Raw genomic sequence first — 56893 nt, 5'->3', positions numbered from 1 at the left:
CTGCGGCGAGCGGTCGGTGATACCATGGCGCTTGGCGATCCAGTCGAAGTCGCTATAGGCGGCGTAAACCGCACCATCCGCTGTCTGGTAGACCAGCACGCGCACCGGCCAGTCGAGGCCGGCTTCCGGATTTGACGTGATGAAGGTCGTCCCAAGCGCCGGATTGCCAAACATCACCAGCCGCGACGGCCTGACATCGTTGCCGGCATTCTTGCCAAGTCTTGCTTGGTCGATGACGCCAAAGAACTTGATGCCCTTCTTGAGAACATCCCTCTTGATGCGCGCGACCGTCTCGCCGACGGAATAGTCGCTCTTCACCGTCACAACGCCATCAGAAGCGGCGGCCGGGATGACGGCAGCTATCAGGATGGCGGCTCCGGCAATCATGGTTTTCAGGGAGTTGGTCATGTCAGTCTCCTTTGTTGGATAGCCATTTTCGGTTCTGGGTGTCACGTTTTTGAGGGTTGCAGCACGCGCGCCACTGCGATCGCACCCGCAAGGAAGGCGGCGAGCACGGCCACGCATGCGGTCCACCCGACTCGGTCGTAAATCTGTCCGATGACGAAGCTGCCAGCGAGCCCACCCGCGTAGTAGGAGGCCAGGTAGATGCCGCTCGCGGCGGTGCGATCACGGGAGGCGGTCCGGCTGACATGTCCGGTAGCTATCGCTTGCGCCAGGAAGGTTCCCATTGCGACCAACGCCATCCCTGCAAGGACGATCGGCAGGCTGGTCGTGAGCAACAGCAGCAGCCCGGCGATTGCCATCGCAAGCGTTGCACCGATGCCGATCCTCGGGCCGAGACCGGCCGTGACACGCCCGGCGAGTGGCGTGGTCAACATCGATGGCAGGAAAACGAAATAGATCAGTCCCAGTGCCATCGGCGACAGCGACAGCGGCGGGGCAACAAGCTGGAAATTCACATAAGTGAAGGTTCCTATGAAGACGAAGAGGATCAGGAAGCCGATCGCGAAACAAGCGCGCAGTTCGGCATTTTCCAGCGGGCCCTTCCAGGACGCACGGACAGTTTGACCGATCGTATCGGCGCGCGTCGTTGCGGAAGTCTTTTGCAGCGTGTGCCAGACGAGCGCCGCGCCAAATAGATTGAGGGCCGCGAAGGTCAGGAAGTTGGTGGAGATGCCGAACGTGTCGGCGACGGCGGCCGACATCAGGCGTCCGAAAAAGTTGCTGGCGACGTTGCCCGTCACATAGGCGGCAAGCGCACTCGTCGTCTGCCGCGCGGAGAAATGCTCGGCCAGGTAGGCCATCGTCAGCGTGAACGCGGTCGACATGCACAGGCCTTGCGCCACACGCAAAAAGGCGAAGACGACGATGCTGTCTGTTTGCGAAAGCAGCGTCGTTGGGATGGCAAGGATGGCGAGGCTGATCCAGATGCCATTGCGGCGATCTATGCCGCGCCCGAACAGAGCGATGGCGATCCCGGCTACCGCCATGCCGAACGTGCTGGCATTGACGGCGAAGCCCATGGTCGCGCGGCTGACGCCGAATTTTATCACCAGTGAGGGCAGTATTGCTTGGGTGGCGAACAGATCGACAAGCGTAAGAAATGCGATCAACGCAACAAGGCCAAAACGCCAACTGTCGGCGGCCACCGTGTGCAGCCGCGCCGTCTCTGTCTGTTCACTGGTTGTCATGACGGGGCTCCGTGGCCGGACGTCCCCAGGAGATCACCCCGAGGACGCGCTTTCGGTTGCTGATGCTGGAATCTGTTCGCCGCGCCGAGCGGCTCACATCATGTGGTCTTCGTGCATTGCCGGCGGCAAGACGTCGGCGGAATAGAGCACGGCGGGAACATTACCGTTGTTCTTCCACCAGTGAGCGAGCTGGCCGAACTCGGCGGTCACGTCGCCTGCCGGATGCTCGATGCCGACCTTGCAGGTGCTGCGATATTCGGTGATCGAGCCTTCGACGACGATAATGTTGGCTGGGCGGACATTGTGCTCATGCCACGGCACGACGCCGCCCGGCTGCACGACGAGCTTGCGCAGGCGCAGCATATTGCCTTTCCAGGCCTCGCCCTTGCTGCTCAGATCGATCGCGGAGAGAACCGTGTCGACGACGCCGACCGGCTTGCTTGGATGTTCCTGGATGTCGGTCGTGGCGGCCTGGCCGGCTGGGCAGTCGCCGGCGAAGGCCGGAGCAGCGGAAAAGGCAGCAGTTGCTGAAAGCAGCCCGACCGCAAACGCGAGGTTGAGTTTCTTGATGGCCATCTTGTATTTCTCCTTTGTCGGTGCCCAAACGCGGGAGGCGGGGCATGACAGGGAGAGTGATCGGAGCCGCGAAGAAAGAGAAATGCTGACTGGCTTTCGATTCGATACCTGAAAACTATCGTGGACCATCACACCTGCATGTGAGGCACACGCGGCAAACCGCCTCGCGCGATCCTCTAATTCTTCGATTTTGCTTCAGGCAGCGGTCTTTTGGATCGCCTGGACAATCGCGCTCTCAGGCCAGCCATGCGCCTTGACGCTGTTTACGAAAGCCGATGCCGCAGGCGAGAACCTGCGGCCCGCAACGACAACCAGGGATACTTCCCGCCAGACCTCAGGATCAATGACGGGACGGACCTGCAACCCTGGAATCACCGCGCTGAATTCGGGGATGAAGCAGATGCCCAGTCCTCCGGACACCATATTCTGGATCCAGTCCTCGCGTTCGCTGGCGTAGGAGATCCTGAGCTTCACACCCCGATCCGTGCACAGGCCGGCGAGGTGATCGCGATACTCGCAATTGAGACGTCTGAGATAATTTTCGCCATCGAGTTCAGAGATGGCCACGTTGTCATTGCGAGCCAGCCGATGGCCGTTTGGAAAGGCGAGGACAAAGCGCTCGCGATAAAGCGGTGTGACGTCGAAGCGGTCCGGGAAGCTGTCGCTTGACGCCATGATGGCGACGTCGATCTCGCCCGACTCCAGAAGTTGGGAGAGCGATGCCGGCACGCCTTCGACCAGCTGCAGCTGGATGCCCTGCTGGCGTCTGTTGAAATCGGTCAGCAAGCCGGTGAAGCGACGCGGGCCGATGGTGCACATGACACCGACCTTGAGGTTGGCGTTTTCCAGGCACAGGAACCTCGATGCCTCCTGCCGCACTCCTGTCAGTTCGTCGAGTATCTGCTGAAAACGGGGGCGAAGAAGCACACCCAGATCGGTCAGGTGGGTCAAGCTTCGTTCACGACGAAACAGCAACCCTCCGACCTCCTCCTCGAGCTGCTGGATGGCGCGAGACAGCGCCGGCTGAGTGACGTTGCACTTTTCGCCTGCCCGCGTGAAGTTTCGTGTCTCGCACACGGCCAGGAAGTAGCGGATGTGGTGAATGTCCATGCCGATTTGTCCCGAGTTGCATACGAGGCTGTTCGTGCGTCGGAGACTGCAGCAAGGCTCGCTTTGGCGCCAATGCACTGCGGCTATAAAGTCGATAGCGGTCCGTCATGGCGCCCGTGACGGTGCGCGCGGCGGACAGCTTGTGTTGCTGGCACGCTCCTCTTTGTGCCGAAGGCCCGCCGGCGACCGTCTTGGCCTCCGTTCCGAAGCGAGATCGCGGGATTCTCGCCAGCCTGGCAAAACCTTGCAGTGCGCAAGGGATTGCAGCCAATGCAATCTCCCTATGGAGTTCATGCCACCTTGGCATTTCGCTAATGGAGGATCATGCGGCAGTGTCTCCATCGAACGCCCTGCCTGGCGTTTCGGGAGGAGACCCAAGATGCAAATCCAGGCCACAACCGACGAAGCCTTCATTGCCGGTGCAAGACCCGCGATGGAAGACCGCCAGCTTATCGACATTACCCTGGCAAGCGAGGCGCACGGCGCATTTGTCTGGGGCGTTCTCGATCGCTTGCTGGATGAACCTCGCCTTTCCTTCCGCAGCATCACCGCATCCGGTTTCGGAGGCATGGAAGCAGCGGTTCTTGCCTACGGACTTGCTTTGGGCGGCAGGCGTGGGGCAAAGACGGCGCTTACCAATTTCTGGCGGCGCGTCAGCCACGCATCGATGTCTGTGGCCGCGATAGCCAATCCATTGAAATCGATCCTGGAGCAGTCGATCGACATTGCCGAATTGCACAAAAATAGCTGCCAGTTGAAGCTCAACATCCTGGCTTCGAATGCCAGCACCGACACCGTGACGATTTTCTCCGGCGACCAGTTGTCGATCGACGCGATCCTGGCGGGAGCGACAGTCCCATTCCTCTTTCCAGCCGTGGAAATCAACGGCGATACGTATTGGGGCGAAGGCGATTTTTCGGCATTGCCGCCGATGCAGCCGATCGAGGCTGGGCATTGGCTCATCGTCAGCGGCAAACCCTCCGGTTGCATGACACCTTGTGCGGCTTACCGCCCCGCCGCGAATGCCGTGAACCCAGCATCTGTCCTCTTCGACAGTCATCACAGAACAAGCGCTGCCCTGTTTACCAAGCCTTGGACCGACTGGGGCGAATTGACCGACATGCGTGACCGCGGACGGCAGCGAGCCGAGGACTGGCTTCTCGCCGACCACTCGACCTCAAGTGAAAGCTCCGTCGTCGACAGCAAAAATCGATACGTCTAGGCGCCTCCCTCCGCCTGGCCGCGCCTGCTTCGCCCGCTCACGAACGCAGGCGCCAAGCCCTCCGGTTCCCCGCCGGAGGGCTTTTGCTTGGCAGGGGCTTCAACATAGTGACCGCGTATCAATTCCATGCCGAGACAGCATTTCAGCTCGGCTGCCGGATCAGGGACACTGCTTGCAGACAGGCCGCAAGGTCGGTCTTTCCCTCGAAACGCAACCAGGAGACACGTCTGTGATCAACACCAAGACCCTCATCGGATCGGCCCTCGCGGCAGCCACTTCGCTTGCTGCAACTGCAGCCTATAGCGGCCCGGCTGCCAAGCCCGCCTTCGCCTTCGAAAAGTGCTACGGCGTCGTCAAGGCTGGCCAGAACGACTGCCAGACCGCGACGCATTCCTGCGCCGGCACCTCGACCGCCGACAACCAGCCGGATTCGTGGCTCTACGTGCCGGCCGGCAGCTGCGCGAAGATCGCTGGCGGCAGCGACAAGCCAAAGGCCTGACCGATCAGACTTCGAGCCAACCCCCTTGGAAGGAGCAGACCGATGTCCCGTGCATTTCAGCGCCTCTCGATCCCCCCATCAGCGGGCATCGGTCTTCGCTCACCCCACATCAGCGAGATGCTGATCCGCAGACCCTCCGCTGGCTGGCTCGAAGTGCATGCCGAGAACTACATGGGCCACGGCGCCGGCGTCGAGGCGTTGGACCGACTGCGCCAGATCTATCCGCTATCGGTTCATGGCGTTGGCCTCTCGCTGGGCAGCGCGCGAGGGGTGGACCGCGATCATCTGGAAAGGCTGCGCAAGGTCTGCGAGCGCTTCCAGCCCGATCTCGTCTCGGAACATCTGGCCTGGAGCGTGGCCGACGGCGCCTACCTGAACGACCTGTTGCCGCTGCGCTATGACGAAGAGGCGCTGGCGATCGTGGCGCGCAATGTCGAGACTGTCCAGGGCGCTCTGGGGCGGCAGGTGCTGATCGAAAACCTGTCCGCCTATGTCGCGTTTGCAGACTCCTCCATGAATGAAGCTGAATTTCTGGCCGAACTGGTGGCGCAAACGGGCTGCGGCCTGCTGCTGGATGTCAACAATGTCCAGGTTTCGGCGCACAACCTCCAATATGATGCAAAAGCCTTCATCGATGCGCTGCCAGTAGAGGCTATCCGTGAGATCCATCTTGCCGGACATGCGACCAATCACGTCGGGGCCGACACCGTCCTCATCGACGATCATGGCTCGCGCGTGCCACCGGTTGTCTGGACGCTCTACCAGCATGCCATAAGTCGGCTTGGACCGCGCCCTACCCTGATCGAATGGGACACTGATGTTCCTGTTCTCGATGTGCTGCTCGGCGAAGCGATGTGGGCCGACATGCTTTCCGCTTCGATCATGTTCAACCGCAAGCAGGCCGCAAGGCAGGCCGTCCCGACCATGGTCCTGCCAGTGTCCAGCCTGCCAACTTTCGAAAGCACGCGAACCAGCATGCCTGTGCTTGCGGCATTTGCCGCCGCCAGAACAAGACCGGCGATGCCCGTCGCCTTGCCGACAATCGGGGGAGGATATCATGCTGCCGCTTGAACATCTGCAGACCATCGTGGCGCGCTCGGTGCTGGCCATGGAGCCTCTGATCGACGCAAAAATGCTCACCGCCGGCAAGGCCGACCCAATGGCTCGCCTGCGCATCTACCAGAACAACACACGCAGTTCTTTGACTGCCGTGCTGATGGCGGTGTTCCCCGTTACGGCCCGCCTCGTCGACGAACGTTTCTTCCGCTTCATGGCGAGCGAGTTCATTCGACGGCATCCGCCGGTGGAGTCACGCCTGGCGCGATATGGCGCGGGCTTCCCTCGCTTCCTGAAGACCATCGACACCCTGTCCGACATGCCGATCGTCGCCGAAACGGCGCGGCTCGAATGGGCCATTGCCGAAGCGCTCGATACAGCTTCGCTGTCGGCCCGCAGTCTCTCAGAATACGACAGCACCGACCTTGGCCTGTCGCCGGATATCCTGCTCCAGCCCTCACTGCGACTGATCGTCTCGCACTGGTCGATCCTATCGGTATGGATGGAGCATCAAAAGGAGACGGCGGCCGATGAAAAAATCACCTGGACAAGGCGCCCCGAACGCGTGGCGCTGTGGCGATCGGGGAACTACGTGCGGCTTTTTCTGCTCGACCGCGCGAGCTTCGCCTTCTGGCATTCGCTGAAGCACGGCTTCGGCCTTGAGCATGCCGCTGGTCGCGCCTTGGCGCTCGACCCGGCCTTCGACCTGGTTTCAGCGCTTGTGCGTCTTTTCCGCGACAGGCTCGTCACCGACGTGCGCGTCCCGGTGCTCCCCCTCTCAAACTGAAGGACACGATCATGACTGCGATACCGGAATATTCCACCCCTCGCCCTGCCGGCCTTGTTGGTCTTTACCGACGAGTGATCAAGTTGCCGGAGCATGTCCCATTTTCACTGGTCCAGCTCGCAGCTCGAGTCGCGATTGCGCATGTCTTCTGGCAGTCTGCACAATCGAAGCTGGCGTCCTGGCCGGTGACGCTGCAGCTGTTCGCCAGCGAATACAATCTACCCCTCATCGATCCGTCGATCGCGGCGCCGCTGGCGACAACGGCAGAGATCACCGGGGCGGTGCTGCTTTTCCTGGGGCTGTTCTCGCGTCTCGGTGCGCTGATGCTGCTCGGCGTTGTTTCAGTGATCGAGATCTTCGTGTTCCCGGAGAACTGGGCCGAGCATCTGCTGTGGGCCTCGCTGTTGCTGCTCGTTCTAACACGGGGCGCCGGCGTCCTTTCGCTCGACTACGTCGCAGAGCGGACCTTTTCAGCGTCTAGAAAATGACTGAGGAAGCACGGTGCGCATCCGAGGCTCGCCGACTTCCAGACACCTATGTCCTGAAATCCATGTGAATTAGCGCTCGTGCAGAAGACAACCTCGACCATCAATGGCGGGTGGCCATCACTCATGCTTTGGCGGCGCGAGGGCTTTTCGCAAACGCGGGGCTACGAAATCAAGAAAGAATCGCATCTTGAGTGGCAAAAGCCCCTGGCCTGCATGGACGAGGCTGACCGCCATGGGTTCCGGTTCGAACTGTTCAAGAACGGCCAGCAACTTTCCTTGCGCGATCGCCTTTGCCGCCTGATAGGAGAGCACCCTGGTGACGCCTACACCTGCCACGGCCGCGTCGACTGCGGCTTCAGCCGTATTCACTGAAAGGCGTGAGCGAATAGCTACGGTCTGCTCGACATTCGAGCCTGGCGTGGCAAAACTCCAGGATGTGGCGGACGCCAGAACATCGAAGGTGACGCAAGAAACTCCAGCAAGATCGGCCGGCGCCTTTGGCACGCCATGGTCACCCAAATAGGCCGGACTGCCGCAGACAACGCGACGCACGGATCCTACCCGCGTAGCCACCATGCTGCTGTCTGGCAAAGGGCCAATCCGCACAGCCATGTCGACATGATCGTCGACGAGATTCACATTGCGGTCTGACAACAACAACCGGACATTGATGTCCGGAAAGTGCGACAAGAAATCATTTATCGCCGGCAGCACATGCAGTCGTCCGAATACGACCGGAGCCGTAATGATCAGATCGCCCTTTGGCGCGTTGTATTCACCAGATGCGGTTCTCTCCGCCTCGCTCACCTGCTCCAGAATTCTCTTGCAGGCGGCGACATAGGCGGCTCCGCTGTCGGTCAAGATGAGCCGGCGTGTCGATCGGACGAGCAATCGGGTGTGCAAATAGGCTTCCAACTCCGCAACTTTGCGACTGATCGTTGGAAGGGGTGTTCCAAGTTTGCGCCCTGCAGCGGAGAGACTGCCGGTTTCGGCCGCGGCGATCAGAATTGACATGGCTTCGAGGCGGTCCATGCGCAAGCCCTTCCACATATTGAGAGGCCATATCTCCAAATTATCCAATACTCTCGTCTTCTGGAAGATAATAGGCAGCACCTGTCGCACCGACATCATCGAACAGGAGAGCTATGAAATGTCGCGCATCGCCATCCCGACCCGTGAAGCAGCCCCGACCGCCTCGCAACCCATTCTAGACGCCGTGAACAAGCAGCTTGGCGTCGTTCCCGGCCTTTTCCGCCTCGTATCCATAAGTCCTGCCGCTCTGGCGGGCATGACCAGCCTGTCCGGCGCGCTCACCAGAGCACTGGACGTGAAAACCCGCGAGCGCATTGCATTGGCCGTTGCCCAGGTGAACGGCTGCGACTACTGTCTGTCCGCTCATACCTATCTCGGCCTTAACCTGGCAAGGATCAGCCCCGAGGAGATCGCGCTTAACCGCAAGGGCAAGTCGAGCGATTCGACGGCTGACGCGGCGGTGCATTTCGCTGCCAGGGTGGCGGAGACCCGCGGCAAGGTAACGGACGCCGACATAGCGGCCGTGAAATCGGCAGGTTTTACCGAGGCTCAAGTCATCGAGATCGTCGCCATCGTAGCCGAGAACTTCCTGACCAATCTCATCAACAATGTCGCCGAGACCGATATCGACTTTCCCGTCGTTCTCGCCGCCGAAGCCGCCTGACCGACCCCGCTCCCACATTACGCCCGGTCCGCCGGCTAAGGTGGGCCGGGCGATTTCGGTGGTCTCGTCGAGGCTCCCGCAGCGGCGGTAACGATGCCGTGATGCTGTAACGGTCGGTCCCATGGGGCGAATAAGAGGTCGTCTCCCTAGCCCGCCATGGCGGGCTTTTTTCGGATAGCGCCGAACTCAGGCACGCCGCCCACAGAAGGGTATACCGGTAATGCATCTCCGTGGAATTATCACGAGAACTAAACTCTCCTCGTCCACCGCGGCAGCCGGATGGGCGCCGTTGCCGATAAGGTTGATCGTGGGCTTTGGCTTCCTTGCCCATGGCTATGCCAAACTCAGCAGAGGGCCGGGAAGCTTTGGCGTCGTACTTCAGACACTCGGAGTCCCAGAGCCTCAAGCGCTAGCATGGTTGACAACGCTGGTTGAACTTGTCGGCGGCGGTGCTGTCCTAGCGGGCGCATTCATTCCGCTCGTTAGCGTGCCGATGGCTATTGTGCTTTTGACTGCATTGTTCACGGTCCATTCCCAGTATGGATTCTTCTCGGTGAAATTTGCTGAGGTGACGGCCGAGGGGATCCGGTTCGGGCCTGTCGGCTACGAAATCATCCTGCTTTACCTAGCCGGCCTTGCAACGCTTGCAGTAGGCGGTCCTGGCCCTTTGTCGCTTGAGACGGTCTTGTCTCGAACCAAGGGAAATGAGCGCTCGAAATGACCACCCTTGCCCAACCCCAGCACGATCTTTCTGCAATTGAGATCGACGCCTTCGAAGACAGGATCTACGCTTGCCTGGATTGCCGATGGCGATAACCAGACAGTCGAGCGCCACCGTGAACTCATCGCCAAGGGCACGTGCTGGGTCGCGGCGGAGCTCGACGACCCGCCGATCGCATTCCTGAGCGCGGAGATCCAGGATGACACGCTGCACATTTGGGAACTTGCCGTGCGCCTTGATCGACAACGCTTGGGTATCGGACGCGCCTTGCTAGAAAAGGCCATTGCGGATGCGAGGCGTCGCTGCCTTGTCACTCTTACTCTGACGACCTTCCGAGACGTGATCTGGAACGCGCCATTCTACCAGAAGCTGGGTTTTCGGGTGATGGAAGATGCGCAGGCCGGAGAGCGGCTTCGCCAGGTGCTGCGCCGAGAGGTCGAACACGGAATGCCGGCAAGCCGACGTTGCGCCATGCGCCTTGTTCTTTCTGAAACTTGAGCGCCTTAGCATGAGGATTCACATCCCTTTGACGCGATGAGCCAGGCGCCCCTGAGCTAGCACATTCGCTCCGATGCTCTGCCGACGTATAGGCCCGCTCTCGCTGAGAATTCCAAGTCATCGGTCACGTTCCTGTGAAGCTGTAACAGTCAATCGCTACGGGGCGAATAGTGGACTGTTATCGCGAGGCCTTCCCCGGCGACGGGATATGGCTTGTCGCCCATGGCAAGTGTTTGGGATCGAGCCGGAGGAGAAAGCCGATGCTAAAGCGCAATCAGGAAAAACTGCCCGACCAGGAAAAGCTGGAGGCCCTGCTAGGAAGGATGGTCGGCGATCTCGGTGCCATCACCACCGGGGCGGCGGTCCTGCTGGGAGACAGGCTCGGCCTTTTCGCGGCTATGAGCGCGGGCGGCAAGATGACCGCCGCACAGCTCGCCAAAAGGACCGACACGCAGGAGCGGCTGGTCCGCGAATGGCTCTCGGCGCAGGCGGCGGCAGGCTATGTCGAATATGACGAGGTGGGCGACAGCTTCTACCTCAGCCCCGAGCAGGAGCAGGTCTTCGTCAACGAGGACAGCCCCGCCTTCATGGCCGGCGCCTTCGAGGTCGTCTCGGCGCTGTGGCTCGACGAGGAGAAGGTCAGACAGGCGTTTCGCTCCGGCAACGGCCTCGGCTGGCACGATCACAGCGCCTGCCTGTTTCGCGGCACGGAACGGTTCTTCCGGCCCGGCTACAACGCCAATCTGATCGGCTCCTGGTTGCCAGCGCTCGATGGCGTGGTCGAGAAGCTGGAGCGAGGCATAGACGTCGCCGATGTCGGCTGCGGCCATGGCGCCTCTACCGTGCTGATGGCCAAGGCCTTCCCGAACTCGCGCTTTACCGGCTTCGACTATCACACCCCGTCGATCGAGCGCGCCCGCGCCGCCGCGAAAGAGGCGGGCGTCGCCGGCAACACCCACTTCGAAGTTGCGGCAGCCAAGGATTTCCCAGGCACCTACGATCTCGTCGCATTCTTCGACTGCCTGCACGACATGGGCGATCCGGAGGGTGCTGCCAAGCATGTGCACAACGCGCTCAAAGCGGATGGCACCTGGATGATCGTCGAGCCCTTCGCCCACGACCAGCTCTCGGCGAACCTCAACCCGGTCGGCCGCATCTATTACGCCGCCTCGACCTTCATCTGCACGCCTGCCTCGCTTTCGCAGGAGGTTGGTCTCGGCCTCGGCGCCCAGGCGGGCGAGGCCAAGCTGCGCAAGGTGGTGTCGGGCGGCGGGTTCAAGCGGTTCCGCCGCGCCACCGAAACCCCGTTCAACATGGTTCTCGAGGCACGCCCATAAGGCTGGCCAAGCAAGAGAGTCTTCGCAATCGATTGGAGGAAGGCATGACTGCTTACAACGTCGTTCGGTTCCGCACCAAGCCGGGCAAGGAACAGGCATTCATCGATGCACACAAGAAAGCGAGCCTCGACGCCACGGGCTTCCGAAAGGCCGCTCTGATCAAGACCGGCGACCGGACCTTCTGCGTCGTCGGTGAATGGAACGACTTGGACAGCCTCGCGGCGGCACGGCCCCAGATGATCGGCCTTTTGGACACCATGCGAGACATGCTGGAGGATCTCGGCGGCGACCTTGGCATGACCGATCCTGTCTCCGGAACGGTCGTCGCCGATATCAGGGCCTGAAGGGGCCTGGCTGCGGGCTTGGTGTGCACCCCCCTCGACCGCTTATGTGGGGGCCGGTCCATCAAAATCAGTGAGCGACGCACGAATTACTGGAGTGCGCTGAGCCTTCGACGTATAGGCTGTCGTGAGGCAAGGTTGAGGATCCGGCGTGACGATAGTCGACGATCGTCTTCTTGAAAGCAAGATGACCAAGGTGGAGCAGGCGCGAGCCTGGAGCCCACGCGTCATCTCGAAATTCGAGACGCTGATCAAGAGCGCCGACGACCACTCACTCTATCGCGTTAATCCGCTGACCTTTGCTCGCGACCGCGCGATCGCCGAGCCTGAAGCAATCGACCTCTTCCTGCATGCCGCCCGTTGTGGCTTGTTCGACATGAGCTGGGATGTGCTGTGTCCCCAGTCCGGGATGGTGCTCGACAGTTTCGGCGCCCTGCGCACGCTGAAGACCCACTACGTCTGTGGCCTGTGCGACGTATCGGGCGACACCAACCTCGACGACTTCATCGAGGTCACCTTCTCGGTATCGCCGAAGTTGCGGCGCCTGCCTTACCACGATCCCGAGACACTCCCTGTCGAGGATTTTCACTGGAAGCTCCACTTCGGACATGACGGGCGGCTACCGGGGCAAGACGTTCGCTTTCTTGACGTTCTGCGCGGCTTCGTTCGGGGCATGACGTTTCTGCCGCCCGGCACCACCACAGTTCTCCGCGCCGACCTGGGACCGGGCGGCCTTTCGGGCGTCAACGTACAGACGCAGGCCGCATTCGCTGTGCCAATATCAGGCGATCCGGTGTTGGCGCCGACACTTCTGAAGATCGATTATGACGGCAAACGCTTCTTGCCGGCGTTGCCCGCTGTGCCACCTGGTCCGATTGTCATTGAGGTAGCGAATACGGGGACAGTGCGAGGTTCGTTGCTTGTCATCAACTGGCCGCCCGAGCTTGTCGCGCTGACCACCAAGCCGGCGCTCGATTTCGACCCTTATGTTTCCGGTGGAGCGCTGCTTGCGCGGCAAACCTTCCGCCAGCTCTTCCGGTCCGAACGTGTCGACGAGAAGGAGGGGCTCGGCATCCGGCAGATCACCTTCCTGTTCACGGACCTCAAGGGTTCGACCGCCATGTATGAGCGCCTGGGTGACCTCAACGCCTATGCCTTGGTCCGCGAGCATTTTGCTCTGGTCAACGCGGCGGTTCAGCAACACTCCGGAGCGGTGGTCAAGACGATTGGGGATGCGGTGATGGCTGTATTCTCGCAGCCTTCGGATGCGATTTCGGCTGCACTCCACATCTTTGAAGAAATCGATCGCTTCAACGGCGACCATGACGGGCCGGGGATCATCCTCAAGATCGGGGCCCACTGTGGACCGTCGATCGCCGTGACGCTCAACGACAACCTCGACTATTTCGGCCAGACCGTGAATGTCGCCGCGCGCGTGCAGTCCTTGGCGGAAGCCGGACAGATCTGCATTTCCGAGGCGCTCTATTGCGCGCCCGGGGTTCGCGAAATGCTTGCCGGCCATCGTGTCGTGGCTTTTGACGCGCCTCTTCGAGGTGTGGAGGGTGATGCAACCGTCTATCGCATCATGCGCGAATAGACACCATTGCGTGCCAACGCCATTTCGCACAGCCTAGGAGTTGGACCTCAGGTCGTCCGCCAAGGTCTTGAGCAATTCAAGGGGATAGACTGGTGCTGCGAGAGAGGATTGAACTCTCGACCTCTCCCTTACCAAGGGAGTGCTCTACCACTGAGCTACCGCAGCCGCTGATGGCGGGGCTTCTGCCATATCGAACCGGCAAGCGCAAGGCCAAGAACAACGCTTCTGTGAAAGCCTTTGCCGGATAGCTTTCAATGACATGGCGGTGCCACAATGTTGGCTATCCCTGAACGGCAGGTTTGGCCGGGTCGCCGGCCGGGACGGGACGATGAGCGACAAGACGATATCAGCGAAAAAGGGCGGCACGAACCGCAAGGACCGGCTCGCCGAGCAGTTGCGCGCCAATCTGCAGAAGCGCAAGGCGCAATCGCGCTCGCGCCGCACGGGTGAAGCCGACCAGAGGCCGGACGGGCTCGGTGCCGCCAAGGAAATACAGAAAGATTAACTCAAATCGGCCACTCTTGGCCCGGATGCGTGGAAATCCTATTTCTTGAACCACACCGGCCAATGGTCTAGACGGGCCGATACTCAAACGATTGAACCGGCCTTTTTGGCCGAGAGGGACATTCTCCAATGGATCGCATCAGAATTGTCGGCGGCAACAAACTTGCCGGAAGCATTCCGATCTCGGGCGCGAAAAACGCCGCTTTGCCGCTGATGATCGCCTCGCTCTTGACCGACGACACGCTGACGCTGGAAAACGTGCCGCATCTGGCCGATGTCGAGCAGTTGATACGGATCCTCGGCAATCACGGCGTCGATTACTCGGTCAATGGCCGCCGCGAGAAGCAGAATGAGGGCTATTCGCGCACCATCAACTTCTCCGCCCGCAACATCGTCGACACGACGGCGCCCTACGAACTGGTGTCGAAGATGCGGGCGTCATTCTGGGTGATCGGGCCGCTGCTGGCCCGCATGGGCGAGGCCAAGGTATCGCTGCCCGGCGGCTGCGCCATCGGCACGCGCCCGGTCGACCTGTTCCTCGAAGGCCTGCAGGCGCTTGGCGCCGATCTCGACGTCGACACCGGCTATGTCATCGCCAAGACCAAGAATGGCCGCCTGGTCGGCAATCGCTACGTCTTCCCCAAGGTCTCGGTAGGCGCCACCCATGTGCTGATGATGGCGGCTTCGCTGGCCAAGGGCGAGACAGTGCTGGAAAACGCCGCCTGCGAGCCTGAAATCGTCAACCTCGCCGAATGCCTCAACGCCATGGGCGCCAGGATTTCCGGCGCCGGCACGCCGACCATCACCATTGACGGTGTCGAATCGCTGTCGGGCGCGCGCGTGCGCGTCATTCCCGACCGCATCGAGACCGGCACCTATGCCATGGCCGTCGCCATGACAGGCGGCGACGTCGTGCTCGAAGGCGCGCGGCCGGAGCTGCTGCAGACCGCGCTGGACGTGATTTCGCAGACGGGCGCCGAGATCACCCAGACCAATTCCGGCATCCGCGTGAAGCGCAACGGCGCCGGCATTTCGCCGGTCGACGTGACGACCGCGCCCTTCCCGGCCTTCCCGACCGATCTGCAGGCGCAGTTCATGGGCCTGATGACGATGGCCAAGGGCAAGTCGCGTATCACCGAGACGATCTTCGAGAATCGCTTCATGCACGTCCAGGAACTGGCCCGACTCGGCGCCCACATCACGCTTTCTGGCCAGACGGCGATCGTCGACGGCGTGGCGAAGCTGAAAGGCGCGCCGGTCATGGCCACCGACCTTCGCGCGTCCGTCTCTCTGGTCATCGCCGGCCTCGCCGCCGAAGGCGAGACCACGGTCAACCGCGTCTACCATCTCGACCGCGGCTTCGAGCGGCTGGAGGAAAAACTGTCCAACTGCGGCGCGGTGATCGAGCGCATTTCCGCCTGACGATTGAAAGCCGCCAGCTTTCGCATAGAGACAGCCCCATAGGCCTTCATCCCCTGCCGGCACCGCAAACCCGAGGCAATTGCCTCGGGTGGAAGTCGTGCCGCGGTTGCACCGGCCGGAAAGACCGCCTAACAGAGGGCTCAAACCAACCTTAGGTACAAATTCCGCATGGCCCTCAAGCTTATCGCGCTCGACGACCAGGATCTGAGCATCGTCTCGGCCCATGTCCAGGATGCCGTGATGAAGGTGTCGGACCTCGAATTCCTGCCTGCGGCCAAGCGTTTCGTGCTGACCATGAACCGTTTCGTCTGGGAGGCGAAGTCGGGCCTGTTCCGCCATCACAATGAGCGGCGGCAGGCCGTGCTGCATTTCGACCGGGTGCTGGGCGCCAAGACCAACGGCATTGCCCGCGACAAGCCGGCGGAGGTGCTGTCCCTGCTGGCGATCAGCTTCATCGAGATCAGCAAGCCGGCCGGCATCGTCGAAATCATCTTTTCGGGCGGCGGCACCATCATGCTCGATGTCGAATGCATCGAGGCCCGCCTTGCCGATATAGGCGGCGCGTGGGAAGCCACGTCGCGCCCCATTCACAAGGCTTGAGCGCGCCATGGCCATCACGCTTCGCCAGTCCGACGCCGATTTCGAGCAGCGCTTCGCCGCTTTCCTGACGACCAAGCGGGAAGTATCCGAGGACGTCGACGCAGCGGTTCGCCACATCATCGCGCGCGTGCGCGCCGAGGGTGACGCGGCACTGATCGACTACACCCAACGGTTCGATCGGGCCGATTTGACGAGCCTCGGCATTGCCGTGTCGAAGCAAGACATTGCAGCCGCTTACGAGATGGCTGATCCAAAGGCGATCGAAGCGCTCGAATTCGCGCGCGATCGCATTCGCTCCCACCACGAACGGCAGCGGCCGAAAGACGATCGCTACACGGATGCCGCCGGCGTCGAGCTCGGCTGGCGCTGGACAGCGATCGAGGCCGTCGGGCTCTATGTACCGGGCGGCACGGCGAGCTATCCAAGCTCGGTGCTGATGAACGCCGTACCGGCCCGCGTGGCCGGCGTCGAGCGCGTCGTCATGGCTGTGCCGGCTCCTGGTGGCATCATCAATCCGCTGGTGCTGGTGGCGGCCGACATATCAGGCGTGACCGAAATCTACCGCGTCGGCGGCGCGCAAGCGATCGCCGCCCTTGCCTATGGCACAGAGACCATAAGGCCGGTCGCCAAGATCGTCGGACCGGGCAATGCCTATGTCGCGGCGGCCAAACGCCAGGTGTTCGGAACGGTCGGCATCGACATGATCGCCGGTCCGTCGGAAGTGCTCGTGGTGGCCGACGGCAACAACAATCCCGACTGGATCGCCGCCGATCTGCTCGCCCAGGCCGAACACGACGTGTCGGCGCAATCGATCCTGATCACCGACGATCCGGCCCTCGGCAAGGCGGTCGAACAGGCGGTCGAACGCCAGTTGCAGACCCTGCCGCGCGGTGAAACCGCAGCGGCGAGCTGGCGCGATTTTGGCGCGGTGATCGAGGTCGCGACCATCGAGGCCGCGCTGCCGCTGGTCGACCGCATCGCCGCCGAACATGTCGAACTGGCCATTGACGATGCCGAAGGGTTCCTGTCGCGGATGCGCAATGCCGGCGCCGTCTTTCTCGGGCGCCACACGCCGGAAGCCATCGGCGACTACGTCGGCGGCTCCAACCACGTGCTGCCGACCGCGCGCTCGGCGCGCTTCTCGTCGGGCCTGTCCGTGCTCGATTTCGTCAAGCGGACTTCGATCCTGAAGCTCGGACCGGAGCAGTTGCGCGTGCTCGCGCCAGCGGCGATCGCGCTCGCCAAGGCGGAAGGGCTCGGCGCGCATGGACGGTCCGTCGCTATCCGGCTGAACATGTAGGCCGAGATGACGGGCTCCGATCAAACCCGCGCAAAACTGATCGATGTCGAACTCGATGAATCGATCGGCCGTTCGACACCCGATGTCGAGCATGAGCGGGCGGTGGCGATCTTCGACCTGATCGAAGAGAACAGCTTTCAACCCGTCAACGACAGCGGGGCGGGCCCCTACCGGCTGAAACTGTCGCTGGCCGAGCAGCGCCTGGTCTTTGCCGTAGCACGCGAGGACGGTACCGCTGTGGTCACCCACATCCTGTCGCTGACGCCGCTCAGGCGCATCGTCAAGGATTACTACATGATCTGCGAAAGCTATTACGACGCCATCCGCTCCTCGACGCCCAGCCATATCGAGGCGATCGACATGGGCCGGCGCGGCTTGCACAATGAAGGTTCGCAGACGCTGATGGACCGGCTGTCCGGCAAGATCGACATCGACTTCGATACGGCGCGCCGGCTGTTCACGCTGGTCTGCGTGCTGCACTGGCGGGGCTAGCCCTGGTACCCGGCGCCCTGCCCCGCTCGATCCTGTTCGTGTGCGGCATGAATGCCGTGCGCTCGCCAATGGCCGAGCAACTGGCGCGCCGGATGCTGCCCGCCACCATCTTCGTCGCCTCGGCCGGCGTACGCGCCGGCGAGCGCGACCCGTTCGTCGATGCGGTGCTGGCTGAGGAGGGGCTGTCGCTGGGCGAGCGTCATCCCAGGACGCTGGACGATCTCGAGGACGACTATTTCGACCTGATCGTGACGCTGGCGCCGGAGGCGCACCATGCCGCGCTGGAGCTCACCCGCTCGCTCGCCGTCGAGGTCGAATACTGGCCGACACAGGACCCGACCAATGCCGGCGGCACGCGCGAGCAGATCTTGGCGGCCTACCGCGACGTGCGCGAGCGGCTAAAGTTGCGCATAAGCCGACGTTTCTTGGCTCCAGAGGCAAAAAACGCGACAGATTAAGCGTGTTCACAAGCGGACGATTATCATATAGGTTCCGCCGAAATTCCGGCTAGAGTCGGATGATTTCAAGTCTGTTCGACCTGAAATCATCCGACTCTAAACCAAGAAGTAGAGCATGATGTCGTCCGAAAACCGCTTCACACTTTTCGGCATCATGCTCTAAGCGCTGGAACTGCAATCCAAGCAAAGGTATCGAATGCCGAAGGAAGAAGTCCTCGAGTTTCCGGGTGTCGTGACGGAATTGTTGCCCAACGCGATGTTCCGGGTGAAGCTCGAAAACGAACACGAGATCATCGCCCATACGGCCGGCCGCATGCGCAAGAACCGCATCCGCGTGTTGACCGGCGACAAGGTTCTGGTCGAGATGACGCCATACGACCTGACCAAGGGCCGCATCACCTACCGCTTCAAGTAAGATCGAGGCTTGGCCGGAACGCGATGAGCATTTTGCAGAAGCTGGTGCTTGCCTCGGGTTCGCCGCGCCGCATTGAACTGTTGCAGCAGGCCGGCATCGAGCCGGACCGTATCCTGCCAGCCGATATCGACGAAACGCCGCTGCGTGCCGAGCATCCGCGCTCGCTGGCCAAGCGGCTGTCGAAGGAAAAGGCCGAGAAGGCGTTCGCGTCGCTGAACACCGAGACGGATCATGCGCCGAGCTTCGTGCTGGCCGCCGACACCGTGGTTGCGGTCGGGCGGCGCATCCTGCCCAAGGCCGAGACGCTGGACGATGCCGCCAACTGCCTCGGCTTGTTGTCCGGCCGCTCGCACCGGGTCTATTCCGGCATCTGCCTGATCACACCGGGCGGCAAGCTGCGCCAGCGACTGGTCGAGACGCGGGTGCGTTTCAAGCGGCTGCCGCGCGAGGAGATCGAAGCCTATGTCGCCTCGGGCGAATGGCGCGGCAAGGCCGGCGGCTATGCCGTCCAGGGTCTCGCCGGCTCGTTCGTCGTCAAGCTCGTCGGCTCCTACACCAACATCGTTGGCCTGCCGCTCTATGAGACGGTGGCGTTGCTATCGGGCGAAGGCTTCAAGATCCATCAGAGCTGGCTGACCGCACGGCCATGAATTCCGACTCCAAAATCACGCCGCTGCGGCCGAAGCGCCCCTGCCCCGAATGCGGCAAGCCGTCGGCGCGCGACACCTTTCCGTTCTGCTCGGCCCGCTGCAAGGACATCGACCTCAATCGCTGGCTGAAGGGCGCCTATGTCATCAAGGCCCGCGACGACGAGGAAGAACCCGACACCGACGAGCCCAAGTAAGACCGGGATCGCCCGTCAGGCGGCCTCGGTCTTGCGGCTGACGCGTGCCCAAGCCGGCAGCCAGTCGCCGTGAGCAGCCAGGAGATCATCGACCAGTGACCAGATCTGGTCGAGGTCGAGTTCGGCCGCCGTGTGCGGATCCATCATCGCCGCATGGTAGATGTGCTCGCGGTTCTCGCTCATCAGCGCCCGCACCGTCAGTTCCTGGACGTTGATGTTGGTGCGGATCAGCGCCGTCAATTGCGGCGGCAGGTCGCCTATGTAGGTCGGCTGGATGCCGGAGGCATCGACCAGGCATGGCACTTCGGCGGCGCAGTCGCGGGGCAGCGAGGTGATGCAGCCATTGTTGCGGACATTGCCGTAGATCACCGACGGTTCGCCGGTCCAGACCGAGTTCATGATCGAGGAGGCATACTCCCTGGACTCCTCGACCTCGATGCGCTGGGCCGAGCGGTAGGCCTGCGCCTGGTCTTTCCAGCGCTCGATCTGCTCGATGCAGCGCTTGGGGTATTCGTCGAGCGGAATGCCGTATTTCTCGATCAGATCGGGGCGACCCTCCTTGATGAAATAGGGCGTGTATTCGGCGAAATGCTCCGAGCTTTCGGTGACGAAATAGCCGAGCCTGGTCAGCATCTCGTAGCGCACCTTGTTGGGGCAGCGCGGATTCCAGCCGGGTTTGGGCGCGCGGCCTTCGCGATAGGCGCGCACGAGATCCGGATAGAGGTCGCGGTAGGAGCCGTCGGGCTGGCGGTGCTCGAATTTCAGGTAGAAGGCCATGTGATTGATGCCGGCCGAGCGGTAGCGGATGTCCTCGTAGGGAATGCCGAGATCATGCGCCAGTTCCATCGCCGTGCCTTGCACCGAATGGCAGAGCCCGACCTGCTTGATGGTGGGGTATTTCTCCGAAATCGCCCAGGTGTTGATTGCCATCGGGTTGACGTATTGCAGCATGATCGCTTCGGGGCAGACGGCGAGCATGTCCTCGCAGATCTTCCATAGATGCGGCACGGTCCTCAGGCCGCGCATGATGCCGCCGACGCCGAGCGTGTCGGCGATCGTCTGGCGCAGGCCGTATTTCTTCGGCACTTCGAAATCGGTGACCGTGCAGGGCTCGTAGCCGCCGATCTGGAAGGCGACGACGACGAAATCGGCCCCGGCAAGTGCCTTGCGCTGGTCGGAATAGGTCTCGGCCTTCGCCTTCACGCCGAGCGTCGCGATCAGCTTGTTGACGACAATGGCGCTCTCTTCCAGCCGCTGCGGATTAATGTCCATCAGCGCGATCGTCGCGCCCGAGAGGGCTGGCCGCTGCAGCACGTCGCCGACAATGTTCTTCATGAACACGGTCGAGCCGGCGCCGATGAAAGTGATCCTGGGATGTCTTGCCATGCTAACCTCCGGCATATGTTCAAGCCACATCGAAAGCGGCTCGGACGAGCCGTTCGGTGTAGGCGGTCTTGGGATTGGTGAGGACCTCGTCGACAGGTCCCTGCTCGACGATCTTGCCGTGCTGCATGACGATAACGCGGTGGCACAGCGCGCGCACCACCTTGAGATCGTGCGAGATGAAGAGGTAGCTGAGGCCGCGTTCGTCCTGCAGCTTGCGCAAGAGGTCGATGATCTGCGCCTGGACGGAGAGGTCCAGCGCCGATGTCGGCTCGTCGAGCAGGATGAATTCGGGCTCAAGCGCGATGGCGCGGGCGATCGCGACGCGCTGGCGCTGGCCGCCGGAGAATTCGTGCGGGAACCGCGACAGGATATCGCCCGGCATGCCGGCGCTGACCAGCGCCTCGCGCACCCGGTCTACCCGCTCGGCTCGCGTCGCGCCGATGCTGTTGACGATGAGCCCTTCCTCGATGATCTGGCCGATCGTCATGCGCGGATTGAGCGAGGAGAACGGATCCTGGAAGACGATCTGCATGCGCGAGCGCAGCGGCCGCATCTCGTTGCGCGACAGGCCCTGGATCGGTTGGCCGTCGAAACGGATCTCGCCGCGCCTGGCGTCGATCAATCTCAGCAGCGCCTGGCCGAAGGTGGTCTTGCCGGAACCGGATTCGCCGACCAGCCCCAGCGTCTCGTGGCGGCAAAGCCTGAGGCCGAGATCGTCGACGGCGACCAGCTCGCGCCAGTCCGGCTTCAGGAAACCGCCGTGGCGCAGCATGAAGCAGACGCGCACGTCATTCGCCTCGAGGATGGCGCCGCTGCCCTCAGGAAGCGGTTGCGGACGTCCGCGCGGCTCCGAGGCGAGCAGCCGCTGCGTGTAGGGGTGTTGCGGGTCCGCAAACAGCCGTTCGGTGACGTTGTGCTCGCACATCGCGCCATGCTGCATGACATAAACATAGTCGGAGAATTTGCGCACCACGGTGAGATCGTGGGTGATCAGGATCACCGCCATCCGCAGCTCTTTCTGCAGATTGCGGATCAGGTTCAGGATCTGCGCCTGGACGGTGACGTCGAGCGCGGTGGTCGGCTCATCGGCGATCAACACGTCGGGATCGTTGGCCAGCGCCATGGCGATCATCACGCGCTGCCGCTGACCGCCCGAAAGCTGGTGCGGATACTGTTTGAGCCGAGCCTCCGGCTCGGGGATCTGGACATGCCGCAGCAGTTCGAGCGCCCGTGCCCAGGCCTGCCGGCGGCTCACCTTGCGGTGCACCCGGATCGCCTCGACGATCTGGCTGCCGACCGTGTAGATCGGGTTGAGCGAGCTCATCGGCTCCTGGAAGATCATCGAGATGCGGTTGCCGCGCAGCTTGCGCCGCTCGCTCTCGGGGAATTTCAGGATGTCCTGGCCGTCGTAACAAATGCTCGACCGGGGCGAAACGGTGGCCCGCCGCGACAGCAGCCCCATGACGGCGCGCGCCGTCACCGACTTGCCGGAACCGGATTCGCCGACGATGGCAATCGTCTCGCCGCGATAGAGCTGGAACGAGATGTCCTTGACCGCTTCGACAACGCCGTGCTCGACCTTGAAGGCGACCTCGATGTTGCGGGCATCGATGATGGGCTGGTCCTGGCGACCGTCATGGTCATGACGAACGGTCGGGGCGAAGGAATCGGCGAGTACGACGGTCATCCCAGCCACCTCAATACGGATCGACGGCGTCACGCAGGCCGTCGCCCAGCGCGTTGAAGGCAAAAACGGTGGCAAGCACGAAACCGACCGGCGACAGGATCCAGGGATAGGTGCCGATGACGGAATAGGTCGCGGTGTCCTGCAGCATCAGGCCCCACGAGATCAGCGGCGGCTTGACCGCGAAGCCGAGGAACCCGAGGAAGGATTCGAGCAGCACCACCGTCGGGATCGCCAAGGTGACGGCGACGATCACGTGGCTCATCACATTGGGCAAGATGTGCTGCAGGACGATGCGCCGGTCGGTGGCGCCGACCGCCATGGCGGCGCGCACATATTCGATGCGCGCCAGCGCCAGCGTCTTGCCGCGCACCTCGCGCGACATCTGCGCCCAGCCCAGCGCCGACATGACGATGATGACGAAGGCGAGGAAAACGTTGGTCGGCGCGGTGACGGGGATCAGCGTCGTCAGCGCCAGATAGAGCGGCAGCTGCGGGAAGGCCAGCACCAGTTCGACGAAGCGCTGCATCCAGACGTCGAACCGGCCACCGAAATAGCCGGAAACCATGCCGACGGTGGTGCCGATGACGGTGATGATGAAGACGACGGTCAGCGCGATCATCAGCGAGACCCGCGAGCCGTGGATGGCGCGCGACAGCACATCGCGGCCGAACTTGTCGGTGCCGAGGAAATGTACAGGCTGGCCGTCCGTCGAAGCAAAGAAATGCCGGTCCGCCGGGATCAGCCCGAAGAGCTTGTAGGGCGCGCCCTCGACGAAGAAGCCAAGCAGCCTCGGATGGTCGTAGTCGGGGCCGACGACGGGCTGGAAGGTGACCGGATCGAGATCGGCCGAATCGGCCAGCGCATAGACCCGCGGCCGCGCGACGAAATTGCCGTCCTTGTCGTGGAAGGAAGGCAGTTGCGGCGGGGCGAAGCCGACATCGGTCGCCTTCGGATCCATCGGCGCCAGGAATTCGGCGAACACAGCCATCACCAGCAGCAGCACGACGAGCCAAAGCCCGGCCATGCCGGTCCAGGAGCGCTTCAGCCGGCGCCAGACGAGCGCGACATAGCTCTCATTGCCGCGCGCCGGTTTGGCGACGATGGGTCCTTCGGCCGGCAGCGGCGGGGGTGATGGATCGCGGGCAAGCATCTAGCTCTCTCCGTATTGGCGGATGCGCGGGTCGAGCAGGACGAGCAGCATGTCGGCGATGATGTTGCCGACGATCAGCGTCGCCGACAGCACCATCATGAAGGTAGCGGTGACATAGACGTCGCCGACCGCCATCGAACCGACGATCGCCGGGCCGACGGTCGGCAACGCGAAGATGATCGCCGTCTCGATCTCGCCGGTGAGCATGTAGGGCAACACCACGCCCTGATACATGACGAGGGGATGCAGTGCATTGGGCACGGCATGGCGCATGACGACAGCGCTGCCGGTCAGACCCTTGGCTCTCGCCGTCTCGACATATTGCGCGTTGAGCGTATCCAGCAGATTGCCGCGCATGACGCGCATATTGTAGGCGAGGCCGCCGAAAGTGGCGATCGCCACGACCGGCCAGACATGCTTGACCAGGTCGACGAACTTCGCCCACGACCACGGCGCGCCGCCAAATTGCGGCGAGAAGAATGAGCCGATTTCCGACACGTTGAACTGGAAGACGAGGAGATAGACGATGATCAGCGCCATCAGGAAGCGCGGCACGGTCATGCCGAGGAAGGAGATGGCCGAGAGCGTCGAGTCGATCCAGGTGTATTGCCTTGTCGCCGCCCATATGCCGAAGGTGATGCCCAGCACCGAGGCCAGCAGATGACAGACCAGCGCCAGGAGCAGCGTGCGCGGCAGGCGCTCGCCGACGACATCGGCCACCGGCTTGTTGTAGTAGAGGCTGTAACCGAAATCGCCGCGGGTGATGATGCCGCCGATCCAGTTGAGATACTGGACGGGCAGCGGCTTATCGAGGCCGTGTTCGACGCGGTAGGCCTGCGCCTGTGCATCGGCCTCGGCGAAGGACGCGCCACCCTGGTTGATCAGCTGCGAACGGATGTAGTCGGCATAGTCGCCGGGCGGCGCCTGGATGATGGCGAAGGTGACGAGGCTCAGGATTGCGAGGACCGGAATTGCCGACGCTATGCGCATAGCCAAGAATCGCAGCATGGACGGTCGGCTTCCTCATTTCGCCGGACGCTCCCATTGAGGGTCGTTCGGAGGGTTGGTCTGTCCCCGCCCCCCCCCCCCCGCGACCGGGTCTCTCTTGGTCAGGGGAGGTAAACTTACATCGGGCCCTTGTCCCCGGGCTTGCCGGGAAGCTCCTGCGGGAACAATTCGTATTTCGCCTGCTTGCCGGCCGCGACGAAGACGCGTTCGCGGACAATCGAATCCTCGGCCCAGTTGAACATGAAGATCGGCGTGCCCTGCGGAATGTTCGAGAAGCGCTTGTTGACGATCAGCGCGCCGGGATATTCCGTCAGGCCGACATTGTAGACGTGTTCGGTCGAGATCTTCTGGAACTCTTTCATCAGACTGGCGCGTTTGTCGTTGTCCTCTGACGCGACGAACTTGTTGACGATGTCGACGAGGTCTTTTTCGAAAGGCATCAGGTCGACCTCGCCGCTTTCCGGCGCACGGTGATTCCAGCTGGTTTTCGGGCCGACGGGCGCAAGCTGTTCGGTGTTCTGCACGACCGAGGTCAGTTCCTGGTCGTTGCGCCGGATCAGCCAGTCGAAACGGCCGGAATATTGCGAGGCGTCGCGCTGGGTTCCGTTGAGGCCGTTCAGCACGACCCTCAAGCCCAGCTTTTCCATTTGCGCGACGACACCTTCGGCAAGGCTTTTGTCGGTGCCGTAGTCGTTGTTGACCAGCATCACGATCTCGACGTTCTTGCCGCCGGCGGTGCCGGCCGGGAAGTTCACGAAACCGTCGCCGTCGGTGTCCTTGAGGCCGGCCTTGGCAAGTTCGGCCTTGGCGCCCGCGAGGTCGAACGGATAGTAGACGGTCGACTTGCGGTCATAGAAGCTGGTGCCCGAGGAGAAGCCGCCGGGATAGATGGCGGTGAACGGCCCCTTGACCAAGGAGGCGCCCAGCGCCTTGCGGTCGAGCGCCATGGTAACGGCCTTGCGGAAGTCCTCATTGCGGTTCAGCTCACGAACTGCCTGGCTTCGCTCGTCCGGGTTGCCCCAGCCATTGGCGGAATAGTTCATGCGCAGATTGTAGCCGATGAGGCGTGGACCGAAGGCGAGCCGTGCCGGCGCGTTCGCTTCAGCGGCGCGCTTCAGCGAGGCGACAAAGTTTTCCGGCTGCTCGAGGTTGGAGAAGTCGCCCGAGCCGGCGACGGCCTGGACGTCGCGGTCGGCCCAGGTCGACAGCTTGTATTGCAGTTCGTTGAGATAAGGCAGCTGGTTGCCCTTCTCGTCGACCTTCCAATAGTAGGGGTTGCGGCGCATGACGATGATGTCGTCCGGCCGGTATTCGACCGGAACCCAGGCGCCCATCACCGGCATGTTCATATATTCCGGCGGGAAGGCGTTCTTGAACTGGTCGTAGGTGTTCTTCGAATATTTCGGATGCTGCGGCTTCAGTATGTGCGCGGGGCCTGGGCAGAAGGTGCCGTAGGCCATGGCGTAGAGGTATTGCTTCGGGAAGGCTTCCTTGAACGTCCACTCGACAGTGTAGTCGTCGATCTTCTTCAGCGTCGTGCCGACGCCGAAGGTTTCCGGCGTCGCGCCATTGAGCGGCGAGACGTTCGGGTCGACCACCTCGTCATCCCAATAGAACATGACGTCGTCAGCGTTGAAGGCCACGCCATCGGACCATTTGGCCCCCTCGATCAGATGCATGGTCAGCTTGTGGCCGTCCTTCGACCACTCCCAGCTTTTGGCGAGGTTCGGCAGCGGCTCGGTGTCCTTGGCTTCGACCTGGAACAGCGGCGCCGTGCGCGTCAGGCATTCGGAGAGGCCGATATCGATGCCGCCCCAGCCTTGCGTCTGGCCGGCGCCATAGTTCCAGCCTTCCGGCCGGCCGCCGATGACATGGCGCATGGTGTCGCCATAGACGCCGACGCCGTCAGGCATGTTGGCCGTCTTGAAGACCAGCGGCTCCTTCGGCAGCCTGTCCTTCACCGGCGGCAGCTTGCCGGTCTTCACGTATTTTTCGGTCACCCAATCCGGCTCGTGATATTCCGGCAGGGCCTTGAACTCCAGGATGGAGTCGCGCGCGACGTATTTGATCTTGCCCTCGGCCGGAAAGGTCGCCGGCACGGGCGGGACTGTCGGCTCTGAAGCGAAAGCGTTGAGTGCCGGAACCGAGACGCTCAGCGCCAGTCCGGCGGCAATGCCAATGCTGCGTAGGTTTCTCATAATCTCCTCCCTCATGTTCAGACGTTTTCTGCTGCTCGTCTTCTGCCCGAAACTGGCTGCGGTGGACCTGCCTCCCGTGTGTCCGCCGCGCCCGGATTTTCAGCCGGCCTGTTTGAGCGCGGCTTTTTCGGCACGCAATTCCTCGATCGAGCGCACGTTTCGCCGCGCAGCACCGGCCCATTCACGGGTCTTGACCGCGGATTTCGACAGCCGCTCCTTGGCGGCCGGAACCGCATGCGCATATTGCGGCAGCCATTGAGCCTGGGCGACGACCATCTCGTCCACCATCTGCCAGACTTCCTCCGGCGTCGACACCGCACCGACCAGAGGGTCGTGCAGCACGGCGAGCTTCAGGAGATCGATGTCGCCTGATATCGCGGCATGGACCGACATGCGCTGGACGTTGATCGAGGACATGCAGGTGGCCGCACAGGCTTCCGGCAGCGTGATGCCGGCGGCCATGTTGATGCCGAAACGGTCGACGAAGCCGGGCGACTCGATGATGGCGTCCTGCGGCAAATTGGTGATCACCCCATTGTTCCTGACGTTGAAGTGGCCGCGATAGACGCGGTTGGTCTCCAGCGCCTCCAATATGTGGCTGGCATGCTCGTTGGAGCGCTTTTCCGGATCGATCGGCTTCGACGCCGCTTCGAGGAATTGCGGATACTCCGTCTCGAACCAGTTGCGGGTTTCGGTGGAGTAACGGAGATAGCCGCCGGTCTCGCCATGGATCCAGTCCGACATGTCGATCCAGCGCGTGATCTCGTCGGGGCGCTTACGGTACCATGGCAGGTATTCGGAGAGATGGCCGTTGCTCTCGGTCGAATAGACGCCGAAGCGCTTCAAGACATCGATGCGCAGCTTTTCCTGCTGCGAATAGACCGGATGCGCCTCGAAGGCGGCGATCAGCTCATCCTTGCCGATCCTGCGGCCATTCAGCCGCAAATCGATGAACCAGGTCTGGTGATTGATGCCGGAACAGACATAGTCGAGCTCGTGCCTGGACTTCGCACCCAGCACCTCGGCGATCTGCTCGGCGCCATGCTGGACGCCGTGGCAGAGGCCGACCGTGTCTACCTTGCCGTATTCGATCGCCGCCCAGGTGTTCATGGCCATCGGGTTGGCGTAGTTGAGGAATTTGGCGCCCGTCGCGGCGACCTCACGTATGTCCTTGCAGAAGTCGAGGATCACCGGGATGTTGCGCTGACCATAGAGGATGCCACCGGCGCAGATTGTGTCGCCGACGCACTGGTCGATGCCATATTTCAACGGAATGCGGATGTCGTCGGCATAGGCCCCCAGACCGCCGACCCGCACACAGCTGATGATATAGCGCGCGCCTTCGAGCGCCCTGCGGCGATCGGTTGTCGCCGTCACCCTCGTTGGCAATCCGTTCGCCTCGACGACCTTGTCGAGGATCGCCTTGATCATCCCGAGATTGTGTTCGCTGAGGTCGGTCAGCGCGAATTCGACATCCCTGAATTCGGGCACGCACAGGATGTCCGTGAACAGTTTCTTGGTGAATCCGACACTGCCGGCACCGATGATAGCGATTTTGAAACTCATCTGCCGCACCTCATCCTATTCCAGTGACAGGCCGGGAGTGACAGGGGGCGGGTCGCAGCCACATGCCATGGCATGTGTGCGGGACAAGCCGGATTCCGGCCTGCCAACCTCCTCTGTCCGCTCCTCGCCTGCGGATCTCTCTCGCTTTTCGAGGGGGATTATGCCCTTATTCACGAGCGCGACCAGAGAAGGATTATGCTTTCAAGGGTAATTTTGTGCTACGAGATTTGATCGCCAACGGACAGTCGATGCGCACGATCTCGCTGCCGCGCGGCCGGCAGCGCCTGCATGCCATGCCGACAAGCACCGGCTATGAGGTGCGCGAGGACGAGATCTATGACTGGGACGGACGCAAACGCGGCCAGACGCCGTTCACCGTGCTCCAGCACACGATCAGCGGCACCGGCCGGCTGCGCTACGAGAACCGCAACTACCGCCTGCAGGAGAACGACACGCTGCTGGTGCTGGTGCCGCACAACCACCGCTATTGGCTGGCGAGCGACGAGCGCTGGGAATATTTCTGGATCTCGATGAACGGCGAGGAGGCGCTGCGCATCCACAAGTCGATCCTCAGCATCTCCGGTCCGGTGTTCCGGCTTAAGCCGGCTACGATCGACCACCTTGCCGATTGCAGCCTGCGCCTCATCAAGGGGGCGGCCTCAGCGGGTGCCGCGTCCGCTATCGCTTACGAGGCGGCGATGGCGCTCTATGACGATGTCTTCGGCTCGCATGCCTTTGCCGAAAAACAGAGCGCCATGCAACCGGTCATCGACCATATCAACGCCAATCTCGACAAGCCGCTGCCGGTGGCGGAGCTCGTCCAGATCAGCGGCCTCAGCCGGGCTCATTTCTCGCGCTGCTTCGCCGAGAGCGAAGGCCTGCCGCCCGCTGAATTCGTGCTGCAGCAGCGCCTGCAGCGGGCGGCGAAGCTGTTGACCAAGGCGGACTTCCTGCCGGTGAAGGAAGTCGCCATCCTGTGCGGCTTCGAGGATGCGAACTATTTTTCGAAGGTCTTCCGCCGCCTCTACGGCACCACGCCCAGCCAGTTCCGCACCACGGGCATGTATGCCAGTCTGCGAACGCCGGCCAGGCGCGGCGTCAGGGTGTCGGACGACGAGACCTGATGCCGCTTTGAGGCCTGTTCCATCAGGCCGCGTGCAGGCTGCCGCCGTCCAGCCACTCGAGATCGGCAGGCGAAAGGGCGATGTCCAGCGCCCGCAGACTGTCCTCCAGCTCGCCCAGCGTGCGCGGCCCGATCAGCGGAACCGACGGGAAAGGCTGGTTGAGCACATAGGCCAGCGCAACATGGATCGGGCTCTTGCGCAGCCGCGCGGCGAGCTCGATGGCGCGGTCGCGGCGGCCGAAATTGCGCTCCGAATACCAGACCCGCACCAGTTCCTCGCTGTCGTGCCTGTCGCGCCCGGCGCGCTCGGTGAAGAAGCCACGGCCCTGGCTCGACCAGGCGAAATTCGGCATCTGCCTGGATGTCAGCCAGGCCTTCCAGTCGTCGGTGGAAGAGGCGACACAACCCGCCCAGATCGGCTCCAGCATTTCGGCCAGCGAAAAATTGTTGGAAAGCGCGCCGGGCTTCTGCTTGCCGGTGCGCTCGGCATAGGCAATCGCCTCGTCCATGCGCTGCATCGTCCAGTTCGAGCCGCCGAACGGGCCACGGATGCGACCGGCCTTCACCTCACGGTCCATGGCATCGACGAACTCGCCGACCGGCACATCCGGATTGTCGCGGTGCATGAAATAGATGTCGACATGATCGGTCTGCAGGCGATCGAGCGACTGGGCAAGCTGCTTGCCGATCACGTCGGGATAGCAGAGCGGAGAATGCGCGCCCTTGGCGATGATCACCGACTGCTCGCGCACGCCGCGGCTCTGCAACCACTGGCCAAGCAGTGTCTCGGTGTAGCCGCCACCGTAGACATAGCCGGTGTCGAAGAGATTGCCGCCGGCCTCGAAGAAGGCATCGAGCAGGATCGAGCCCGAGGAGAACGTGCGGAAATCCTCGAAGCCGAGCGCCACCACCGATGCCGGCTTCGCCAGGCCCGGAATGGCGCGCTTGCCGATCGCCGTGCCGCCCGACCGCAGAGGCCGGCCGGAGATGGTGCTGGTGCGCAGCGGGGCCTTTTCGATTTCGTACTCCAGTCCAACGGCAGCGCGCCATCTGTCGAGCACGCGCAAGGTGCCGAGACTGTCGGCCCAATCCATGCCCGGCCAGGCGAACTCCTGCCGGCCGGCAAGGATGGCCTCGCCGGCGCCGTCGACCTCGAAGGAATAGACATGGCGCTTTTCATCGACGCTGATCGTCTCGCGCGACCCGTCGGCGCCGATCACGTCGATCCGGCCGAGGCCGACATCGCGATTTCCGCCGGCGAACCAGAAGTCCGGCACTTCGATGCGGCCCTTGGTGCCGAGGATGCGCAGCACATTGTCCTGGTTCAGCGAGATGCTGCAGGAAACCTCGGCGACGATGCCTCCGGGAAAATGCAGCAGCGCCGAGGCCCATTCGTCGACGCCGGACTGGCCAAGATGAGCGGTACCAACCACCTTGTCGGGCTCGGCGAAAGGTTGTCCCGATGCCGCCCCGGCAATCAGCCGCGCCATCGAGACGGTATAGCCGCCGACGTCCAGTATGCCGCCGCCGGCGGAATCATTGGCATAGAGACGGTGTTCCGGCATGAAGCCCGGCATGGCGAAGCCGAAGCTCGACTTGATCATCCTGACCTCGCCGATGACGCCCGACCTGATCAGTTCCACCAGCTTCAGAGTCTGCGGGTGCAGCCGGTACATGAAGGCTTCGCCGAGAAAAGTGCCGGCCTTGCGCGCGGCATGGAACATGGCGTCGGCCTCGAAGGCGGTCAGTGCCAGCGGCTTTTCGCACAGCACGTGCTTGCCCGCTTCCGCAGCCCGGATCGCCCATTGCGCGTGGCCGGGATGCGGGATCGCAATGTAGACGGCATCGATGTCGGGATCCGCAAGCAGCGCTTCATAACCGTGGACGATGCGGGCGCCGGGAAATTTCCCGGCAAGGCCCGGCTTGTCGGGATTGCGCGCGCCGATGGCTACCAGTTTTCCGGTGCGCGAAGCGGCCAGGCCGCCGGCGAACGCCTGGGCGATGCTGCCCGGGCCGAGAATGCCCCAGCGAATGGGCGTGGTTGCGGTCATTGTCATTCTCCTTGAAGGCTGGAAGGGGGCAGCCGGTCAGCGCAGCCGCAGCCCTTTTTCGTCGAACAGGTAGGATTTGCGGATGGAAACGGTGACCTCGGACGTCGTGGGAACCTTCGCCGCGTCGCGTTGGATCACCACGTCTTCGCCATGGGCCGTTCGGGCGTAGAGAAAGCTCGTGCCACCGAGATGCTCGACCACGTCGATGGCGACGACAAGGTCGGTGCCACCTTCTCCGGCACTGCCGAAATGCTCGGGCCGCACACCTACGATAACCTTGCTGCCCGCTTCCGGCGCGGCGCCGGCCAGCGGCTGGGTGATACGGGTTTTCTCCTGGCCCGCAAGCTCGACCACGACCCCACGCGCATCGTGCCCGACGATTTGCGCCTTGATGAAGTTCATTTTCGGCGAGCCGACAAAGCCGGCCACGAACAGATTGTCGGGATCGTCATAGAGATCGAGCGGCCGGCCGATCTGCTCGATATGCCCGGCGCGCAGCACGACGATCCGGTCGGCGAGCGTCATCGCCTCGGTCTGGTCGTGCGTGACGTAGATCATCGTGGCGCCGAGTTCCTTGTGCAGGCGCGAGATCTCGACGCGCATCTGGACGCGCAGTTCGGCGTCGAGATTGGACAGCGGCTCGTCGAACAGGAACACTTGCGGCTCGCGCACGATGGCGCGGCCGATGGCAACGCGCTGGCGTTGGCCGCCGGAGAGTTTCTTCGGGCGCCGGTCCATCAATTCGCTGATGCGCAGGATCTCGGCCGCGCGCTTCACCCGCCGGTCGGTGTCGGCCTTGGGATTGCCGGTCATGCGCAGCCCGAAGGAGAGGTTTTGCTCGACGGTCATATGCGGATAGAGCGCATAGGACTGGAACACCATGGCGATGCCTCGATCGGCCGGCTCGACATCGTTGACCAGTTTGCCGCCGATGGCAATCTCGCCGCCGCTGATGTCCTCGAGCCCGGCGATCATCCTGAGCAGGGTCGACTTGCCGCAGCCGGACGGACCGACGAAGACGACGAACTCGCCGTGCCTGATGTCGATGTTGGCGCCATGGACGACTTCGAAGACGCCGAAGCGCTTGACCACATTGCTCAGCGTAACGGTTGCCATGCTGCCTCTTACTTGACTGCGCCGGCGGCGATGCCGGCGATGAAATGGCGCTGCAGGAGCACGAAGACGATCAGCATCGGCACGGTGAGCATCACGGCCCCTGCCATGATGCCGCCCCACGACACTTTGGTGAGGCCGATCAGCGTGCCGAGCGCCACCGGCGCCGTCATCGAACCCGGCTGGCTGTTGATCAAAAGCGGCCAGAGGTAATTGTTCCAGGAGGCAAGGAACAGGATGATGGCGAGTGCGGCCAGCATCGGCCGCGCCAGCGGCAGCGCGACGAAGAGGAAGATGCGCCACTCCTTCACGCCTTCGACACGGGCGGCGTCGAACAGATCATCCGGCATCATCGAAAAGCTTTGCCGCATGAACAGCACGCCGAGCGAATTGAAGAGCGGCGGCACGATCAGCGCCACCCAGGTGTTGGCGAGTTGGAAGTCGCGCGCCACCATGATGAATTGCGGGATCAGCACCACCGCATAGGGCAGCGTGATGGTGCCGAAGATGATCCCGACGACCACGCCTTTGCCGAAGAACTGGTAGCGGGCCAGCGCCCAGCCGGCCATCGACGTCAACAGCACCGACAGGAAGGTGTAGGTCACCGCCACCGAGACGGAGATGCCGATGGCGCCGACGAAATTGGTGTCGCGCTGCAGATTGTTGAAATTGTCGACGAAATTGCCGTGCGGCAAAAGCTCGATGCCAGGGCTGAAGATGCCGTTGTCGGGCATGGTCGAGAACACCACCATCATCCACAGCGGGAACAGCCAGATCAGCGCCAGCGGGGTGAGGAAAAGATGCAGCGCGATGCTGCGCCTCAGGCGGGCGGAGGAGAGCGAACTCATTGCTTTTCCCTCGTCAGCCACAGTTGCACCAGCGTGATCGCGATCGCCAGCGCCGCCATGGTGTAGGCGACGGCCGAGGCATAGCCGAAATTGAGCGAGCGGAACCCCTGGCGGTAGAGCAGCAGGCCGAGCGTCTCGGTGCCGCCGCCCGGCCCGCCGCGCTCGGTGATCAGGAAGGGCTCGGTGAACAATTGCATGGTGCCGATGATCGACAGCACCAGGCAGAACACGATGACCGGTTTCAAGAGCGGCAAGGTGATGTAGAAGAACTGCTTGAGCTTGCTGACGCGGTCGAGCGTCGCCGCCTCGTAGACATCCTCGGGGATGGATTGCATGCCGGCCAGAAGGATGATGGCGTTGTAGCCGGCCCAGCGCCAGGTGACCGCGATCATGATCAGCGCCATGGCCGGCGTGACATTGGAGAACCAGTCGACCTTAGGGAGCCCGACGCTGTTCAGCAGCTTGTTGACGATGCCGAAATCGAGGCTGAACATCAGCCGGAACACCGCCGAATAGGCGACCTCGCCGACGACGACCGGAGCGAAGAACGCAAAGCGGTAGAGACCCCTCGCCTTCAAGAGCGGCGAATTCAAAAGCACGGCCATCACCATGGCCAGCGCAATCATCACCGGCACCTGGATGACGAGGATGAGCAGCGTGTTCTTCAGCGCGTTAAAGAAGGCCGGATCGCCGATCAGCCGGCCCCAGTTGAAGCCCGGCGCGAAACGCCAGGGCACGGTGCGTGTCGCCTGGAAGGAGATCATGAACGACGAGATGATCGGCCATACCCAGAAGACGGAGAAGATCAGCAGATAAGGCGCCAGGAAACGATAGGCCGTGGCGTTGCGGTTTCGCATCCTGCTCCTCCTCCCTCATATCCGGTGTTTCAGACAAGCTCGCAGGCGCAGAGTCCGGGCGGCAAGAGCCGTCCCGGACCCCGTCCCTGGGAGGTTATGATTTGACCGGCAATCCGGTCGCCGCCGCGATCTGTTTTGCGGCGTCGTCGAGTGCCGCCTTGGCGTCGGGATAGCCTCCGGCCAGATATTTGGTCTGCACCGCGCGGACGATGATTTCGGCATCGCTCTGGAACTGCGTGCCGCGGCTGGGGACGACCTTGGGCAAGGTGCCCAGAATATCCTTCCATACCGCCTGGCCACCCCAATAGGGCAGGCCTTGGCTGACGTAGGGGTCATCCAGCGCCGAGACCAGCGAAGGGACCAGGCCGAACTCCTTCAGCATGGTGATCTGGCCTTCATTGGTTCCAAGCGTGTATTTCAGGTATTCGTAAGCCGCTTCCTTGTTCTTCGAGGCCGAGGTGATGGCCAGCGACGAGCCGCCGAGATTGGCGGCGCGGGGACCGTCGGCCGTCAGGCTCGGCATCAGATAGACGCCCCATTTGCCGTTCTCGCCGGCTGATTCGGTGCGGATGGTGCCTTCATACCAGCCGCCATACACTTGGGTGGCGACGGTGCCCGCCGTGTTATTGGTGATCTTGGTGCCCCAGTCGGCGGACGACACGATGCCGGCGTCCTTCATCTCCTTGACCTTGGTCAGGGCGTCGACGCATTTGGGTTCGCTGACCGTGATCGACTGGCCGTCCTCGGCGAAATAGGCGCAGCCCTGCTCGTTGGAGATCATGCGGAAGAATTCAGTGTCGCCGTTGAAATCGGCATTGGTCATCGAGACGCCCGGATTGGCGGCCTGGATCTTCTTGCCGGCGGCGATGAAATCGTCCCAGGTCTTGATCGATGCCGGATCCACCCCAGCCTTCTCGTAAAAGTCGCGGCGATAGAAGGCGGCGACCGGGCCGGAATCCCACGGCATGGCATAGGCCTTGTCGCCGACCTCGAGCTCGGTGCGCTTGAAATCGGGGAATTTCTTCTGGTCCTCGGCACTGTAGCCCAGCGTATGCAGGTCCACGAAGCAGTCGGGGAACTGGCTCCAGTAATTCTCGGCTTCGCCATTCTCGATGGTGACGATGTCGGGCAGGCCGACGCCGCCGGCCGCACAGCCGGCGATCGACTTGTCGTAGGTCGGCTGGTTGCCGAGATCCTGAACCGTGACCTTGATGTCGGGATGCAGCTTGTTGAAGCCGGCAACCGTCGCCTTCAGCGACGAAGCGGCGACATTCCAGCTCCAGATGGTGATTTCGCCGGACTGCGCAAAGGCCGGGGCTGAGCCCAGGGCAAGCGCGAGCGCGGCGCAGGTCAGTGTGATGCGCATTGAAATCCTCCCATTTCATTTGCTCTCTCTGCGAGCGTGGCTACACTATTCGGCGCGGAAGGCTTGTCGCCGACAAAGGGAATACGGAATTGGCGGAAAGTAAGATGCCGGAGCGGCCGTTTTACCAGCCAGGGGCCAGCAGCGTGGAAGGCCTGCCGCTGCTCCTGCAGATGTTTCACACCGCTCCGCTGGTGATGCTCAAGCCGCATTGGCATGCCCAGGTCGAGGTGAATTTCATCGTCCGCGGCAGCGTGCACTACCGCATGAACGAGCACGAAATCTCGCTTTCGGCCGGCGAGATGTGCTTCTTCTGGGGTGGCCTGCCGCACCAGATGGACGATCTCAGCGACGACGCCATCTATGCCGGCGCGCATCTGCCGCTGGTGCATTTTTTCCGCCTGCATCTGCCGGCGGACGTGCGCCACCGGCTGATGACGGGTGCGACGCTGGTGACCAGCGCCACCGACCAATCCGACAACGACAATTTCGCCCGTTGGAACAGCTATGCCCGCTCGGGCGATCCGGCCAAGGCCGAGCATGCCGTCAACGAGCTTCTGCTGCGGCTGGAGCGGGTGCGGTTCGAGCCCTACCGGCTGGTGCCCGAGACGGCGGCCGGGCAGGAAGCCGGCAGTGCCTTCGACCAGCAATCCTCCCGCAATGTCGGACGCATGTGCGACTTCATCGCCGAGAATTTCCTCTACGACATCGATTGCATGAACATAGCGGCGGCCGCCGACATCCATCCCAAATACGCCATGAGCCTGTTCAAGAAATCGACCGGCATGACGCTCAACGAATATGTCAACCTTCTGCGGCTGAGCTACGCGCAGGCATTGCTGATGCATCAGGATGCCAACGTGCTGCGCGTCGCCATGGACTCCGGCTTCGGCTCGCTCAGCGCCTTCAACAAATCCTTCCGCAAATTGGCCGGCATGACCCCCTCCGATTTTCGCAGGAGCGTGACCGGCGCCAGGTAGAAGCGACGATCGGTCGCCGCCTTCCGGATCCCGCAGTTGCTGCGGCGCCGGGACGGAGGCAAAAAAGGCCGGAAGGGCCCAGCCCTCGCGCCATAACGGCAATGAAAGCGCCTGAGGAAGCCAGCCTTTCCACAGCCTCGCTTTTCCTGCCGGAAATCGCCACCTAGGCGCTGGACAGGCTAAATTCCCGTGCTATAACCCACGCGCTTTCAAGGGGCGCCCCACGGTGCCTTCATGAAATCCGGTTCACGCGTTTTCGTTTGCCGGAACAGGCCCAGATAGCTCAGTTGGTAGAGCAGCGGACTGAAAATCCGCGTGTCGGTGGTTCGAATCCGCCTCTGGGCACCATTTCCCTTTCCCATAGCTTCTCACAGCATCCCACCAATCAACATAATCAACGCGTTAGCTTGTCTGAGCTGCTCATGCGGACCCGCCGCGTGCCGTTCCAACGCATCGGTTTGTGGGTAACGGTCCAGACGTTCCCCATTGCACGGGAGGTTCGTTACCCATGTCGCGCAGGGAGGAGAAGATCACGGCTCTCATAGAAGCGCGCACTACCTTTGGCTTGATCTCCGAGGAATACGTCAAGCGGATGCAGGAGCGGGACGCCGCAGCGGCCGCCACCAAAACCCAAATGGCTCCTCGAAGACTTGGCCTGCCCGCTCGCCAAACGTCCAATCAAAGAGATCACTCCAGCGGAGATTCTTCAACTTCTCCAGAAGATCGAAAAGAGCGGCCGACGGGAAACCGGCGCGGCGTCTGCGCGGCGTGATCGGCAGTGCCTTCCGGTTGGCGATTGTCACCCTGCGGGCCGAGGGCGACCCGACCCTGCCCTCCGGGGCGCCTCCAGCCGCCTAAGGCCAATGGTCGTGCCGCTATCACGGATGAAAAGAAATTCGGTCAGCTCCTCGTGGCGATCGATGAGTACGATGGCTGGCCGACCATACACGCCCGAGACCAACGGCAAGGCGGAGGCTTCATCCAGACGAGCCTGCGCGAATGGGTTTATGCTCGAGCCTACAACACTTCTCATGAACGCACCGCAGAACTGCCACGATAGCTTCATCGCTACAATTGGCACAGGCCACACGGCAGCTTAAAATCAAGACCGCCTATCAGCCGCCCCGGGCTAACAACCTGTTGAGGTTCCACAGCTAACCAAACGGGGCTTACCGCGGCTGCGACGAAATCGACCGCATCGCAGGGGCGTGATCAAGGTCCACTCACCTGACTTCATATGTGCGCCACAAAGGACTGAATAAATCCGTTCGCTGGCGTTCGGCATCCGTCGGCATATACAGTTTGACACCAACGCCACGTCCAACGGATCTCCGGCATACTGCCGACTGAATATTTCAAAGGACCGTCAGGGCCAGTGAGGTTCGTGACCGCACTTTCTTCGTCTCAATCGATTGAACATAAAGAGTATCCCCTTACGGCCGATGCGCGAAAAGCCGCGTCGTGACCGGCAGGTGTCACAGCCTTCCTACTCCGTTGTGCTGCCTTTCTTTCTGCGCCGATTGATGTGCGATTGCGCGACGGCCATTCGCAGCTCGGGTGTCATCTCCAATGGCGCATTCTCTGCCTCGTGTGGGTTCTGCAGCCCTTGGACGTGGACGGTGGGGAATGGGAGTTCGATGCCCTGCTCCTTGAAGGCTTGGCGGAGGCGTAAAAAGAATCTGCCTTTCATACTGAAGGCGCCTCCCGGTCTGGTTGTGACCTTGACCCTTAATACGATGCCGTACTCGCCGAACTCCTGTACGCCCTGCATCTTGATCGGTTCGATCACCCAGTGTTTGAATTCTGGATCTTCCGCCAGTTCGAGGCCTATCCGCTTGATCAGCTTGCGGGCGAACTCGACATCGGTATCATAGCCAACGGTGATGTTGAACTTGTCGGTGACCCAGTCGCGGCTCTGGTTCTGCACCGCCCCGAGTTCACCGAAAGGTATTGTGAACAGCGGGCCACGATGGTGGCGCAGCTTCACCGAGCGCAGCGAAAAGCTCTCCACCGTACCCCTGTAGCTGCCCGATGAAATGTACTCGCCGACACGAAACGCATCGTCGAGCAGATAAAACACCCCTGAGATCACGTCCTTGACGATGGTTTGTGCCCCAAATCCGACAGCGACGCCAACGACGCCGGCGCCGGCGATCAGCGGGCCGATCTGGATACCGATTGAGGCGAGCATCATCAGCACGGCCATCACGACGATCACTGCAAGCAGAATGTTTTGGATGATCGGCAACAGCGTGCGCAGCCGTGCCTGCTGCGGATCGAGGGTCGGGACGTCCTCGTCGCCGATCACCGCATGCGGTGTTTCAATGCCCAGCTTTCGCTCGATCAAGGCTTTGATGATCGACCACCCGAAATCGGCGGCAAGCGCAATGACCACGACGTTGATCAGGCCGCGCAATATCAGCGTGGTCGTCGGATCGCTGTCCTGCATGGACTGCATGTCCAGACCCCAGACACGCGCGAGAAGGTAAGCCGCCGCCAGGATCAAAATCATCCGGATCCCGCGATCGATGACAGCGATCGTCACCGCCGGAATCGTCGGCCGGCCGGCATCTTCGGATCCTGGCCGCAGGACGAAATTGACCCCGCGCTGCGTCAGCACGATTGCCAACGGCAAGACGAATGCGGTGAAGGTAAACCAGAAGAGTATATAAAGGCCGGCTATGCGCTCCAGGAACAGAACGATGAAATAAGCAGTCAACAGCCATGTCGCTGCCGTGTGACCGTGCCCGCCGTCCCGCCGTGTTCTTGGCCGACGCCAGACGGCGCGCAGAAAGAGCAGCAGCAGGATGAAATCGGCGCCCAGAGACAGGACCATCATTCCGTCCTGATCGATGCCGAGACCCGGCAAGAGGTTAAAGGCGGCGGCGAAGAAGGCGAAGACGCCGACGATCCGCGATAGCCAATAGGACCAATGGTCGGCGGTCTCGTTGGCGATCGGCAAGGCACGAACCTCGACGGCGTTCTCGACATGCATGAAGGAAGGGACAAGCAGGGCTATCACGTACGTGCGCACACCCCATGTAACGACGGCAGCCATCAGAAATGTCAGCACAATCTGGCGGATAAGCATTGGCCAGTCGAACAATATGAACGCGCCGGCGCTGCCCACCGCGAACGAGACGATCAGCAGGCTGGAATAAAGCGTGCGACCACCAATCTTCTTGGCCCGCCCGATGGGCGTATCCTTCGATTGGGCGATAATCCAAAGACGAAATGGGCGGGTGAGTTTGTACGTGGCCCAGGTCAGCGCCAGGCCGGCGGCGATGAAAATCGCAATCAGCAAAAATACGCCGGCTGGCCCCCTGCTGGACATATCCTCCATGGTCGCTTCCCGAACGCGTGCGAACTGGCCTGGCAGCGAGGGTAGAGTTCGCACGATCCGCTCGATATGATGCTTGATCCGATCGAGCGTAGAGGATGCCATCGTATTCATCTGGCCCGGCGCGGCCACCGCGTCGGACGATGCATCGGCCGGCGAAGCTCCTGCCGCGGCGGGCGCTGCCGTTGACCCGGGGGCCTGATTTCGCTGTTCGGCCACCCAGGCCTTCACTGACGGATCGTCGAGAAGCTCGAATAACTGTTTGACCCTTTCAGGCGGGACGGTTGGCGGTGACTGCGCCTGTGTCGGGCCAGCCAATAGGAGGGCGATCCCGAAGACCAGCGGCCTGGCAATCAGGACAAACATCGCCGCCAGATCTTCGAGACGTGGTGCCGGGCGCGCCAGGTCCCTGGCTTCCAATCGTCGAATCATGCGTGGCATCGTGCTGTACCCTTCCGGTCAATCGGCAAGCAACGACATCTATGTCCGCCGTTGCTTCTACCTTGAACAAGCCGATGTTGTGGTGCAAGACATCATCGGTCTGAGCTAGACCCTTGCGCCGGGTACTTGGCGGTGTCTACTAGCCGCAGGGGCAGGGCATTCCGACCTCGGCCTCCGGCCGTTCCATGAACTGGGCATTGGTGATTCTGGGCGCAGAACGCCCGGCATCGGGATCCTAGGCCCATACAACGAGAGCATAATCGCTTGCCATTCAGCCTGTCTCCAGACCTTTTAGCCTTGCCTCTAATTCGCCCCGACCTTGACAGAGCAGCGCTGCCATCCGATGCCGTCGTCCGTTTTTGACATTCGCCGACTCTTGCCGAAGAAGACGAAAGCTCGATGGCTCAGGACAACGCAAACGGCGGTACTGCTACTGAAGCTCTCGCGTGGACTGCGTTGTGGAACGCCGCGTCAGATTGTGGCAGCGGCTCGCGCCCGATCAACCTGCAGTCCCTGCGCGCGCTGCCGGCAGGGCGGAAATGGATGCGCGAGGCCGTCAGGGTGGTCTTCGATGGGCTTATGGTCGGAAGCCTGTCGGCGCCGGCGCAATTGGCTGCCAGATGGGACAAGTTCGGCGGCGCCGTCACCGAGTTGATCGTCGAACTCGGCAAGGTCTGGGGCGATCCCGCAGCGGGTCGCCGCGCCCAGTATCAGCTTGAGCAAATGCTTCTCGACGTCGACGATCTTGCCGCGCGGCGCAGGCTGGCGCGGACACTCGGAATTCGCGTCGACGCTCGCAATCCGACCGCGATCGAACTCCCGGAAGGCATCGATCGAATTTATGCCTATCTGATGATGGACGGCCAGATCGAGGCTGTCGTGCAGTTTGGCGTGCTCGGGACAGTGACAAGAGATCATTGGATTCAGTTGATTCAGAATGTCGTGCCCGCTGAGCGGCTTACAGACGGTACGGCAAGGCTTGCAGTACGATCAACTGTGCCGCAAGAGGGCGTCGGTGCCGACACGTCAAACACGCTTGCACCCGAGGCGTTGCTGTCCACAGCCGAACGCCGGACCGATCCGGAAAGTCACTTCGGCAAACTCGCCCTATTGGCCGCTGCAGCGCGGGAGCTGGTTCGGTCGAGCGCCGAACCAGCACAACCTCCTGCAGCGCCGCGCCGAGCACGGTCCGCGGACAGGAATGATCGCGCGGCGTTCTGGAACAGCTATTTCGCGACCGAGGATCCGTGGAACTACGGCTCGCTCTATGAGCAGGAAAAATATCAGCGGCAGCTCGAAATCCTGCCTGCCGGCCCCATCGGACGGGCGCTTGAGCTGGCCTGCGCGGAGGGCCACTTCACGCGGCAGCTGGCGCCGCGTGTTGGCCATTTGACCGCAACCGACATCTCCGCCATAGCCATCGAGCGGGCCCGTGCGCGATGCAGTGATCAGCCTAACATTGAGTTCGGTGTGCTGGACTTCGCTGCGGACGCCCTGCCGGGTGAGATGGATCTGATCTTCTGTTCGGAAGTGCTCTACTACCTGGATGATCTCGCCGAGTTGCAGCGTATCACTAAAAAATTCGCTGAGGCATTGGCCCCTGGCGGCAGTTTCATCAGCGCACACGCATTCGTGTTACGTGACAATGTTGAAAGGACGGGCTTCGACTGGAACACATTCGGTGCCCAGGCGATCTCGGAGACGCTGGCAGCGACCGAAGGCCTCGTGCTCGAGCAATCGATCCAGACGGAGCTCTACCGCATAGACCGCTTCCTTCGCCTGTCGCAGGGCGATTTGGTAGCGAAACCGATGATCGATCATGTGCCAATCCGCGCGCCTATCGAAATCGGGGTCGCGCGAAATATCATCTGGGGTGGGGCGCGGGCCTTGCGCCGCGACGTCGCGCGCAACGAACGGCGGCAGCGTATCCCTGTCCTCATGTATCATAGCGTCTCCGATGATGGTCCGGCCGCGCTCGCCCGTTTCCGGCTCACGCCCGCCGCATTCGCCAGCCAGATGGCATGGCTGCGCGCCAATGGCTTTCACGCGATTAGTTCAGATCAGTTGGAAGTGTGCATCGCCAAGCGCCAACCATTCGTTGGCCGCCCAGTTCTTATCACCTTCGATGACGGCTTCCAGAATTTTGCCGACCATGCCTGGCCGACCTTGCGCGCGAACGACCTGACCGCGGAAGTGTTCCTGGTGACGGACCTTGTGGGGGAAAGTGCACAGTGGGACGCCCACAACGGTCCGCCGACGCAACTTATGGGAGCGGGGACGGTGCGACGCCTCGCCGCCGAAGGCGCGTTCTTCGGAAGCCACATGGCGACGCATCGCGCGATCGATGGTCTGTCGAGTTCTGACCTGGCCGCCGAGCTCCTGCGCTCTCGTATGTTCATCGAACGGTGGACCGGTCGTCCAACCACGGCGTTCACGGCACCCTTCTCTGTCACCGACGGACGGCTTGGCCGGCTGGCCAGGGAGTGCGGTTATCGGATCGGCTTCGGCGCCAGACACGGGCCGGCGGACCTCGATTGCGATCCCATCGACCTTCCGCGTATCGAGATTCGAGGGGATCGCTCGCTCGATGACTTTGTCGCCACTGTCGAGGCCGTGCTCGAATAAACGGTGAACGTATCAGTGTCATTGCTCCCGCTCACAATAGGCAAGACACAATCGACGAGACGCTCCGCAGCGTGCGCGCCAAGTCTATCGTGCTCTCGACGAGATTATTGCGTTGACGATGGCATTCTAGCGGTTGGAGGGACTGCTGTCGCAGCGCGCCCCAATGATCCACAAAGAAAATCGCCAGTCAGAGGCGATGCAGACAATGCCAGAACCTTACATTCTGGCTCGTCGAGGCCGGTCTAGATTTGTGACAAATTGGTTCCGCTTTTTGCTCAATGTCCCGCCGGTACCGCCTTCGCTAGTCTATTGGGCGACTTGGGACACGGCTGACATCAGCTCCTGCGGGTTTGGCGCCCCAAACATGTATCGCCCCCCCTCTGGAACCTCCGTGAAGCTCCAGCGGACGATCCCCTGCCGGTCCAGCAGGAACTGACCTATCAGTTGTCCGTGTCCGGTCGCCATCATCTGCTCATCGGCTTCGGTCAGTTCGTAGTGGTCCTTGTTGTTGAGGATTTCGCTGGCGGCAAAGGGATCCAAAGGACCGGGCAACTCGCCTGGCATGTCGACCCGCATATCCTTTGCCGCTGCCATCGAGACCTTGTACGGCCAGTTCGTCTCGTTTTCGGTGAATTCGAGATTGGGCAGTCCAAAAGCACGATGTGAAGCGCGTTCAGGGTCCGAGGCCGCAAGCAGATTCGGCATCGGGTGGTAGCGGAAATAGAGACGCGCCCGTTCGATCGGCGTGTTGACCACCGTCAGGCTCCCCACGCCCCTTTCGCGCAACTCCGGATCGAGCCGCGCCTGGGCGGCGATATGGCGCCTGCAAAACGCACAATGCAGACCTCGAAACAGCCCGACCAGCACCGGCTTTTGTCCACGAAAGTCGTCAAGCGCGATCTTGCCTTCCTGGGTAATGGCGTCGAGTACCAAGTTCGGCGCGCGGTCGCCCGGTTGAAGCGGTAACAAGTCAATAGGCGCGGACATTTCAACCTCCCACCCGGCTAGTCGAGAAAAGGCAGCACCACAAGCGTTTCCGGATCCAGCCCGTGCTGGGCGCATGTTCCCTGCGCCAGGGAAAAGTAACGTTCGGCCTCGGCCAGATTGTCGAGGTCGAGATTGAGCGTTGCGAGACCATCATAGCACGGAAACAGCAACTGGGGCTCGCCCGTTTCGCGGGCTACGTCCAGTGCTTCCTCGAACAAGCCAACCGCCAGTTCCGGACGGCCGTTGCACTGGTGGATCTGCCCAAGCACGATCAACGGCACCGGCAGGTGCTCGCGCTGGTCGAGCGCCCGGTCGATCTCGATGGCCTTCTCTGCGGCAGGGATGCCCTCCGTCGGACAGCGATCCGTGAAAGTACAACAAGCGACCGCCAGATTGGCGAGGAGGCGCGCCTGGAAACCCAGATCACCAATATGGCGCGCCACTTCAAGACCGCGCCGACAGACCTCGATCGCCTTTGCCGGATCGATGGTCGTGTAAAGCACGCCGAGATTGGTGTAGCCGCGGCAGGCCGCGCCCAGCAGACCGGCGGCTTCGGCCAATTCAATGCTACGCTCAACCTGCCGCACGGCTTCACGGTCTCGTCCAAGGCGAGCCAGCGCGACAGCCTTGGTATTGAGTGCCTCGGCGGTCACAAGGGTGGCATCGCACCCTGCCTCGGAGGCACGCTCCGTCGTCAGAGCGCCGACGCAATCCAGCGCCGCGTCCGCCCATTTTGCCGCGAGAGCATGATCTCCGCTACGGAACGCCTGTCGGCCACGTTCTTGCCAGAGATGCGCCTGCTCGATCGGGGCATCCGCTCCATCGAGGAGCGCTGCCGCTTCAGCATAGCGGGATTCTGCATTGTCGCGCTTGCCGACGTCCCAGAACAGGCGACCGATCTTGCGCAAAACGCGCGCCGAAGCGACACGATCGGCTGACTCGCGATATGCCTGCAACACCGTCTCGTAATGGCGGTGCGCGATCTCGCGGCGGCCTGCCGGACCGCTCAAATCGGCAATGCGCTCTGCAATTGCCAGTTTGAGCGGTGTCTGCCCGGTCGCGCCCAACGCAGTCAGTGCCCGCTCGTAGAAACGAAGGGCGTCGTCGTTGGCGTAGATCATGCGAGCGTGATCGCCCGCCGCCTGCAGGTAGTGCGCGCCCTTCTCCCGCTCGGCGCTCTGTGCGAAATGATGACCGAGCACGGTCAAATCCTCGAGCCGTTCCGGCTTGTCGCCGCACAGTTTCTCCAAGGCAGCACCGACCCGCCCGTGGATGTCGGTCCGGCGCTGCAAGAGCAGATTCTGGTAGATCACGTCCTGCAGCAATGTTTGCGTAAAGCGGTAGCTTTGCGACGAGACCGAGCCTGATCCGGCAACTTCCTCGATGATTTCGGCATCGCAAAGCAGTTCGCAGCCGGCTTCCAGCCGGCCAGGATCGGCTGTCACGGTTTTCAGAAGTGTGGCATCGAAGCGCGGGCCGATCACCGCGGCTTCCTGGGCCAACCGGCGTACCTCTTGGGGCAGCCGGTCGACGCGGGCGAGCAACATTGCCTGGATCGTGGCGGGGATGCCGGTTGCGACCTCGCCTGCCACAGTCCTCCATCGCTGGCCCTCGCGCACCAGTACACCGCGATCGATAAGGCCGCGAACGATCTCCTCTATAAAAAGGGGGTTGCCGCCCGCGCGCTCGAGGATCTGGTCAAGAAGCCCTCCTGCGGAGTTTACCCAGCTCTCGCCGAAAAGCGCCGCTAACAGGCTGCGTCCGTCATCGCGGCTAAGCGGTGAGAGCCTGAGTGCTGTGTGACTGACCCGACTTGAGTCGAGCTGGCCGTGGTCCGGCTCCGGACGATGCGTGACCAGCAACATCAACCGCGTGCGCTCCAACCTGTCCATCACGAAACGCAGTGCCTCGAGCGACACGGCGTCGGCCCAGTGCAGGTCTTCGACGACAATCAACAGCGGCGACAACGCAAGCCGCCGTTCGATGATTGTGCGGACTGCGTAGAGAATTTGCCGCCGCAGCTGCTCGGGCTCGACATGCTGCAAGGTGGCATCGGGGTCGCCAAGACCAAGCACATGGTAGAGCAAGGGCATCAGCCGCTTCGCCTCCTCGCCCTGCAGGCCGAGATCGGCCAGCAAGCCTGCGAGCTTCCCCCGCATTTCGTCCCCATTGTCGTTCTGCATCATCCCGGCAGCGCTACGCACCACCGCGCCCAAGGCGCCAAATGATCGTTCGCCCAGCGGTGAGCACGTGGCCTGCCGCACGGCGACGTTGCGAAAACGATCCTCGTCGCCGACGCGGGCGACGAACTCCTTCACCAGCCGCGATTTCCCGATACCGGCTTCTCCAACGAGGCGGACAAGTTGGGCCGAGCCACTGCACGCCTGGTCAAGGCTCGCCAGCATTCTATGCAGCTCCGCGTCACGACCTATCATCGGCGCGCTGAGGCCGAGCGCCTCGAGCCCACGCGCCGCACGCGGCGCCGCAAGCGGTGCATCCAGCCGATGGACGAGCACACTGCCGGCCTTGCCGCGAAGCACGACATCACCCAGCGGTTCGTAGGAGAAGGCATGCCGGGTCAGCTTGTGAGTGAGCTCGCCTACCAGCACCTCACCCGGTGCGGCCAGCGATTGCAGGCGTTGCGCCGTATTCACGGTGTCACCGGTAACCGAATAGGATTTGGCGGTGCCGATGCCCAATCCGCCGGTGACGACCGGACCGGTGTTTATGCCGATGTGGAGCAACAGCGGCGAGCCGGAGTTGGGCGCGCTTTCGCCGAGCCGCGCCGTCCGGGCGATCATGTCGAGAGCGGCGCGAAGCGCACGCTCCGGATCGTCCTCATGCGCGACCGGCGCCCCGAACAAGGCAAGCAGTGCGTCGCCGATGAATTTGTCGACGAAACCACCAAAGTTTCGCACGGCCGCCGTCAATTCCTTGAACAGTTCGTTCTGCAGCGCTTGCATCACCTCGGGGTCGAGCTGCTCGCTGAGTGTCGTGAAGCCGCAAAGGTCGGCGAACAGGACCGTTACCGTCCGACGATCGGCCTCTGAGACGGGTTGCAGCCCATCGCCTTCGATGTTCGGAAGCAGCGACGGAATTCGAGAAGGCGGCACAACGGTCCGGCTTGGTGTGGGAGCAGGCCGTTCGACCGCTTTTGCGGGCGCACCGACGCTTGCCCCACATTTCGGACAGAACTCGAAATCAGGTGCGCAGAGGTAGCCGCAACTTGCGCATGGCACCGGTTGGCGCCTGCCGCACCTCGGACAGAAAGCGTATCCGCTCTCAACCTCGAAACCGCAGCCCGAGCAGTCCATCGAAAAGACCTCACTAGCTACCGTGACGGCGTGATCGCGCTACGCACGTCACGGCCAAGGTACTCACAAGGATGAACCGTTAGCCGTCGACCGGCAAGCGGCAGCGCAAATCGGCATCGAGCGATCCGTGTGGCTCCGTGGCAGGGCGCTGCCGATTCGGGCGGCTGCGTCCTTTGCGAAAGTTCCCTCTTCCCCTCTGTCTTCCTGCTATTGTAGGGACGAGGAGACGGACCGATGAGCGAGAATCGCAAGCTGGCCGCAATCCTGGCCGCGGATGTCGTCGGCTACAGCCGGCTCGCGAGCGCGGACGAGGATCGTACCTTGGCGAGGTTGCGGGCCCTGCGCAGCGACCTGATCGATCCGATCATCGCTGTGCACAACGGGCGGGTGATCAAGCGTACCGGGGATGGGGCGCTGGTTGAGTTCCGCAGCGTGGTGGATGCCGTGCGTTGCGCCGTTGAGGTTCAGAACGGCATGGTGGAGCGCAATGCCGGCGTACCGCAGGACCGCCGCATCGAGTTCAGGATCGGTATTCATCTGGGGGATGTCGTTGAAGAAAGCGACGGCGACCTGATGGGCGACGGCGTCAACATCGCTTCGCGTTTGGAGGGCGTCGCGGCGCCCGGCGCCATCTGCCTGTCCGAGGATGCCTATCGCCAGGTCAAGGCGAGGCTGGACCTCTCGGTCAGCGATCTCGGCAGCACGCAGCTCAAGAACATCGCCGAGCCCATCCGGGTCTATTCGCTGCAAGTCGGTAGCGCCGGGACCAAGGCGACCCCGGAAACCGCGACGGGCCGGCCGGCAGCGGCAGCGCCGCCGAAGCTGTCGATCGCCGTACTGCCGTTCACCAACATGAGCGGTGACGCCGAACAGGACTACTTCGCCGACGGCATCTCCGAAGACATCATCACGGCGCTGTCCAAACTGTCGCAGCTCTTCGTCATCGCACGCAATTCGTCGTTCACCTTCAAGGGCCAGAACGTCCGTGTGCAGGAGGTGGGCGCGAAACTCGGCGTGCGGCATGTGCTTGAGGGCAGCGTACGCAAGTCGGGGAACAGGGTGCGCATCACCGCGCAGCTCATCGATGCAACCTCGGGCGGCCATCTTTGGGCGGAGCGGTTCGATCGCGAGCTGACCGACATATTCGCCGTCCAGGACGACGTGACGCAGCAGATCGTCGGTGCGCTGGCGCTCAATCTGACCGAGGGTGACCGTCAGCGGCTGGCGCCCGAGCACCCGCGCAACGCGGAGGCGTATGACTGTTTCCTGCGGGGCCGGGAGCTGTGGCACCGGCTGACGAAGGAAACCAACGTCGCAGCCCGCGACGTCTTGCAACGTGCCATCGACCTGGACCCGAACTTTGCCTCTGCCCACGCTTTCCTCGCACTCACGCACGGACTCGACTACCTCAATAGGTGGAGTGCCTCGCCGCCGGAATCGATGGCGCAGGCGGAAGAGGTCGCAACGCGAGCGGTAACGCTGGATGGCAGCGATCCCTGGGCGCACTGGGCGCTGGCTATAGCCAAGCTGTACACACGACAGCACGATGGGGCCATCGACGAGGCCGAGCGCGCGATCGTCCTCAATCCGAACTTCGCGGAAGGGCACGTCATCCTCGGCGAGGCGCTGTACTATTCGGGCAGACCCGAGGAGGCCCTCGAGAGTTTCGCCCGGGCGAAGACCTTGAATCCATACTTTCCAGATGTGCTTCTGCATTTCCAGGCTTTGGCGGCGTTCCAACTGGGAAGGTACGAAGAGGCCGTTGACCTCTTGCTGCAACGGCTGGCTCGCAACGCTGTCACCGACGTCTCTCGCGCGCTTCTGGCCGCCTGCTACGGCCATCTCAGCCGTTTCGCCGAGGCCCGCGCGGCATGGCAGGAAGTGCTTCGCCTCAACCCCGACTATTCGCTGGAATACCGTCGCAAGGTCTTGCCCTACAAGAACCCTGCCGATTTCGAACTCGTGGTGGACGGGCTCCGCAAGGCCGGTGTCGTGCAATGACAGGAGGCCATGTCAGGTCGCCTTGATCCCAGCCTGGCCGATCTTGCGCCATCGAGCGTTTTCGCGAACCAGTTTCAGGTCGTCGGTCGTCTCGGCAAATGTCCGCAATCGGTATTGCCGGAGCAGTTCCGGGAAAAGCGCCCCTTCCGGCAGGCCGGCAAGCTGCTCGCGGACTGAGATCTTTTCATCGATGACCCGCATGCCCCAGGCATTTTCCCGAACCTGCAGCTCCGCAGCCAGATCGCGCTCTTCCGGCGCGTTTTCATCTAGCGCAGCCAGCAGGATCGAGTGGAAAAGCGCTACATAACCAATCTGTCTCAGGCCACCCACAACCCGCACGCGCGGCAATATGGCGAGGACGAGGAACATCAGGAACAAGTTCGGCAGCAGCACGCCGTCCAGCAGCGCCTGCCTGAGATGCGGCCGCTCGAACGGGATGGAAAGACCATGCGGCCTGTCAGGCTCGATCAGGTGCCCGTTCTCGAGGACGAGCTTGCGCACGCGCTCCTCGCGGATGCCCCAGAAATAAGTCGTGGCATTGGGCAGGAATCTGCCAAATGGGGTCGATGCGGCCTCTTGCAAGGCACGGTCGAGACGCTGGCGCCTTGCGGGCTCAATGAGCAGTCTGGACAGGAGGCTGCCGTCATATTCCAGATGCCGAGCCATGGCAGCCGCGGCGAGTCGATCATCGATGAAAACCGGCAGGGCCATGCCGGAACGATCCCAACTGGCGACTAGGTCTTCGTTGAGCTCTGTGAGCGCATCGGCGGCGGTTGCAAACACCTTGTCCTGGCTGGCGAGCAGTGTGCCCAGCCAACGACTGGCGTCCGTCTCATTGCCCACCGCTTCGAGCGCGCTCGTGTTGAGGGTGACGGGACCGGCCGCGCAGGCGCTTTTGCGGCACAGCTTGTGGCGCCCCATGCCGAACAGGTTGACCTTGTCGTCGCCGACATCGAGCCATCCCGGCCCCTCCCGGCCAACTGTCTCCATGGTCATCGTCGTTCCCATGAAGCTGAAGAAGACGGACAGCCCGTTTTCGACCGCGCCGAGCCAGGCAAGCAGGTGGGCGTCGAAGGTGATCCGGTCCATCAGAAGCAGGCAGTGCAGGCCTGACTGAATCACCGGTCTGTGCTCGAACTCTTCGAGGGCCTTGCCGACCTCTTCAGGCTGCATGATCACCCCGAGGCGCTGCTGCAGGAGGTCGCGCAGGATTGAGCGGGCAGCGATCGCCGGGCTTGATGCAGGCCTTGGCAAGGGCCGCCACAGATGGCGGGCGTATTCGGAAACCGGTGCATTCCAGTTCTGCTCAATGTCACGCACAACTTCCGGGCAAAGCAGCGACAGCACAGCCAGAATGTCCGCCGGAGGCGCAGAGGTAGGGTCAAGGACGGCAGTCATTGGTCCCGTCTAGCCGCTTGCGGTGCAAACGCCAAGGGAGACCAGACTCGGCACGAATTGTTTGACTGGCTGAACGGTTGAGGCCAGACAGCGGATCTTAGAACCGCAGCCGGGCCATGCTCAGGAGGTCGTGGTACCGCCCGTTGGTAAAACCGGCCTTCACATGCCGGCCTTCGACCTCAAAGCCGTGGCTTGCGTAAAGACGGATGGCCGGTTCGTTGTCGGCATAGACGGTCAATTCGACCCGCTTCAAGGCGCGCCAATTGTCGGCCACGTCAAGCAACGCGCCAAGAATGGCCGAGCCAATCCCCTTGCCGACAAAGGCATCGTCAAGGCCGATATTGATCTCGCCGATATGCGAACGGCGCGGCGAACCCTGCACGACCAGGCTGCCATGGCCGACAACCCTGTCGTCCAATTCCGCAACGATCCAGGTGGTTTCCTGGCCGGACTTGGCGATGCGCCGCTCCACCTGCTCCACCCTCTCGAAGGGCATCCTGAGCGTGCCCTCGCGGAAGCCCGGCATGTTGAAGATGGCGCAAAGCGCCTGCGCATCGCTTGGCCGGACGGACCGGATTTGCGGCTGGATCTTCTCGGGGGATGGCGAGGTGGTGCTGGTCATGGCGTTCCGGTGAAGGCAAGAGGCCCGGCACGATGCACCGGACTGCACCTGAAAATCCAGCCGTCTCTACAACCTATGATGCCGATTGCGCGCTGAAATACCGGAAGGCGCCGTAGAGTTTGAAGGCGCCGCTGACGCCGATCCAACCGAAAAGGGCGAGCCAGCACAATGTCCCGGTCGCCGTCCAGCCGATCCGGTGCACGGCGGCGTCGGTGATGACGAGGCCAAGGATGGCAAGCAGGCCGACCAGAAACTGCGCCAGGCCGAGCACCAGCAGTTCTTCGCGCGGCGCGCTTTTCCAGACGAGATATACGCCGCCAGCGCCGGCGAGGAAGATGGCGCTATAGACCTGGGCGTGGAAGGGATCGACCGACCATGGCCAGGTGCGGCTGACCATCAGGGGAAACAGCAGCATGCCGACGCCATAGAGCCCAAGGATCGTCGTTTCCGCCAACATGTAGCCGCGCCATGCGGGATTCAAAGTCACGCCTTTCGCTGAAGGGCGGGCCCTGGCCTGCCACAGGAACAGCCCGGATACCGCGGCCGAGGCAAGATAGACCAGGAACCAGAGCCAGGTCGCTTTTCGCTCGAAGTCGAAATAGCCGAGATTGATCAACGAAACCGCCGACACGATGACGGTGAAGATGAAGGCCATGACGAGCACCAGCCTGCCGGGCGACCACCGGTTCCAGAATAAGAGCGCCGCCATCACCGCCATTTCGGCGGTGTAGAAGCCGCCGAGGAAGCGGGCACTGAATGGCGTGACTGGCCAGGGCCAGCGCGGCTTGACCAGGGCCGGCGCGAAAAACAGGCCTGCGCCGACGATCAGGACGATGATAACCCCTGCGGAGAAAAGGCGCAGAGCCGCGGGAAATGGCGGGTTGTCGGATGTCGGCATGGGAGACGGTCCCAAAGATGAATGCCCCATGACCCATCATAGTGCCGCTTGCGGCTGTTGAAAATCGGCCGAATGGAAATGAATTGTCACCCGGCTTATCTACTCGAATGGCCATACGGTCCGTTTCGAAGTAAAATAGAACACCCGGATCAAAGAGCGGTCCGGTCAACACGCCGCGGGGGTGCATTTTCCGGAGCCTGCACGATGAACGAAGCTCAGGACCTGTTCTCGCTTCTGCGGCAATCGACCGATGTCGATCCACAGGCAATCGACGCGATCAAGCGAACAATCGCGGAGGGCAAGGACCGCGAACTTTGCCGCATCAACGCGCCAGCCTTCGCCAGCAAGCATGGCCTCGACGAGGAACGCACCATAGGCGCGTTTCTCCATGCGGCGCGGGTGGGCATCTTTGACATTTCCTGGAATGTTCTGTGTCCCGGCTGTGGCGGCGTGCTCGACACCAATGCAACGCTGAAAACCATGCAGAAGGAAGAATACACCTGCGCGCTGTGCGCCGAGGGCTATTCGCCGACCCTCGACGAGATGGTCGAGGTGACATTCACCGTCAGTCCCCGCATGCGCAGGATTGCCGCCCACAATCCACACGAACTGCCGTTGGTGGAATATTTCCGCCAGATCTACTGGGCGTCCGGCGTCGATCTGCCGGATGAGGATTTCGCGAAAAAGATTGAAGCGTTCTCGCTGGAGGATATCGAGCTTGCGCCCGGTGAAAAGGCGGTTCTGCCCATACAGCTTCCGTCCCAATTCATCATCGTGTTCGAGCCGGTCACCCACTCAGCGCAGTTCATCGACGTCAAGGGCGAACCAACAAAGGAGCGCCGAAGCCTCTCCTTGGTCTTTGACCGCGACCATGTCCAGAACCAGACGCTGGAGATGCAACCCGGCCCGTTGCGCATTTTGCTGGAAAACAGGACCGACACCCGCGTGCTGCCGACGGTCTTCATCGCTGGCCAGCAATTGCATGATCTCCTCGGTAAACGCCGGCCCTTCCTCACCGCCAAGCGCCTGCTCACCAACCAGACGTTCCGCGATCTCTATCGCGCGGATACGCTCGACATCAACCAGCGCCTGAAGATCACCAGCCTGACCTTCCTGTTCACCGACCTGCGCGGATCGACCGCGCTTTACGAGCGGGTGGGCGACCTTTCGGCCTTCGATCTCGTACGCGCGCATTTCCAGGTGCTGCACGAGATCGTCGCGGCGGAGGCAGGCGCGGTGGTGAAGACGATCGGCGATGCGGTGATGGCGACCTTCGCGACGCCTGATCGCGCGATAGCTGCGGCCCTCAGGATGCGCGATGCCATGCGTGCGCTCAATGACAAGAGCGGGCGCGAGGATCTGCTGCTCAAGATCGGGGTCCATGCCGGCCCCTGCATCGCGGTGTCCATGAACGAGCGACAGGACTATTTCGGCCAGACGGTCAACATTGCTTCGCGGGTCCAGAACCTTGCCAACGCACAGGCGATCTTCGCCACTCGTGCTGTGGTCGACGACGATCTCACCGCCGATCTGCTGCGCAGGAACGCGCTGACGCCCGTGCCTCACGAAGTCTCGCTGCGCGGCATTGAGCGGGAAATAGCAGTATATACGATTCCTTGAAGACTTGGTCCTTGAAGACTTGGTCCCTGAAGACTCGTCTCCGCCCTCACACGCGCCTGGAGAGAAAATAACGATCAGCGGGCTCCGAGGTTGGCGGCGGGAGGCGTTGCAGCTGCGGGTGATCGAGCGGTGTGCCGCTGACCGCGAAGCCGCCGACGCGAAGCATTCGCGCAATCAGATCGGGAAGCCAGGTATTGGTCACTGCATCGCGATCGTCATAGCCGGTGCCGATGTCGGCATGAACAAGAGCGGCATCGATGCCGATGAACCTCTTCGCTGTCTCGCGTATCTCACCGAGCACGAGGTTTTCAGCTTCGGGAATTGAGCTGGCGTGTGCGCCCACTTCGCGGTCGAACACCACGATCCGGCGTCCGGGTAGGCGCTCGCGCAGATGATGGAACGTCCGGCCATTGCCGAGGCCCAGCTCGAGCACGAGCCCCTCCATCTTCGCCACCTCGACGCAGACTTGGTCGAGAATGTCGCGCTGTGCGGTCATCCTGCTGATGAAATTCTCAAGGCGACTCATGTGCGTTTGTGTGTCCTCAACCAGCTAAAGAGATCGGCGATGCCCGCGACCAGAACGGGTCGCGGGTGAAACCCTGGGGCGACGTGTCAAGCCCCGATCGAGTCTCGCCGCATATAGAGGCGAACGATGGACACCGCAACAACCGAGCAGGCAGCCGACAAGGATCATACCGGGTAGAGCCGGCGGCCGGCGCGCGGCGGAGTAGCGATGTCACTTGTAGGGGTCTGCGGCGTCCCGCAAGCCGTCGCCGAGGAAGTTGAACGCCAAGATGACGAGAATGACGGGGAGCATCGGCAAAAGCAGCCATGGATAGAACGCGATCACGCTGACGCTGCGTGCCTCGGTGAGCAGGATGCCCCAGCTGGTTGTCGGCGCCCTCAGGCCGAGCCCGAGGAAGCTCAGCGCCGTCTCGCCAAGGATCATGCCCGGTATGGAGATCGTCGCCGTCGCGATCAAATGCGACATGAAGCCGGGAATGAGGTGACGCCCGATGATGCGGCTGCTGTTGGCGCCCATCAATTGCGCGGCCAGAACGTAATCCTCCTCGCGCAGGGCTAGAAGCTTCGAACGAACGGCCCGCGCCAGTCCGGTCCAGTGGATCAGCCCGAGGATGACGGTGATGCCGAAGTAGATCAGGATCGGGCTCCAGGTTATCGGCATGATCGCCGCCAGAGCCAGCCATAGTGGAATGCTGGGGATCGATTGCAGAACTTCGATTATCCGTTGAACGATCAGGTCGAAGAGACCGCCGTGATAGCCGGCCAGTCCGCCGATGACTATGCCGAGCAGGAAGCTGAAAATGATGCCGACGAGGCCGATTGTCAGTGAAATGCGTGCGCCATAGATGATGCGAGAGAGCACATCCCGCCCCAGCCTGTCGGTGCCGGCGAGAAAGAGTTGGCCGTTTTCGGCAGGGCAGACAAAATGCCTGTCCCCTTCGATCAGGCCCCAGAACCGGTAACTGTCGCCCTTGCAGAAGAAACGGATCCGCTGAACATCATCCTGCTCCTCGATGTAGTTTCGCTTGAGTGTGTCCATATCCAGCGTCATGTGGCGGCCATAGACGAATGGCCCGACGAACTGGCCGTTGTGGAACAGGTGCACCCCCTGCGGCGGCGAATAGATGTAGTCCATGTTGCGCGTGTGCAGATTGTAGGGCGCCAGGAACTCGCAGATCAGTATCCCGAAATAAAGCGCTGCCAGGAATATGCCGGAAACAACGGCAAGCCGGTGCCTTCGGAATTTCCACCACATCAGCCGCAACTGCGACGCCTGAAAGACCTTCGATTGCTCCGGCGTCATCGCCTCGACCGACTCCAGGTCAAAGGGCGCGATGGAAACGTAGTGTTGCAGTGGAGCACCTGGAGCGGGCAGCGGCGAAGGTGTGTTCATTTGGTGCTGCCGCCTTGCAAACGAATTCGTGGATCAAGCAGCGCCAGCGCCAGGTCGGAAATCAGGACACCGATGACCGTCAGGAAGGCAAGGAACATCAGGAACGACCCCGCCAGATACATGTCCTGGCTCTGCAGCGCCCTGATCAGCATCGGCCCGGTCGTTTCCAAGGACAGGACGATCGCGGTGATTTCGGCGCCGGAGATGATGGCCGGCAGGATAGAGCCGATGTCGGAAATGAAGAAATTGAGCGCCATGCGCAGCGGATATTTGACCAGCGCCTTGAAGGGATGAAGGCCTTTGGCGCGCGCGGTCACGACATACTGCTTGTGTAGCTCATCAAGCAGATTGGCGCGCAGCCGTCGGATCATGCTTGCCGTGCCCCCGGTGCCGATGATCAAGACCGGGATCCAGAGATGGGCGAGGATCGACTTCGCCTTGGCCCAGCTCATCGGCTCTCCGAGATATTGCTGGTCCATGAGATGGCCGATGGACGTGCCGAACCAAATGTTGGCGAAATACATCAAAATCAGCGCCAGCATGAAGTTCGGAATGGCAAGGCCGAGAAGGCCGAAGAAAGTCAGGCCGTAGTCGCCCCAGCTATATTGATGCGTGGCGGAGTACATGCCGATCGGAAAGGCGATGAGCCAGGTGAAGATGATCGTGACGAAGGAAACCAGTACGGTCAGCCACATTCGGTCCCCGACGACGTCGCGAACCGGCAGCTCATATTCGAAGGAATAGCCGAAATCGCCGTGCAGCATCCCGCCGACCCAGTAGAAGT

Annotated in this window: 50 protein-coding genes, 2 tRNA genes and 1 pseudogene (2 of these 53 only partly in view); 27 read left to right on the top strand and 26 right to left on the bottom strand. The window is 62.1% G+C overall.

What is annotated here, in order from left to right; translation table 11 throughout:
• The 4 genes from FJV80_RS22575 to FJV80_RS22560 form a co-directional block, all read right to left on the bottom strand.
• On the bottom strand, nucleotides 1-408 hold the 5' portion of the coding sequence (locus FJV80_RS22575; RefSeq protein ID WP_095793794.1) for a DUF302 domain-containing protein. It extends 57 nt beyond the left edge of the window; the window shows 408 of its 465 coding nt (coding positions 1-408); the start codon lies at nucleotides 406-408; its stop codon lies off the left edge, out of view.
• 41 nt (nucleotides 409-449) lie between these two features.
• Nucleotides 450-1652: an MFS transporter gene (locus FJV80_RS22570; RefSeq protein WP_095793795.1), complete on the bottom strand. Its 1203-nt coding sequence runs from the start codon at nucleotides 1650-1652 to the stop codon at nucleotides 450-452.
• 93 nt (nucleotides 1653-1745) lie between these two features.
• Nucleotides 1746-2228, bottom strand: coding sequence for a cupin (locus FJV80_RS22565; RefSeq protein WP_142877452.1), 483 nt, complete (start codon nucleotides 2226-2228; stop codon nucleotides 1746-1748).
• 195 nt (nucleotides 2229-2423) lie between these two features.
• Nucleotides 2424-3338, bottom strand: a complete 915-nt coding sequence (locus FJV80_RS22560) for a LysR family transcriptional regulator (RefSeq protein WP_095775296.1) — start codon at nucleotides 3336-3338, stop codon at nucleotides 2424-2426.
• Between the two features lie 379 nt (nucleotides 3339-3717).
• On the opposite strand from FJV80_RS22560, the gene FJV80_RS22555 reads away from it, so the two are divergent.
• The 5 genes from FJV80_RS22555 (at nucleotide 3718) to FJV80_RS22535 (ending at nucleotide 7390) form a co-directional block, all read left to right on the top strand.
• On the top strand, nucleotides 3718-4560 hold the full coding sequence (locus FJV80_RS22555; RefSeq protein WP_246689015.1) for a hypothetical protein: 843 nt from the start codon (nucleotides 3718-3720) through the stop codon (nucleotides 4558-4560).
• Between the two features lie 229 nt (nucleotides 4561-4789).
• Nucleotides 4790-5059 (top strand): DUF2282 domain-containing protein, encoded by a 270-nt coding sequence (locus tag FJV80_RS22550; RefSeq protein WP_142877451.1) that lies wholly within the window; start codon nucleotides 4790-4792, stop codon nucleotides 5057-5059.
• Between the two features lie 42 nt (nucleotides 5060-5101).
• Entirely contained in the window at nucleotides 5102-6130 is a 1029-nt protein-coding gene (locus FJV80_RS22545; RefSeq protein WP_095775293.1) for a DUF692 domain-containing protein, read from the top strand.
• Between the two features lie 16 nt (nucleotides 6131-6146).
• Complete coding sequence (locus FJV80_RS22540) at nucleotides 6147-6902, top strand: DNA-binding domain-containing protein (RefSeq protein WP_246689014.1); 756 nt, start codon at nucleotides 6147-6149, stop codon at nucleotides 6900-6902.
• An 11-nt stretch (nucleotides 6903-6913) separates the two neighbouring features.
• Complete coding sequence (locus tag FJV80_RS22535) at nucleotides 6914-7390, top strand: DoxX family protein (protein WP_095775291.1); 477 nt, start codon at nucleotides 6914-6916, stop codon at nucleotides 7388-7390.
• A gap of 117 nt (nucleotides 7391-7507) precedes the next feature.
• On the opposite strand, the gene FJV80_RS22530 is transcribed toward FJV80_RS22535, so the two are convergent.
• Complete coding sequence (locus tag FJV80_RS22530) at nucleotides 7508-8422, bottom strand: LysR family transcriptional regulator (RefSeq protein ID WP_142877450.1); 915 nt, start codon at nucleotides 8420-8422, stop codon at nucleotides 7508-7510.
• 118 nt (nucleotides 8423-8540) lie between these two features.
• On the opposite strand from FJV80_RS22530, the gene FJV80_RS22525 reads away from it, so the two are divergent.
• The 6 genes from FJV80_RS22525 to FJV80_RS22500 all read left to right on the top strand — a co-directional run bounded on the left by FJV80_RS22525 (nucleotide 8541) and on the right by FJV80_RS22500 (nucleotide 13580).
• The gene (locus FJV80_RS22525; protein WP_095793799.1) at nucleotides 8541-9086 is read left to right on the top strand and encodes a carboxymuconolactone decarboxylase family protein; all 546 of its coding nucleotides are present in this window, start codon (nucleotides 8541-8543) and stop codon (nucleotides 9084-9086) included.
• 220 nt (nucleotides 9087-9306) lie between these two features.
• Nucleotides 9307-9807, top strand: a complete 501-nt coding sequence (locus tag FJV80_RS22520; RefSeq protein WP_095775289.1) for a DoxX family protein — start codon at nucleotides 9307-9309, stop codon at nucleotides 9805-9807.
• Between the two features lie 6 nt (nucleotides 9808-9813).
• Complete coding sequence (locus FJV80_RS22515) at nucleotides 9814-10305, top strand: GNAT family N-acetyltransferase (protein WP_095793800.1); 492 nt, start codon at nucleotides 9814-9816, stop codon at nucleotides 10303-10305.
• A 260-nt stretch (nucleotides 10306-10565) separates the two neighbouring features.
• A complete protein-coding gene (locus FJV80_RS22510) occupies nucleotides 10566-11642 on the top strand; it encodes a class I SAM-dependent methyltransferase (RefSeq protein ID WP_142877449.1) in 1077 nt (358 codons plus the stop codon).
• Nucleotides 11643-11686: 44 nt separating this feature from the next.
• On the top strand, nucleotides 11687-11986 hold the full coding sequence (locus FJV80_RS22505; RefSeq protein WP_095775287.1) for an antibiotic biosynthesis monooxygenase: 300 nt from the start codon (nucleotides 11687-11689) through the stop codon (nucleotides 11984-11986).
• 148 nt (nucleotides 11987-12134) lie between these two features.
• Nucleotides 12135-13580, top strand: a complete 1446-nt coding sequence (locus FJV80_RS22500) for an adenylate/guanylate cyclase domain-containing protein (protein WP_095775286.1) — start codon at nucleotides 12135-12137, stop codon at nucleotides 13578-13580.
• 90 nt (nucleotides 13581-13670) lie between these two features.
• Here FJV80_RS22500 and FJV80_RS22495 read toward each other — a convergent pair.
• A tRNA-Thr gene (locus tag FJV80_RS22495) sits at nucleotides 13671-13745 on the bottom strand.
• Nucleotides 13746-13908: 163 nt separating this feature from the next.
• Between FJV80_RS22495 and FJV80_RS22490 the strand changes: the two genes are divergently transcribed.
• From FJV80_RS22490 to yacG, 9 genes are all read left to right on the top strand, one after another.
• Nucleotides 13909-14085 (top strand): hypothetical protein, encoded by a 177-nt coding sequence (locus tag FJV80_RS22490; protein ID WP_095775285.1) that lies wholly within the window; start codon nucleotides 13909-13911, stop codon nucleotides 14083-14085.
• A gap of 128 nt (nucleotides 14086-14213) precedes the next feature.
• Nucleotides 14214-15506: a UDP-N-acetylglucosamine 1-carboxyvinyltransferase gene (gene murA, locus FJV80_RS22485; protein WP_010914066.1), complete on the top strand. Its 1293-nt coding sequence runs from the start codon at nucleotides 14214-14216 to the stop codon at nucleotides 15504-15506.
• A gap of 168 nt (nucleotides 15507-15674) precedes the next feature.
• Complete coding sequence (locus FJV80_RS22480) at nucleotides 15675-16106, top strand: DUF2948 family protein (protein ID WP_142877448.1); 432 nt, start codon at nucleotides 15675-15677, stop codon at nucleotides 16104-16106.
• A 7-nt stretch (nucleotides 16107-16113) separates the two neighbouring features.
• A complete protein-coding gene (gene hisD, locus FJV80_RS22475; protein WP_142877447.1) occupies nucleotides 16114-17406 on the top strand; it encodes a histidinol dehydrogenase in 1293 nt (430 codons plus the stop codon).
• A gap of 6 nt (nucleotides 17407-17412) precedes the next feature.
• Nucleotides 17413-17898 (top strand): UPF0262 family protein, encoded by a 486-nt coding sequence (locus tag FJV80_RS22470; RefSeq protein WP_023776484.1) that lies wholly within the window; start codon nucleotides 17413-17415, stop codon nucleotides 17896-17898.
• Nucleotides 17886-18356 (top strand): low molecular weight phosphatase family protein, encoded by a 471-nt coding sequence (locus FJV80_RS22465; protein ID WP_142877446.1) that lies wholly within the window; start codon nucleotides 17886-17888, stop codon nucleotides 18354-18356. Before FJV80_RS22470 ends, FJV80_RS22465 begins: the two co-directional genes overlap by 13 nt.
• A gap of 196 nt (nucleotides 18357-18552) precedes the next feature.
• Nucleotides 18553-18771, top strand: coding sequence for a translation initiation factor IF-1 (infA, locus tag FJV80_RS22460; protein WP_006200926.1), 219 nt, complete (start codon nucleotides 18553-18555; stop codon nucleotides 18769-18771).
• A 23-nt stretch (nucleotides 18772-18794) separates the two neighbouring features.
• The gene (locus FJV80_RS22455) at nucleotides 18795-19421 is read left to right on the top strand and encodes a Maf-like protein (protein WP_095775281.1); all 627 of its coding nucleotides are present in this window, start codon (nucleotides 18795-18797) and stop codon (nucleotides 19419-19421) included.
• On the top strand, nucleotides 19418-19615 hold the full coding sequence (yacG, locus tag FJV80_RS22450; protein WP_095775280.1) for a DNA gyrase inhibitor YacG: 198 nt from the start codon (nucleotides 19418-19420) through the stop codon (nucleotides 19613-19615). The genes FJV80_RS22455 and yacG overlap by 4 nt, the downstream gene beginning before the upstream one ends.
• Nucleotides 19616-19630: 15 nt before the next feature.
• Here yacG and FJV80_RS22445 read toward each other — a convergent pair whose 3' ends face one another.
• The 6 genes from FJV80_RS22445 to FJV80_RS22420 form a co-directional block, all read right to left on the bottom strand.
• Nucleotides 19631-21001 carry an alpha-glucosidase/alpha-galactosidase gene (locus FJV80_RS22445; RefSeq protein ID WP_095789766.1) on the bottom strand — a complete coding sequence of 457 codons (1371 nt, stop codon included), beginning with the start codon at nucleotides 20999-21001 and terminating at the stop codon, nucleotides 19631-19633.
• Nucleotides 21002-21020: 19 nt separating this feature from the next.
• Nucleotides 21021-22688 carry an ABC transporter ATP-binding protein gene (locus FJV80_RS22440; protein WP_142877445.1) on the bottom strand — a complete coding sequence of 556 codons (1668 nt, stop codon included), beginning with the start codon at nucleotides 22686-22688 and terminating at the stop codon, nucleotides 21021-21023.
• A 10-nt stretch (nucleotides 22689-22698) separates the two neighbouring features.
• Nucleotides 22699-23838: an ABC transporter permease gene (locus FJV80_RS22435; protein WP_095775277.1), complete on the bottom strand. Its 1140-nt coding sequence runs from the start codon at nucleotides 23836-23838 to the stop codon at nucleotides 22699-22701.
• Complete coding sequence (locus tag FJV80_RS22430; protein WP_095775276.1) at nucleotides 23839-24846, bottom strand: ABC transporter permease; 1008 nt, start codon at nucleotides 24844-24846, stop codon at nucleotides 23839-23841. It abuts the gene before it with no gap.
• A 116-nt stretch (nucleotides 24847-24962) separates the two neighbouring features.
• Nucleotides 24963-27044, bottom strand: a complete 2082-nt coding sequence (locus FJV80_RS22425; RefSeq protein WP_095775323.1) for an ABC transporter substrate-binding protein — start codon at nucleotides 27042-27044, stop codon at nucleotides 24963-24965.
• Nucleotides 27045-27143: 99 nt separating this feature from the next.
• Complete coding sequence (locus FJV80_RS22420) at nucleotides 27144-28610, bottom strand: alpha-glucosidase/alpha-galactosidase (RefSeq protein ID WP_095775275.1); 1467 nt, start codon at nucleotides 28608-28610, stop codon at nucleotides 27144-27146.
• Between the two features lie 215 nt (nucleotides 28611-28825).
• On the opposite strand from FJV80_RS22420, the gene FJV80_RS22415 reads away from it, so the two are divergent.
• The gene (locus tag FJV80_RS22415) at nucleotides 28826-29734 is read left to right on the top strand and encodes an AraC family transcriptional regulator (RefSeq protein WP_185975249.1); all 909 of its coding nucleotides are present in this window, start codon (nucleotides 28826-28828) and stop codon (nucleotides 29732-29734) included.
• 22 nt (nucleotides 29735-29756) lie between these two features.
• On the opposite strand, the gene FJV80_RS22410 is transcribed toward FJV80_RS22415, so the two are convergent.
• The 5 genes from FJV80_RS22410 to FJV80_RS22390 form a co-directional block, all read right to left on the bottom strand.
• Nucleotides 29757-31784, bottom strand: a complete 2028-nt coding sequence (locus tag FJV80_RS22410) for an aldo/keto reductase (protein ID WP_095775274.1) — start codon at nucleotides 31782-31784, stop codon at nucleotides 29757-29759.
• Nucleotides 31785-31820: 36 nt separating this feature from the next.
• A complete protein-coding gene (gene ugpC, locus FJV80_RS22405) occupies nucleotides 31821-32900 on the bottom strand; it encodes a sn-glycerol-3-phosphate ABC transporter ATP-binding protein UgpC (RefSeq protein ID WP_142877444.1) in 1080 nt (359 codons plus the stop codon).
• A gap of 8 nt (nucleotides 32901-32908) precedes the next feature.
• Entirely contained in the window at nucleotides 32909-33745 is an 837-nt protein-coding gene (locus tag FJV80_RS22400) for a carbohydrate ABC transporter permease (protein ID WP_019860421.1), read from the bottom strand.
• Nucleotides 33742-34602 carry a sugar ABC transporter permease gene (locus FJV80_RS22395; protein WP_095775271.1) on the bottom strand — a complete coding sequence of 287 codons (861 nt, stop codon included), beginning with the start codon at nucleotides 34600-34602 and terminating at the stop codon, nucleotides 33742-33744. Before FJV80_RS22395 ends, FJV80_RS22400 begins: the two co-directional genes overlap by 4 nt.
• A gap of 94 nt (nucleotides 34603-34696) precedes the next feature.
• On the bottom strand, nucleotides 34697-35968 hold the full coding sequence (locus FJV80_RS22390; protein WP_095793813.1) for an ABC transporter substrate-binding protein: 1272 nt from the start codon (nucleotides 35966-35968) through the stop codon (nucleotides 34697-34699).
• Nucleotides 35969-36072: 104 nt separating this feature from the next.
• On the opposite strand from FJV80_RS22390, the gene FJV80_RS22385 reads away from it, so the two are divergent.
• The 3 genes and pseudogenes from FJV80_RS22385 to FJV80_RS22370 all read left to right on the top strand — a co-directional run.
• Entirely contained in the window at nucleotides 36073-36945 is an 873-nt protein-coding gene (locus tag FJV80_RS22385; RefSeq protein ID WP_095793814.1) for a helix-turn-helix domain-containing protein, read from the top strand.
• 272 nt (nucleotides 36946-37217) lie between these two features.
• A tRNA-Phe gene (locus FJV80_RS22380) sits at nucleotides 37218-37293 on the top strand.
• Between the two features lie 590 nt (nucleotides 37294-37883).
• Nucleotides 37884-38103 (top strand): annotated as a pseudogene (locus FJV80_RS22370) (integrase core domain-containing protein); the annotation flags it as partial.
• Between the two features lie 328 nt (nucleotides 38104-38431).
• On the opposite strand, the gene FJV80_RS22365 reads toward FJV80_RS22370, so the two are convergent.
• On the bottom strand, nucleotides 38432-40726 hold the full coding sequence (locus tag FJV80_RS22365; protein WP_246689012.1) for a mechanosensitive ion channel family protein: 2295 nt from the start codon (nucleotides 40724-40726) through the stop codon (nucleotides 38432-38434).
• A 399-nt stretch (nucleotides 40727-41125) separates the two neighbouring features.
• Between FJV80_RS22365 and FJV80_RS22360 the strand changes: the two genes are divergently transcribed.
• Nucleotides 41126-43351 carry an SAM-dependent methyltransferase gene (locus FJV80_RS22360; RefSeq protein WP_246689011.1) on the top strand — a complete coding sequence of 742 codons (2226 nt, stop codon included), beginning with the start codon at nucleotides 41126-41128 and terminating at the stop codon, nucleotides 43349-43351.
• Between the two features lie 306 nt (nucleotides 43352-43657).
• On the opposite strand, the gene FJV80_RS22355 is transcribed toward FJV80_RS22360, so the two are convergent.
• Nucleotides 43658-44338 (bottom strand): redoxin domain-containing protein, encoded by a 681-nt coding sequence (locus FJV80_RS22355; protein WP_095775253.1) that lies wholly within the window; start codon nucleotides 44336-44338, stop codon nucleotides 43658-43660.
• Nucleotides 44339-44355: 17 nt separating this feature from the next.
• Nucleotides 44356-47652 carry an adenylate/guanylate cyclase domain-containing protein gene (locus FJV80_RS22350; RefSeq protein ID WP_142877443.1) on the bottom strand — a complete coding sequence of 1099 codons (3297 nt, stop codon included), beginning with the start codon at nucleotides 47650-47652 and terminating at the stop codon, nucleotides 44356-44358.
• A gap of 234 nt (nucleotides 47653-47886) precedes the next feature.
• On the opposite strand from FJV80_RS22350, the gene FJV80_RS22345 reads away from it, so the two are divergent.
• The gene (locus FJV80_RS22345; protein WP_142877442.1) at nucleotides 47887-49653 is read left to right on the top strand and encodes an adenylate/guanylate cyclase domain-containing protein; all 1767 of its coding nucleotides are present in this window, start codon (nucleotides 47887-47889) and stop codon (nucleotides 49651-49653) included.
• A gap of 12 nt (nucleotides 49654-49665) precedes the next feature.
• Here FJV80_RS22345 and FJV80_RS22340 read toward each other — a convergent pair whose 3' ends face one another.
• The 3 genes from FJV80_RS22340 to FJV80_RS22330 form a co-directional block, all read right to left on the bottom strand.
• Nucleotides 49666-51051 (bottom strand): hypothetical protein, encoded by a 1386-nt coding sequence (locus FJV80_RS22340; protein WP_142877441.1) that lies wholly within the window; start codon nucleotides 51049-51051, stop codon nucleotides 49666-49668.
• A gap of 97 nt (nucleotides 51052-51148) precedes the next feature.
• Complete coding sequence (locus FJV80_RS22335; RefSeq protein ID WP_142877440.1) at nucleotides 51149-51673, bottom strand: GNAT family N-acetyltransferase; 525 nt, start codon at nucleotides 51671-51673, stop codon at nucleotides 51149-51151.
• A gap of 73 nt (nucleotides 51674-51746) precedes the next feature.
• The gene (locus FJV80_RS22330) at nucleotides 51747-52571 is read right to left on the bottom strand and encodes a hypothetical protein (protein WP_095775317.1); all 825 of its coding nucleotides are present in this window, start codon (nucleotides 52569-52571) and stop codon (nucleotides 51747-51749) included.
• Nucleotides 52572-52775: 204 nt separating this feature from the next.
• Between FJV80_RS22330 and FJV80_RS22325 the strand changes: the two genes are divergently transcribed.
• Nucleotides 52776-54191 (top strand): adenylate/guanylate cyclase domain-containing protein, encoded by a 1416-nt coding sequence (locus tag FJV80_RS22325; RefSeq protein ID WP_095775248.1) that lies wholly within the window; start codon nucleotides 52776-52778, stop codon nucleotides 54189-54191.
• Nucleotides 54192-54237: 46 nt separating this feature from the next.
• On the opposite strand, the gene FJV80_RS22320 is transcribed toward FJV80_RS22325, so the two are convergent.
• The 3 genes from FJV80_RS22320 to FJV80_RS22310 form a co-directional block, all read right to left on the bottom strand.
• Entirely contained in the window at nucleotides 54238-54717 is a 480-nt protein-coding gene (locus FJV80_RS22320; protein ID WP_095789774.1) for a class I SAM-dependent methyltransferase, read from the bottom strand.
• Between the two features lie 210 nt (nucleotides 54718-54927).
• Nucleotides 54928-56109 (bottom strand): ABC transporter permease, encoded by a 1182-nt coding sequence (locus FJV80_RS22315; RefSeq protein WP_095775246.1) that lies wholly within the window; start codon nucleotides 56107-56109, stop codon nucleotides 54928-54930.
• Nucleotides 56106-56893, bottom strand: the 3' portion of a protein-coding gene (locus FJV80_RS22310) for an ABC transporter permease (protein WP_095775245.1). 211 nt of this gene lie beyond the right edge of the window; 788 of the gene's 999 nt are visible here — the last part of the coding sequence; the start codon falls outside the window, past its right edge; its stop codon occupies nucleotides 56106-56108. The genes FJV80_RS22315 and FJV80_RS22310 overlap by 4 nt, the downstream gene beginning before the upstream one ends.

Origin of the sequence: Mesorhizobium sp. WSM4310, from assembly GCF_007003935.1 — a bacterium.
Classification (GTDB): Bacteria; Pseudomonadota; Alphaproteobacteria; order Rhizobiales; family Rhizobiaceae; genus Mesorhizobium.
This window is presented reverse-complemented; position numbering and strand designations above follow the sequence as displayed.

What these genes read in the sequence shown, in the direction of transcription:
- FJV80_RS22570 (WP_095793795.1), bottom strand. Translation starts at nt 1,652, where the DNA reads ATGACAACCAGTGAACAGACAGAGACGGCGCGGCTGCACACGGTGGCC.
- ugpC (WP_142877444.1), bottom strand. Translation starts at nt 32,900, where the DNA reads ATGGCAACCGTTACGCTGAGCAATGTGGTCAAGCGCTTCGGCGTCTTC.
- FJV80_RS22535 (WP_095775291.1), top strand. Translation starts at nt 6,914, where the DNA reads ATGACTGCGATACCGGAATATTCCACCCCTCGCCCTGCCGGCCTTGTT.
- FJV80_RS22410 (WP_095775274.1), bottom strand. Translation starts at nt 31,784, where the DNA reads ATGACCGCAACCACGCCCATTCGCTGGGGCATTCTCGGCCCGGGCAGC.
- FJV80_RS22385 (WP_095793814.1), top strand. Translation starts at nt 36,073, where the DNA reads ATGCCGGAGCGGCCGTTTTACCAGCCAGGGGCCAGCAGCGTGGAAGGC.
- FJV80_RS22400 (WP_019860421.1), bottom strand. Translation starts at nt 33,745, where the DNA reads ATGAGTTCGCTCTCCTCCGCCCGCCTGAGGCGCAGCATCGCGCTGCAT.
- infA (WP_006200926.1), top strand. Translation starts at nt 18,553, where the DNA reads ATGCCGAAGGAAGAAGTCCTCGAGTTTCCGGGTGTCGTGACGGAATTG.
- FJV80_RS22320 (WP_095789774.1), bottom strand. Translation starts at nt 54,717, where the DNA reads ATGAGTCGCCTTGAGAATTTCATCAGCAGGATGACCGCACAGCGCGAC.
- FJV80_RS22430 (WP_095775276.1), bottom strand. Translation starts at nt 24,846, where the DNA reads ATGCTGCGATTCTTGGCTATGCGCATAGCGTCGGCAATTCCGGTCCTC.
- FJV80_RS22335 (WP_142877440.1), bottom strand. Translation starts at nt 51,673, where the DNA reads ATGACCAGCACCACCTCGCCATCCCCCGAGAAGATCCAGCCGCAAATC.
- FJV80_RS22445 (WP_095789766.1), bottom strand. Translation starts at nt 21,001, where the DNA reads ATGGCAAGACATCCCAGGATCACTTTCATCGGCGCCGGCTCGACCGTG.
- FJV80_RS22560 (WP_095775296.1), bottom strand. Translation starts at nt 3,338, where the DNA reads ATGGACATTCACCACATCCGCTACTTCCTGGCCGTGTGCGAGACACGA.
- FJV80_RS22470 (WP_023776484.1), top strand. Translation starts at nt 17,413, where the DNA reads ATGACGGGCTCCGATCAAACCCGCGCAAAACTGATCGATGTCGAACTC.
- FJV80_RS22425 (WP_095775323.1), bottom strand. Translation starts at nt 27,044, where the DNA reads ATGAGAAACCTACGCAGCATTGGCATTGCCGCCGGACTGGCGCTGAGC.
- FJV80_RS22330 (WP_095775317.1), bottom strand. Translation starts at nt 52,571, where the DNA reads ATGCCGACATCCGACAACCCGCCATTTCCCGCGGCTCTGCGCCTTTTC.
- FJV80_RS22355 (WP_095775253.1), bottom strand. Translation starts at nt 44,338, where the DNA reads ATGTCCGCGCCTATTGACTTGTTACCGCTTCAACCGGGCGACCGCGCG.
- yacG (WP_095775280.1), top strand. Translation starts at nt 19,418, where the DNA reads ATGAATTCCGACTCCAAAATCACGCCGCTGCGGCCGAAGCGCCCCTGC.
- FJV80_RS22565 (WP_142877452.1), bottom strand. Translation starts at nt 2,228, where the DNA reads ATGGCCATCAAGAAACTCAACCTCGCGTTTGCGGTCGGGCTGCTTTCA.
- FJV80_RS22510 (WP_142877449.1), top strand. Translation starts at nt 10,566, where the DNA reads ATGCTAAAGCGCAATCAGGAAAAACTGCCCGACCAGGAAAAGCTGGAG.
- FJV80_RS22365 (WP_246689012.1), bottom strand. Translation starts at nt 40,726, where the DNA reads ATGCCACGCATGATTCGACGATTGGAAGCCAGGGACCTGGCGCGCCCG.
- FJV80_RS22440 (WP_142877445.1), bottom strand. Translation starts at nt 22,688, where the DNA reads ATGACCGTCGTACTCGCCGATTCCTTCGCCCCGACCGTTCGTCATGAC.
- FJV80_RS22490 (WP_095775285.1), top strand. Translation starts at nt 13,909, where the DNA reads ATGAGCGACAAGACGATATCAGCGAAAAAGGGCGGCACGAACCGCAAG.
- FJV80_RS22480 (WP_142877448.1), top strand. Translation starts at nt 15,675, where the DNA reads ATGGCCCTCAAGCTTATCGCGCTCGACGACCAGGATCTGAGCATCGTC.
- FJV80_RS22505 (WP_095775287.1), top strand. Translation starts at nt 11,687, where the DNA reads ATGACTGCTTACAACGTCGTTCGGTTCCGCACCAAGCCGGGCAAGGAA.
- FJV80_RS22390 (WP_095793813.1), bottom strand. Translation starts at nt 35,968, where the DNA reads ATGCGCATCACACTGACCTGCGCCGCGCTCGCGCTTGCCCTGGGCTCA.
- hisD (WP_142877447.1), top strand. Translation starts at nt 16,114, where the DNA reads ATGGCCATCACGCTTCGCCAGTCCGACGCCGATTTCGAGCAGCGCTTC.
- FJV80_RS22520 (WP_095775289.1), top strand. Translation starts at nt 9,307, where the DNA reads ATGCATCTCCGTGGAATTATCACGAGAACTAAACTCTCCTCGTCCACC.
- FJV80_RS22315 (WP_095775246.1), bottom strand. Translation starts at nt 56,109, where the DNA reads ATGAACACACCTTCGCCGCTGCCCGCTCCAGGTGCTCCACTGCAACAC.
- FJV80_RS22350 (WP_142877443.1), bottom strand. Translation starts at nt 47,652, where the DNA reads ATGGACTGCTCGGGCTGCGGTTTCGAGGTTGAGAGCGGATACGCTTTC.
- FJV80_RS22420 (WP_095775275.1), bottom strand. Translation starts at nt 28,610, where the DNA reads ATGAGTTTCAAAATCGCTATCATCGGTGCCGGCAGTGTCGGATTCACC.
- FJV80_RS22325 (WP_095775248.1), top strand. Translation starts at nt 52,776, where the DNA reads ATGAACGAAGCTCAGGACCTGTTCTCGCTTCTGCGGCAATCGACCGAT.
- FJV80_RS22360 (WP_246689011.1), top strand. Translation starts at nt 41,126, where the DNA reads ATGGCTCAGGACAACGCAAACGGCGGTACTGCTACTGAAGCTCTCGCG.
- FJV80_RS22395 (WP_095775271.1), bottom strand. Translation starts at nt 34,602, where the DNA reads ATGCGAAACCGCAACGCCACGGCCTATCGTTTCCTGGCGCCTTATCTG.
- FJV80_RS22435 (WP_095775277.1), bottom strand. Translation starts at nt 23,838, where the DNA reads ATGCTTGCCCGCGATCCATCACCCCCGCCGCTGCCGGCCGAAGGACCC.
- FJV80_RS22340 (WP_142877441.1), bottom strand. Translation starts at nt 51,051, where the DNA reads ATGACTGCCGTCCTTGACCCTACCTCTGCGCCTCCGGCGGACATTCTG.
- FJV80_RS22555 (WP_246689015.1), top strand. Translation starts at nt 3,718, where the DNA reads ATGCAAATCCAGGCCACAACCGACGAAGCCTTCATTGCCGGTGCAAGA.
- FJV80_RS22545 (WP_095775293.1), top strand. Translation starts at nt 5,102, where the DNA reads ATGTCCCGTGCATTTCAGCGCCTCTCGATCCCCCCATCAGCGGGCATC.
- FJV80_RS22455 (WP_095775281.1), top strand. Translation starts at nt 18,795, where the DNA reads ATGAGCATTTTGCAGAAGCTGGTGCTTGCCTCGGGTTCGCCGCGCCGC.
- FJV80_RS22525 (WP_095793799.1), top strand. Translation starts at nt 8,541, where the DNA reads ATGTCGCGCATCGCCATCCCGACCCGTGAAGCAGCCCCGACCGCCTCG.
- murA (WP_010914066.1), top strand. Translation starts at nt 14,214, where the DNA reads ATGGATCGCATCAGAATTGTCGGCGGCAACAAACTTGCCGGAAGCATT.
- FJV80_RS22530 (WP_142877450.1), bottom strand. Translation starts at nt 8,422, where the DNA reads ATGGACCGCCTCGAAGCCATGTCAATTCTGATCGCCGCGGCCGAAACC.
- FJV80_RS22345 (WP_142877442.1), top strand. Translation starts at nt 47,887, where the DNA reads ATGAGCGAGAATCGCAAGCTGGCCGCAATCCTGGCCGCGGATGTCGTC.